Source organism: Streptomyces inusitatus, from assembly GCF_014651115.1.
Taxonomy (GTDB): Bacteria; Actinomycetota; Actinomycetes; order Streptomycetales; family Streptomycetaceae; genus Streptomyces; species Streptomyces amakusaensis.
This window is the reverse complement of sequence record NZ_BMWG01000037.1, coordinates 1-40,887: the sequence shown is the minus strand read 5'-3', so window position 1 is coordinate 40,887 and position 40,887 is coordinate 1. Positions and strand designations below refer to the sequence as shown.

General features: G+C 72.4%; 38 protein-coding genes and 2 pseudogenes. 22 read left to right on the top strand and 18 right to left on the bottom strand.

Going from position 1 to position 40,887, the window contains the following annotated elements:
* Positions 1-11: 11 nt before the first annotated feature.
* Entirely contained in the window at positions 12-443 is a 432-nt protein-coding gene (locus IE247_RS32735; protein ID WP_190126998.1) for a hypothetical protein, read from the top strand.
* 95 nt (positions 444-538) lie between these two features.
* Here IE247_RS32735 and IE247_RS32730 read toward each other — a convergent pair whose 3' ends face one another.
* On the bottom strand, positions 539-1,702 hold the full coding sequence (locus tag IE247_RS32730) for an acyl-CoA dehydrogenase (protein ID WP_190126993.1): 1,164 nt from the start codon (positions 1,700-1,702) through the stop codon (positions 539-541).
* A 159-nt stretch (positions 1,703-1,861) separates the two neighbouring features.
* On the opposite strand from IE247_RS32730, the gene IE247_RS32725 reads away from it, so the two are divergent.
* Positions 1,862-3,199 (top strand): UDP-glucose dehydrogenase family protein, encoded by a 1,338-nt coding sequence (locus IE247_RS32725; RefSeq protein ID WP_190126992.1) that lies wholly within the window; start codon positions 1,862-1,864, stop codon positions 3,197-3,199.
* 63 nt (positions 3,200-3,262) lie between these two features.
* Here the strand turns inward: IE247_RS32725 and IE247_RS32720 are convergent, their stop codons facing one another.
* The 3 genes from IE247_RS32720 to IE247_RS32710 are packed head-to-tail and all read right to left on the bottom strand — an operon-like array spanning position 3,263 to position 6,150.
* A complete protein-coding gene (locus IE247_RS32720) occupies positions 3,263-4,477 on the bottom strand; it encodes a dipeptidase (protein ID WP_190126991.1) in 1,215 nt (404 codons plus the stop codon).
* A 6-nt stretch (positions 4,478-4,483) separates the two neighbouring features.
* On the bottom strand, positions 4,484-5,014 hold the full coding sequence (purE, locus tag IE247_RS32715; RefSeq protein ID WP_190126990.1) for a 5-(carboxyamino)imidazole ribonucleotide mutase: 531 nt from the start codon (positions 5,012-5,014) through the stop codon (positions 4,484-4,486).
* Complete coding sequence (locus IE247_RS32710) at positions 5,011-6,150, bottom strand: 5-(carboxyamino)imidazole ribonucleotide synthase (protein WP_190126989.1); 1,140 nt, start codon at positions 6,148-6,150, stop codon at positions 5,011-5,013. The genes purE and IE247_RS32710 overlap by 4 nt, the downstream gene beginning before the upstream one ends.
* Positions 6,151-6,338: 188 nt before the next feature.
* Here IE247_RS32710 and IE247_RS32705 point away from each other — a divergent pair, with 188 nt between their 5' ends.
* Entirely contained in the window at positions 6,339-6,863 is a 525-nt protein-coding gene (locus IE247_RS32705; protein ID WP_190126988.1) for a GtrA family protein, read from the top strand.
* 22 nt (positions 6,864-6,885) lie between these two features.
* Here IE247_RS32705 and IE247_RS32700 read toward each other — a convergent pair whose 3' ends face one another.
* Both IE247_RS32700 and IE247_RS32695 read right to left on the bottom strand, forming a co-directional pair.
* Positions 6,886-8,151 carry a sensor histidine kinase gene (locus IE247_RS32700; RefSeq protein WP_190126987.1) on the bottom strand — a complete coding sequence of 422 codons (1,266 nt, stop codon included), beginning with the start codon at positions 8,149-8,151 and terminating at the stop codon, positions 6,886-6,888.
* Between the two features lie 115 nt (positions 8,152-8,266).
* On the bottom strand, positions 8,267-8,944 hold the full coding sequence (locus IE247_RS32695) for a response regulator transcription factor (RefSeq protein WP_190126986.1): 678 nt from the start codon (positions 8,942-8,944) through the stop codon (positions 8,267-8,269).
* 490 nt (positions 8,945-9,434) lie between these two features.
* Here IE247_RS32695 and IE247_RS32690 point away from each other — a divergent pair, with 490 nt between their 5' ends.
* Positions 9,435-10,934, top strand: a complete 1,500-nt coding sequence (locus IE247_RS32690; protein WP_190126985.1) for a peptide MFS transporter — start codon at positions 9,435-9,437, stop codon at positions 10,932-10,934.
* Positions 10,935-11,191: 257 nt separating this feature from the next.
* Here IE247_RS32690 and IE247_RS32685 read toward each other — a convergent pair whose 3' ends face one another.
* The 4 genes from IE247_RS32685 to IE247_RS32670 all read right to left on the bottom strand — a co-directional run bounded on the left by IE247_RS32685 (position 11,192) and on the right by IE247_RS32670 (position 14,029).
* A complete protein-coding gene (locus IE247_RS32685) occupies positions 11,192-12,091 on the bottom strand; it encodes a neocarzinostatin apoprotein domain-containing protein (RefSeq protein ID WP_190126984.1) in 900 nt (299 codons plus the stop codon).
* 2 nt (positions 12,092-12,093) lie between these two features.
* On the bottom strand, positions 12,094-12,816 hold the full coding sequence (locus IE247_RS32680) for a peptidase (RefSeq protein ID WP_190126983.1): 723 nt from the start codon (positions 12,814-12,816) through the stop codon (positions 12,094-12,096).
* A gap of 141 nt (positions 12,817-12,957) precedes the next feature.
* A complete protein-coding gene (locus IE247_RS32675; RefSeq protein WP_190126982.1) occupies positions 12,958-13,449 on the bottom strand; it encodes an ATP-binding protein in 492 nt (163 codons plus the stop codon).
* A gap of 211 nt (positions 13,450-13,660) precedes the next feature.
* Positions 13,661-14,029, bottom strand: coding sequence for an STAS domain-containing protein (locus IE247_RS32670; protein ID WP_190126981.1), 369 nt, complete (start codon positions 14,027-14,029; stop codon positions 13,661-13,663).
* 323 nt (positions 14,030-14,352) lie between these two features.
* Between IE247_RS32670 and IE247_RS32665 the strand changes: the two genes are divergently transcribed.
* The 5 genes from IE247_RS32665 to IE247_RS32645 all read left to right on the top strand — a co-directional run bounded on the left by IE247_RS32665 (position 14,353) and on the right by IE247_RS32645 (position 21,154).
* Positions 14,353-15,288 (top strand): RNA polymerase sigma factor SigF, encoded by a 936-nt coding sequence (locus tag IE247_RS32665; protein ID WP_190126980.1) that lies wholly within the window; start codon positions 14,353-14,355, stop codon positions 15,286-15,288.
* Positions 15,289-15,565: 277 nt separating this feature from the next.
* Entirely contained in the window at positions 15,566-17,806 is a 2,241-nt protein-coding gene (locus IE247_RS32660; protein ID WP_190126979.1) for a lipopolysaccharide biosynthesis protein, read from the top strand.
* A 155-nt stretch (positions 17,807-17,961) separates the two neighbouring features.
* The gene (locus IE247_RS32655; protein ID WP_190126978.1) at positions 17,962-19,719 is read left to right on the top strand and encodes a glycosyltransferase; all 1,758 of its coding nucleotides are present in this window, start codon (positions 17,962-17,964) and stop codon (positions 19,717-19,719) included.
* A complete protein-coding gene (locus IE247_RS32650; protein ID WP_190126977.1) occupies positions 19,716-20,102 on the top strand; it encodes a DUF8471 domain-containing protein in 387 nt (128 codons plus the stop codon). The genes IE247_RS32655 and IE247_RS32650 overlap by 4 nt, the downstream gene beginning before the upstream one ends.
* 5 nt (positions 20,103-20,107) lie before the next feature.
* Positions 20,108-21,154, top strand: coding sequence for a glycoside hydrolase family 26 protein (locus tag IE247_RS32645; protein WP_190126976.1), 1,047 nt, complete (start codon positions 20,108-20,110; stop codon positions 21,152-21,154).
* Positions 21,155-21,190: 36 nt separating this feature from the next.
* On the opposite strand, the gene IE247_RS32640 is transcribed toward IE247_RS32645, so the two are convergent.
* The 3 genes from IE247_RS32640 to IE247_RS32630 form a co-directional block, all read right to left on the bottom strand.
* Positions 21,191-22,006 carry a polysaccharide deacetylase family protein gene (locus IE247_RS32640; RefSeq protein ID WP_229869507.1) on the bottom strand — a complete coding sequence of 272 codons (816 nt, stop codon included), beginning with the start codon at positions 22,004-22,006 and terminating at the stop codon, positions 21,191-21,193.
* Between the two features lie 12 nt (positions 22,007-22,018).
* Entirely contained in the window at positions 22,019-23,308 is a 1,290-nt protein-coding gene (locus IE247_RS32635; protein ID WP_190126975.1) for a glycosyltransferase family 2 protein, read from the bottom strand.
* Between the two features lie 83 nt (positions 23,309-23,391).
* Positions 23,392-24,468: a GNAT family N-acetyltransferase gene (locus IE247_RS32630; protein ID WP_229869508.1), complete on the bottom strand. Its 1,077-nt coding sequence runs from the start codon at positions 24,466-24,468 to the stop codon at positions 23,392-23,394.
* 519 nt (positions 24,469-24,987) lie between these two features.
* Between IE247_RS32630 and IE247_RS34675 the strand changes: the two genes are divergently transcribed.
* The 9 genes from IE247_RS34675 to IE247_RS32580 all read left to right on the top strand — a co-directional run bounded on the left by IE247_RS34675 (position 24,988) and on the right by IE247_RS32580 (position 34,392).
* On the top strand, positions 24,988-26,856 hold the full coding sequence (locus tag IE247_RS34675; RefSeq protein WP_229869506.1) for an ATP-binding protein: 1,869 nt from the start codon (positions 24,988-24,990) through the stop codon (positions 26,854-26,856).
* Entirely contained in the window at positions 26,853-27,299 is a 447-nt protein-coding gene (locus IE247_RS32615) for a roadblock/LC7 domain-containing protein (protein ID WP_190126973.1), read from the top strand. The genes IE247_RS34675 and IE247_RS32615 overlap by 4 nt, the downstream gene beginning before the upstream one ends.
* Positions 27,296-27,655, top strand: a complete 360-nt coding sequence (locus IE247_RS32610) for a DUF742 domain-containing protein (RefSeq protein WP_190126972.1) — start codon at positions 27,296-27,298, stop codon at positions 27,653-27,655. The genes IE247_RS32615 and IE247_RS32610 overlap by 4 nt, the downstream gene beginning before the upstream one ends.
* A complete protein-coding gene (locus tag IE247_RS32605; protein WP_190126971.1) occupies positions 27,633-28,400 on the top strand; it encodes a GTP-binding protein in 768 nt (255 codons plus the stop codon). The genes IE247_RS32610 and IE247_RS32605 overlap by 23 nt, the downstream gene beginning before the upstream one ends.
* Positions 28,397-29,749, top strand: a complete 1,353-nt coding sequence (locus IE247_RS32600) for a cytochrome P450 (protein WP_373305642.1) — start codon at positions 28,397-28,399, stop codon at positions 29,747-29,749. The genes IE247_RS32605 and IE247_RS32600 overlap by 4 nt, the downstream gene beginning before the upstream one ends.
* 77 nt (positions 29,750-29,826) lie before the next feature.
* Positions 29,827-31,044, top strand: a complete 1,218-nt coding sequence (locus IE247_RS32595) for a cytochrome P450 family protein (RefSeq protein WP_190126995.1) — start codon at positions 29,827-29,829, stop codon at positions 31,042-31,044.
* A 123-nt stretch (positions 31,045-31,167) separates the two neighbouring features.
* Positions 31,168-32,286: a glycosyltransferase family 39 protein gene (locus tag IE247_RS32590; protein ID WP_190126970.1), complete on the top strand. Its 1,119-nt coding sequence runs from the start codon at positions 31,168-31,170 to the stop codon at positions 32,284-32,286.
* Between the two features lie 53 nt (positions 32,287-32,339).
* Positions 32,340-33,437 (top strand): phosphotransferase family protein, encoded by a 1,098-nt coding sequence (locus tag IE247_RS32585; RefSeq protein WP_190126969.1) that lies wholly within the window; start codon positions 32,340-32,342, stop codon positions 33,435-33,437.
* A gap of 88 nt (positions 33,438-33,525) precedes the next feature.
* Positions 33,526-34,392 (top strand): NAD(P)H-binding protein, encoded by an 867-nt coding sequence (locus IE247_RS32580; protein ID WP_190126968.1) that lies wholly within the window; start codon positions 33,526-33,528, stop codon positions 34,390-34,392.
* 7 nt (positions 34,393-34,399) lie between these two features.
* On the opposite strand, the gene hutI is transcribed toward IE247_RS32580, so the two are convergent.
* The gene (gene hutI / locus IE247_RS32575) at positions 34,400-35,575 is read right to left on the bottom strand and encodes an imidazolonepropionase (protein ID WP_190126967.1); all 1,176 of its coding nucleotides are present in this window, start codon (positions 35,573-35,575) and stop codon (positions 34,400-34,402) included.
* 203 nt (positions 35,576-35,778) lie between these two features.
* Here hutI and IE247_RS32570 point away from each other — a divergent pair, with 203 nt between their 5' ends.
* Positions 35,779-36,912, top strand: coding sequence for a methyltransferase domain-containing protein (locus IE247_RS32570; RefSeq protein ID WP_229869505.1), 1,134 nt, complete (start codon positions 35,779-35,781; stop codon positions 36,910-36,912).
* Here IE247_RS32570 and IE247_RS32565 read toward each other — a convergent pair.
* The 4 genes and pseudogenes from IE247_RS32565 to IE247_RS32555 all read right to left on the bottom strand — a co-directional run.
* Entirely contained in the window at positions 36,905-37,360 is a 456-nt protein-coding gene (locus IE247_RS32565; protein ID WP_190126966.1) for an NUDIX domain-containing protein, read from the bottom strand. The two genes, IE247_RS32570 and IE247_RS32565, sit on opposite strands and share 8 nt — an antisense overlap.
* A gap of 244 nt (positions 37,361-37,604) precedes the next feature.
* On the bottom strand, positions 37,605-37,943 hold the full coding sequence (locus IE247_RS32560) for a hypothetical protein (RefSeq protein WP_190126965.1): 339 nt from the start codon (positions 37,941-37,943) through the stop codon (positions 37,605-37,607).
* Positions 37,891-38,115 carry a hypothetical protein gene (locus tag IE247_RS34670; protein WP_229869504.1) on the bottom strand — a complete coding sequence of 75 codons (225 nt, stop codon included), beginning with the start codon at positions 38,113-38,115 and terminating at the stop codon, positions 37,891-37,893. The genes IE247_RS32560 and IE247_RS34670 overlap by 53 nt, the downstream gene beginning before the upstream one ends.
* Before the next feature lie 174 nt (positions 38,116-38,289).
* A pseudogene (locus tag IE247_RS32555) lies at positions 38,290-38,581 on the bottom strand (hypothetical protein); the annotation flags it as partial.
* 131 nt (positions 38,582-38,712) lie between these two features.
* Here IE247_RS32555 and IE247_RS32550 point away from each other — a divergent pair.
* The 3 genes and pseudogenes from IE247_RS32550 to IE247_RS32540 all read left to right on the top strand — a co-directional run.
* Positions 38,713-39,954, top strand: a complete 1,242-nt coding sequence (locus tag IE247_RS32550) for a helix-turn-helix domain-containing protein (RefSeq protein WP_190126964.1) — start codon at positions 38,713-38,715, stop codon at positions 39,952-39,954.
* A 136-nt stretch (positions 39,955-40,090) separates the two neighbouring features.
* Positions 40,091-40,534 (top strand): hypothetical protein, encoded by a 444-nt coding sequence (locus IE247_RS32545; RefSeq protein ID WP_190126963.1) that lies wholly within the window; start codon positions 40,091-40,093, stop codon positions 40,532-40,534.
* Positions 40,521-40,887 (top strand): annotated as a pseudogene (locus IE247_RS32540) (hypothetical protein); the annotation flags it as partial. The gene IE247_RS32545 and the pseudogene IE247_RS32540, both read left to right, overlap by 14 nt.

Sequence of the window (40,887 nt, the reverse complement as noted above, 5' to 3'; positions counted from 1 at the left end):
GACGGCTGCTGATGAGCAGCAATGACGAGGGCCTCACCGGAAGCAGTCGGGTCACCGTATTCGCCATGTTCGGCACGGTCTTCGGCTATGCAACGCACCACCTTGACGAGCGGCGGATCGGAGACGTGGCCGTCGTCGGCCCGCTGACCCCCGGAGTCGAGTGGGGACGCCTGTGGCAGATGGCCCGCAACTGCGAACGGACCACAGCCGGTGAGAAAGAGCTGGCCCGATGGGTGCTCGCCCAAGCGACCCGGGCATTCGTGTGCGGCAGCGATCGCATCGCACAATTGCAAAAAGGGGAATGGAAGCTGAAGCCCGGCGGCAGACATGTACGGTTCGACACGACATACGCCAACCGTGACCAGCTCTGGACAGGAAACCTGACCGTCGAGGGACTCACCCCCGATCAGGTGGCGGAGCGCCCCGCGTTCTACAGCGTCTGACCGCGTCCCCGCGGGCTGAAATGCACGGCCCCACCTTCAGGAACGGAAGCGGACCGGGAGCCGTCGGAGACGGCTGCCGGTCCGGGGCGACTCCGCTACGGAAGGTTGCGGGCCATCACGATGCGCTGGATCTGATTCGTGCCCTCATAAATCTGGGTGATCTTGGCGTCGCGCATCATGCGCTCAACGGGGTAGTCGCGGGTGTAGCCGTAGCCGCCGAGGAGCTGGACGGCGTCGGTGGTGACTTCCATGGCGACGTCGGAGGCGAAGCACTTGGCGGCGGCGCCGAAGAAGGTGAGGTCGCTGTCGACGCGCTCGGACTTGGCGGCGGCGGAGTAGGTGAGCTGGCGGGCGGCTTCGAGCTTCATGGCCATGTCGGCGAGCATGAACTGGACGCCCTGGAAGTCGGCGACGGGCTTGCCGAACTGCTTGCGCTCCTTGACGTAGCCCTTGGCGTAGTCGAGGGCGCCCTGGGCGATGCCGAGGGCCTGGGCGGCGATGGTGATGCGGGTGTGGTCGAGGGTTTTCATGGCGGTGGCGAAGCCGGTGCCCTCGTCGCCGATCATGCGGGTGGCGGGGATGCGGACGTTGTCGAGGTAGACCTCGCGGGTCGGGGAGCCCTTGATGCCGAGTTTCTTCTCGGGGGCGCCGAAGGAGACGCCGGGGTCGGACTTCTCGACCACGAAGGCGGAGATCCCCTTGGAGCGCTTGTCGGGGTCGGTGACGGCCATGACCGTGTAGTACTCGGAGACCCCGGCGTTGGTGATCCAGCGCTTCACGCCGTTGAGGATGTAGTGGTCGCCGTCGCGGACCGCCCTGGTCTTCATGCCGGCCGCGTCGGAGCCCGCGTCCGGCTCGGAGAGACAGTACGAGAACATCGCGGAGCCCTCGGCGAGCGGGCGGAGGTAGGTGCGCTTCAGCTCCTCGGAGCCGGAGAGGATCACCGGGAGGGAGCCGAGCTTGTTGACGGCCGGGATCAGCGAGGAGGAGGCGCAGACCCGGGCGACCTCCTCGATGACGATGACCGTGGCGAGCGCGTCGGCGCCCGCGCCGCCGTACTCCTCGGGTACGTGGACGGCGTGCAGATCGCTGGCGACGAGGGCGTCGAGGGCCTCCTGCGGGAAGCGGGAGGCCTCGTCCACCTCGGCGGCGTGCGGCAGGATCTTCGCCTCGGCGAGCGAGCGGATGGCGTCGCGGAGGGCGTCGTGCTCTTCGGACGGGCGGTACAGGTCGAAATCCGGCTTACCGGTCGAGGCCACGTTCTCTCACTCCCCAGAAGCTAACTACCGTTAAGTAACCAACTTTAGAGGCCAGGCCCCCGATGGGCATACGTGAGCTTGGCGACAGGGGCAAACGTGCCCCGGCGGGGGCCCGACTATGCTCGTGCAGCGCCCTTCCCACACCACTCAGGAGCACGCATGGCTCTCAGGATCACTGTGATCGGCACCGGCTATCTCGGCGCGACGCACGCGGCGGCCATGGCGGAGCTGGGGTTCGAGGTCCTCGGGCTCGATGTGGTGCCCGAGAAGATCGCGATGCTCTCGGCCGGCCGGGTGCCGATGTACGAGCCGGGCCTGGAGGAACTCCTCTCCCGTCATGTCGCCGGGATCGAGGGATCGACCGGCCGGCTGCGCTTCACGGACTCGTGGGAGCAGGTCGCCGAGTTCGGCGATGTTCACTTCGTCTGTGTGAACACCCCGCAGAAGCACGGGGAGTACGCCTGCGACATGTCGTACGTCGACGCGGCCTTCTCGGCCCTCGCGCCGCTGCTGACGCGGCCCGCGCTGGTGGTCGGCAAGTCGACCGTGCCGGTGGGCAGCGCCGCGCGGCTGGCGCGGCTGCTGGCCGAGCGGGCGCCGGGCGATGTGGAGCTGGCGTGGAACCCCGAGTTCCTGCGGGAGGGCTTCGCGGTCGACGACACCCTGCACCCGGACCGGATCGTGGTCGGCGTGGAGAGCGAGCGGGCCGAGCGGACGCTGCGCGAGGTGTACGCCACCCCGGTCGCGGGCGGATCGCCCTTCGTGGTCACGGACTTCCCGACGGCCGAGCTGGTGAAGACCGCCGCCAACTCCTTCCTGGCGACGAAGATCTCCTTCATCAACGCGATGGCGGAGGTGTGCGAGGCGGCCGACGGCGATGTGGTGAAGCTGGCGGAGGCCATCGGCCACGACGAGCGCATCGGCGCGAAGTTCCTGCGGGCCGGCATCGGCTTCGGCGGCGGCTGTCTGCCGAAGGACATCCGCGCCTTCATGGCGCGCGCCGGGGAGCTGGGCGCGGACCAGGCGCTGACGTTTCTGCGGGAGGTCGACTCCATCAATATGCGCCGGCGCGGCCACATGGTCGAGCTGGCCCGGGAGGCCGTGGGCGGCGGCTCGTTCCTGGGGAAGCGGGTGGCGGTGCTGGGCGCGGCCTTCAAGCCGGACTCGGACGACGTCCGGGACTCCCCCGCGCTGAATGTGGCGGGGCAGATCCATCTCCAGGGCGGCCAGGTGACCGTCTACGACCCCAAGGGCATGGCGAACGCGCGCGGCCTCTTCCCGACCCTGGGATACGCGGACTCGGCGCTGGCGGCGGTGCGCGGCGCGGATGTGGTGCTGCATCTGACCGAGTGGCGGGAGTTCCGCGAGCTGGACCCGGCGGAGCTGGGCGCGGCCGTGACGAACCGGATCGTGCTGGACGGCCGGAACGCGCTGGACCCCGTGAAGTGGCGCGAGGCCGGCTGGGTGTACCGGGCGATGGGCCGCCCGCGCTCCTGAGAGACGTCAGGGCGTACGGGGACCGGCGAGCGGTCTCCCGTACGCCCGAAGGGCCTTGAGGCGTCAGCCGTCCAGCTCGGCGATGGTGGCGATCGACGGGCCGCGCAGGGAGCGGGCGTGCCGGGCGGCCGACTCCGCGTCGCGCAGTACGCGGACCGCGTTCCGCCAGGTGAGCTTGGCGAGGTCGGACTCGGACCAGCCCCGGCGCAGGAGTTCCGCGAGCAGATTGGGGTAGCCCGCGACATCGTCCAGGCCGGACGGTGTGAACGCGGTGCCGTCGTAGTCCCCGCCGATGCCGAGGTGGTCGATGCCCGCGATCTCGCGCATGTGGTCGAGATGGTCGGCGACCGTGGCGGCGGTCGCCACCGGACGGGGGTTGGCCTGCTCGAAGGCGGCGTGGAGCTTCATCGCCTCCGGGGTGGTGTCCAGATGGTCGAATCCGTGCGCCCGGAGGTTCGCGTCCGCCGCGAGCGTCCACTGGCCGGCTTCCGGGAGGACGAACTTCGGTACGAAGGTCGCCATCGCGATCCCGCCGTTGCCGGGCAGCAGCGCCAGGACGTCGTCGGGGATGTTGCGGACATGGTCGCAGACCGCGCGCGAGGAGGAGTGCGAGAAGATCACCGGCGCGGCCGAGGTCTCCAGGGCGTCGCGCATGGTGGTGGCGGCGACATGGGAGAGGTCGACCAGCATGCCGAGCCGGTTCATCTCCCGTACGACCTCACGGCCGAAGGCGGAGAGCCCGCCGACGCCCGGCTCGTCGGTCGCCGAGTCGGCCCACGGCACATTGTCGTTGTGGGTGAGCGTCAGATACCGCACGCCCAGCTCGTAGAACGCGCGCAGGGTGGCCAGGGAGTTGTTGATCGAGTGGCCGCCCTCGGCCCCCATCAGGGAGGCGATCCGGCCGCTCTCGCGGGCCCGCTCCATGTCGTCGGCGGTGAGGGCGCGGGCCAGATCCCCGGGGTAGCGGTCCAGCAGCCGGGAGACGGCGTCGATCTGTTCCAGGGTGGCGCTGACGGCGTCGTCGCCGGTCATCGAGGTGCGTACATAGACCGACCAGAACTGCGCGCCAACGCCGCCGGCGCGCAGCCGGGGGAGGTCGGTGTGGAGCCGGCCGGTCTGGTCGCCGGAGATGTCGAGGCGGTCCAGGTCGTAGCCGGCCTTCTCGCGCAGCGCCCAGGGCAGGTCGTTGTGGCCGTCGACCACGGGGTGCTCGGCGAGCAGTTCGCGCGCGCGGCCGAGATGGTCGGAGGCTGAGTCCAGGGCGTTCACGGCGTTCATGGTCTTCTACTTCCCGAAGCCGAAGGCGGACGAGCCCTCGACCTTCGCGCGCAGTCGTTTGCCCTTGTCGGTGGCCTGCTCGTTCAGCCGCCGCTGGAAGTCCTTCATCCGGGCCAGCAGCTCGGGGTCGTGGGCGGCGAGGACGCGCACCGCGAGCAGGCCCGCGTTGCGCGATCCGGCGACGGAGACCGTGGCGACGGGCACGCCCGCCGGCATCTGGACGATCGACATCAGCGAGTCCATGCCGTCCAGGTACTTCAGCGGCACCGGGACGCCGATCACCGGCAGCGGGGTGACCGAGGCGAGCATGCCGGGGAGGTGGGCCGCTCCGCCCGCGCCCGCGATGATCGTCTTCAGGCCCCGGGCGTCCGCGCTCTCGCCGTACGCGATCATCTCGTGCACCATCCGGTGCGCGGAGACGACGTCGACCTCGTAGGGGACCTCGAACTCGTCCAGGGCGAGGGCGGCGGCCTCCATCACGGGCCAGTCGGAGTCGGAGCCCATCACAATGCCGACAAGCGGAGCGGTGCTGCTCATTCGGTGATCGTTCCTCTGAGGTAATCGGCTGCGTGGCGGGCACGTTCGAGGACGTCCGCGAGATCGTCGCCGTATGTGTTGACGTGGCCGACCTTACGGCCCGGCTTCACGTCTTTTCCGTACATGTGAATCTTGAGCTGCGGATCGCGTGCCATGCAATGCAGATACGCCGGATACATGTCGGGATAGTCGCCGCCGAGCACATTGCACATGACGGTCCAGGGCGCGCGCGGGCGGGGATCGCCCAGCGGGAGGTCGAGCACGGCCCGTACATGGTTGGCGAACTGCGAGGTCATGGACCCGTCCTGGGTCCAGTGGCCGGAGTTGTGCGGGCGCATGGCGAGTTCGTTGACGAGGATGCGGCCGTCGGTCGTCTCGAACAGCTCGACCGCGAGATGGCCGACGACGCCCAGCTCGGCGGCGATGGTGAGCGCGAGGTGCTGCGCCTGGCCGGCGAGTTCCTCGTCCAGTCCGGGCGCGGGGGCGATGACGGTGTCGCAGACGCCGTCCACCTGGCGGGACTCGACGACGGGGTAGGCGACGGCCTGTCCGTGCGGGGAGCGGACGATATTGGCGGCCAGCTCGCGGGTGAAGTCGACCTTCTCCTCGGCGAGGACGGGCACGCCCGCGCGGAAGGGCTCCACCGCGTCGGCCGGGGTGCGGACGAACCAGACGCCCTTGCCGTCGTAACCGCCGCGCACGGTCTTGAGGATGACGGGGAAGCCGCCGACCTCCTCCGCGAACGCCGCCGCGTCCTCGGGGTCGGCCACGATCCGGTGGCGCGGGCAGGGCACGCCCAGCTCGCTGAGCCTGGCCCGCATCACCCCCTTGTCATGGGCGTGGAGCAGCGCCTCGGGCCCGGGGCGGACGGGGATGCCGTCCGCCTCCAGTGCGCGCAGATGCTCCACCGGGACATGCTCATGATCGAAGGTGATCACGTCGCAGCCCCGGGCGAAGGCGCGCAGGGTGTCCTGGTCGCGGTAGTCGCCGATGACGACTTCGCTGACCACCTGGGCCGCCGAGTCCTGCGGGGTGTCGCTGAGGAGCTTGAAACGAATGCCGAGGGGGATGCCCGCCTCGTGGGTCATACGGGCGAGCTGACCGCCGCCGACCATGCCGACTACCGGGAACGTCACCCCCCTAGCGTATCGGCCACGGCGGGGGCCGTTTCGGGCCGCCGGTCGACCGTACGCACGGTAACGGAATGTCACACGTGCGGTCACGGGCTCGCCACACCATCCTTCGGGTGCCCGGGCGGGCGGGCGGACCGCTGGTTAGCATGACGGGGTCGAAAACACCGATCCGATGGGGCTGGACTCTCACTATGAGTGAACGTGGCGGAGTGCTGCGCACGCGGTTCGACCAGCTCGTGCGCGAAGTCGCCAAGTTCGGGGCGGTGGGGGGAGCGGGGGTCGTCGTCAACCTCGCGGTCTTCAATCTGGTGCGTGCGACGACGGAGCTGCCGGTGGTGCGGGCGTCGCTGATCGCCAACGCGGTCGCCATCGTCTTCAACTATCTGGGGTATCGGTACTTCACCTACCGTGACCGCGACAAGAGCGGGCGTACGCGTCAGCTCTCGCTGTTCCTGCTGTTCAGCCTGGTCGGCATGGTCATCGAGAACGGCATTCTCTACGCGGCGACCTATGGCTTCGGCTGGGACAGCCCGCTCCAGAGCAATGTCTTCAAGTTCTTCGGCATCGGGGTGGCGACGCTCTTCCGCTTCTGGTCGTACCGGACGTGGGTGTTCCGGGCGATTCCCGAGGAGCGGGAGGAGCGGGAGGAGCGGGATCCGGCGGCTGAATCGTTCCTGGAGCACCGGGAGCCGGACGCGGTGGGTCCACGCCCCTGAGGCACTCCTTTGATTTCCGGGCTCAGCGGACGGTGGGCCTCTCCTCCGCGCGTTTACGGGCCTCCCGGCTCAGGAAGAGGGCGAATACCGGCGGGTGCTGTTGCAGCATCTCCAGCCGGCCGCCGTCGGCCTCCGCCAGGTCGCGGGCGACGGCGAGCCCGATGCCGGTGGAGTTCCGTCCGCTGATGCTCCGCTCGAAGATCCGCGCCCCGAGGTCGGCGGGGACTCCGGGGCCCTCGTCGGTCACCTCGATCACGGACTGATTGCCGGTGACCCTGGTCCGGAGGGCCACCGTGCCGCCGCCGTGCATCAGCGAGTTCTCGATGAGCGCCGCGAGCACCTGCGCGACGGCCCCGGGGGTGCCGACGGCCCGCATGCCCTGCTTGCCCGAGCAGACCAGGGCCCGGCCCGCGCTGCGGTACGCGGAGCGCCACTCGGCCATCTGCTGCTGGACGACCTCGTCCAGGTCGAAGGCGATCGCGGAACCGGTCCGGGGGTCGCGTGAGTTGGTCAGCAGCCGCTCGACCACATCGGTGAGCCGCTCGACCTGGGTGAGGGCGACGCTCGCCTCCTCCTTGACGGTGGCGGGGTCGTCGGTGGCGGAGATCTCCTCCAGCCGCATGGAGAGGGCGGTCAGCGGGGTGCGGAGCTGGTGGGAGGCGTCGGCGGCGAGCCGTCGCTCGGCGGTGAGCATCCGGCCGATCCGCTCGGCGCTGGCGTCCAGGACATCGGCGACCCGGTCCAGCTCGGGGACTCCGTAGCGGCGGTGGCGGGGGCGGGGATCGCCGGAGCCCAGGCGCTCGGCGGTCTCGGCGAGGTCGGTGAGCGGGGAGGCGAGCCGGTTGGCCTGGCGCACGGCGAGGAGGATCGCGGCGATCACGGCGATCACGGCGACGCCGCCGATGATCAGGAGGCTGTCGCCGACCTCCCTGGTGACCGAGGAGCGGGGCTCCTCGACGACGACCGTCTCGCCCTGCTCGCCGGTGGCCTTCCCCTGGATGACGCCGCCGTCGGGGCGCTCGCCGATCTCGATGGGGGCGCGCCCGGGGATCTCGATGAGGGCGTACCGCTTCGCGCCGCTCTGGTCGGCGATGACGTTCGGGTTCACCGGCTTGCCGTCGAGGAGGAGGCTGTCCACGATGCTGGCGAGCCGGTAGGCCTCGGCGTCGACGCTCTCCTGGGCGCTGCTGGTGATGGTGCGGGTCTCGACGATGACGAGGGAGACGCCGAAGACGGCGATGACGACGAGGACGACAGCGAGGGTGGAGTTGATCAGTCGTCGGCGCACGGGTGCCTCCGGGCGGTGCGATGGTGGTCGGCGCTTCTCGAAGGCCCGCTCCCGGAGCGGGCGGACCGGGTCGGACGGACCCGGAGCGGGCCTGGCCCGGGCGGACCCGGGTCGGTCAGCTCTTCTCGAAGCGGAAGCCGACGCCCCGGACGGTGGCGATGTAGCGGGGGTTGGCGGCGTCGTCGCCGAGCTTCTTGCGGAGCCAGGAGATGTGCATGTCGAGGGTCTTGGTGGAGGACCACCAGGTGGTGTCCCAGACCTCGCGCATCAGCTGGTCGCGGGTGACGACCCGGCCGGCGTCCCGGACCAGGACCCGCAGCAGGTCGAATTCCTTGGCGGTGAGCTGAAGCTCCTCCTCGCCCATCCACGCGCGGTGCGACTCCACGTCGATGCGCACGCCGTGGGTGGCGGGCGCGGGCGCGGGCTCCGTGGCGCCGCGCCGGAGCAGGGCCCGGACCCGGGCCAGCAGCTCGGCCAGCCGGAAGGGCTTGGTGACGTAGTCGTCGGCGCCGGCGTCCAGGCCGACCACCGTGTCCACCTCGTCCGCGCGGGCCGTCAGCACCAGGATCGGCACGGTGTGGCCCTCGGCGCGCAGCCGTCTGGCGACCTCCAGGCCGTCCATGCCGGGCAGTCCGAGATCCAGTACGACCAGATCGACGCCGCCCGCGAGACCGGCTTCGAGCGCGGCCGGGCCGTCCTCGCGCACCTCGACCTCGTATCCCTCCCGGCGCAGCGCGCGGGCCAGGGGCTCGGAGATGGAGGCGTCGTCCTCGGCGAGCAGTACACGGGTCATGCAGTGATGGTAGTCCGCGAGCGCCGCACACTGGGGCTCGGTGCACCGGCCCTGCGGGTCCCAGTGTGATCAGGAGTACGACCTTCGAAACAGGGCATCCGGTTCCTTGTGGACCTGTGATCCATATCTCAAGTCCTTCCATATCCGACAGTGTCGTGTCGTATGGTGTCGAGTACGCCTGTAGCACTACACGGAGACCTTTGGCCTGCCGCGCGGAAAGCGAGCAGCGGCAGCGCGGCCAGGGGTCTCTTCTGTGCGCGGGTCCGGAGATACCGGACCCGCACCCGACAGTGAATGACCTGTGGGCCGGGCCCCGGGCGCAATGACGCCCCGGGGCGTGGATCCCGGTTCGGACATCTCCTCCGCCCTCGGCGCACGCCGGGGCGAACCCCTCAGGCGTGGGGTGGGGCTGCTTCCGGATCGGTGCCGGTCACCCCCACCGGGCGCGTACCGCTCACGAAGCAGCGCGTCCCGACAGCAAGGAACGACCATGGCGTCAAGCCTGACGAAGGATTCGGCCGGCCCCGCGGCCGGCGAGAAGACCTTCCTCGGCCACCCCCGCGGCCTGGCCAATCTGTTCATGACCGAGATGTGGGAGCGCTACAGCTTCTACGGCATGCGCGCTCTGCTCGTGCTCTACCTGTCGACCAATGTGGCCGACGGCGGACTCGGCATGAAGGACGCGACCGCGGTCGCGATCTACTCCGTCTACAACGCCATGGTGTACCTGCTCGCCCTTCCCGGCGGCTGGCTCGGCGACCGGGTGTGGGGCGCGCGCAAGGCGACGGCCATCGCCGGCGTGATCATCATGACCGGCCACTTCCTGCTGGCGGTGCCGGCGAGTGCGTCGTTCTTCATCGGTCTGGCGCTCATCGCGGTCGGCTCGGGTCTGCTCAAGGCCAACATCTCCACGATGGTCGGCCAGCTCTACTCGGACAAGAACGACCCGCGTCGCGACGGCGGCTTCACGATCTTCTACATGGGCATCAACCTCGGTGCCTTCGTCGCCCCGCTGACGATCGGCTGGGTCGGCCAGAAGATCGACTGGCACCTGGGCTTCGCGATGGCCGGTGTCGGCATGGCGCTCGGTCTGCTCTTCTACTTCCTGGGCTTCCGCAATCTCGCGCCCGAGTCCAGCGTGGTTCCCTCGCCGCTGACCGCCGAGGAGCGCTCGGGTCTGATCCGCAGGGCGCTGATCTGGCTGGGCGTCGCGGTCGGCGCGTACGCCATCGTCGGCCTGGCCGGTGTGTTCACCCTGGACTGGGTGCTGTGGCCGCTGACGGTCCTGGGTCTGCTGCTGCCGTCCTGGTACCTGTTCCGCATCAAGCGGGACAAGGACCTGTCGGTGGTGGAGCGCTCGCGGATGACGGGCTACATCTGGTTCTTCGTCGCCGCCGCCGCGTTCTGGGCGATCTACGACCAGACCGGTTCGGTGCTGTCGCTCTTCGCGAAGAACGACACCCAGTCCACGCTCTTCGGCTTCGAGTTCCCGACGACCTGGTTCCAGTCGCTGAACCCGCTCTTCGTGATGGCGCTCGCACCCGTCTTCGCGATGCTGTGGGTGGCGCTCTTCAAGCGGAACCGCGAGCCGAGCACGCTCTCGAAGTTCGCCCTGGCGCTGGTGCTGGTCGGCGGCTCCTTCGGCGTGATGATGGTGGCGCAGGGCCTCGCGGCCGGCGACGCCAAGGTCTCCCCGATGTGGCTGGTCTCGGTCTACTTCATGCAGACCGTCGGCGAGCTGTGCCTCTCCCCGGTCGGGCTGTCGCTGACGACCAAGCTGGCCCCGCAGAAGTACGCCGCGCAGATGATGGGCGTCTGGTTCCTCGCGCTGACCGCGGGCAACTCGGTGATCGCGCTGCTCCAGCTGCTCGGAGCGCCGACGGACACCCAGGGCTGGTTCGCCAGCCAGGGCGTGATCGCCGCGCTCGCGGGTGTCGCCATCTTCATGTGGCGGCGGAAGGTCAAGGCCCTCATGGGCGGCGTCCACTGACGCCCGCCCCCGCCTGAGCGCCCCAGGGCAAGGCCCGCCGCACCGGTCCCCACCGGCGCGGCGGGCCTTTCCCGTACCCGATTGCCTCCCAGCGTCTAGGGCCTGTCTGACGGATCAGGCTGGATCAGGGAGCGGGGTCTGGTGCCGTGGATTGCAAGGCGGAGGAGGGAGCCAATGTGGTGTATTGGCGACCGACGACAACGCGGCAAGGCGCGGTGCCAGGGCCCGGGAGCCCAGCAAGATCCGTCAGACAGGCCCTAGCGGGGCCGGATCCGGTCGAGGACGGCCGTCGCGGCGCGGAAGAGGGCCGCCGGTACGACGAGGGCGAGCAGGATCCAGAAGGCGGTGACGCCCCAGGGGCGGGGCACGTCCCAGGGGTGGGTGAGCAGGGTCCGGCCGCCGTGCCGCAGGGAGATCCGGTAGTCGCCGTACGCCCCGGCGGGCAGCTCCACGGGGAGGGTGAGCCGGGCCTTCTCGCCGGGCTGTACGGTGCCGCGCCAGCGGCGCTCCTGCCACTCGGGCGCGTAGACGCCGTGCGCCGTGCCGAGGCGGAGGACGGGGTCGGTCACCGGGGCGGTGCCGAGGTTGCCGACCGTGAGGGCGAGCCGCCGGGAGGGGGGCGCGCCGAAGCGGACGAGGATGCCGGATTCGCCTTCGAGCCGGGGGACGGTCAGTACGGCGAGCTTTCCGCCTGCGGGCCGGGGCAGCGGGGCGGTGGGGTGGCCCGCGACGGCGAAGGGGGCGTCCCGGGCGGCGCGGTCGCCGGTGACGGTCGCGGCGTGGATGACACAGGGGCAGGGTACGGGGGGTTTCGCCACCGGCAGCTTCCGGCTGAAGGAGCCCCCGGCGTCGGCGGTGACGGCACGGCCCTCGGCGTTGGCGCAGCTGTTGGTGCCGCCGATCATGTTCTGTCCGCAGAGGAGCAGCGTCAGCAGGGCTCCCGGCCGCCAGCCGGCGCCGCTGACGGTGATCTCCTCGCCCGGGGCGGCGCGCTGCCGGGAGAGGGCGGTCTCCGGTCCGGCGTCGGCCGCGGTCGCCGGTGCGGCGGGGGCCGCGGCGAGCAGCGGGAGGAGGAGCAGGGCGAGCGGGCGGGCGCGCCGTCTCCGTGCGGGGGGCCGGGGGGTCCGGCGGCCCGGCTCCGTGTCCGCCTCGTCCATCGTCAGTCCGCGGTCCGCCGGCCGCCGTCGCGCCGGGTCAGCCAGAGCACCCCGGCGGCTCCGGCGAGCAGCACGGTGCCGCCGAGGGTGCCGAGCGCGGCGGCGGAGTCGAGCGGGCCGGTTCTGGGAAGCTCCTCCTCGGCTCCCGAGCCGCCGGAGCCGGAGCCCCCGGAGCCGGACCCTCCTGAGTCCGTGCCGCCGGAGTCGGATCCCGTACCCGTGCCCGTCACCGTCAGCCTCAGCGAGGGCCCGGGGTCGTTCCGCGGAGTGCAGGTGGTCGTCGTACCGAGCGCCTTGATGGTGAGCACCCCGGCGGTGAAGGTGACCTCGCCGCTCTTCTTCGGTGTGTACGTGCCCGAGAGATCGCTGATCCTGATGGGGGTGTCGGCCGGGATCGCCTCCGTGTTCGCGGGCCCGGAGACCGCCACCGCGCCCGATTCCGCGCCGCCCAGTTCGACGCGTGCGCTGGGGGTCATCGCGCCCTTGCCCAGCTCCACCGGGCTGGACGAGACGCCCTTCTGGAAGGACATCGTCAGCCGGTAGGAGTCGCCGCTGCGGACCGCCTCGATGTCGATCGGCGAGACCGCCGTCTTCACCCCGATCGGCGTCTGGCACTTGTACTCGACGTCCACCACGGCCGCCCGCGCGGCCGGTGCGGCGAACAGCGGCGCCGGGCCCGCCAGCGCCGCCGCGAGCGCGAGAGCCGTCCCTCTCCGGTGTCCCACCTCAGCGTTCCCCTCAGCCGGAAGCCGCCCGCATCTGACGGCTCATCAGATCGAGCGCTCAAGGTACGCCGGATACCCCTCGGAGGGAAGACAAAGAGCACGCCGGTTCGGCGTGCTCCTCTCCCGGCGGGCGGGGCCCTGCTATCCGGGCGCGGCGAGTTCCGCCCAGACCGTCTTGCCGGGCGCGCCGGGGACCCTGACGACGCCCCAGTCGAGGCAGAGCCGCTGGACGATGAACATCCCGTGGCCCCCGGGGCGTCCGGCACGGTGCGGAGTGCGCGGCGCGGGCTGGCCCGCGCCCCGGTCGGAGACCTCCAGGCGCAGCACCTCGCCGTCGCAGCCGACCTTCAGCTCGTCCGGGCCCTCGGCGTGCAGACAGGCGTTGGTGACCAGCTCGGAGACGACCAGCAGTACGTCCTCGGCGGCGGCCCGGCGGTCGGCGGTGGCGGCGGGCAGCCACCCCCAGTCGTAGAGCGCCTGGCGGGTGAAGTCACGGGCGAGCGGGACGATTCCGCTGGCGCTGCCCAGGGCGAGGCTGCGCACCGGCCCCCCGGGCGTGGCGGGGGGAAGGCCCCCGAGTACGCCATTCGGCTCGGGGCCGAGTTCGCCCGGCTGCGGCCGGGTGGTGCTCATCAGCGCTTCACCTCACCGATTCACCAGTCGTGATGGATACCGGCGTCACCGCCGCTTCCCGCGTTCACCGCTCTTGCGTGCGGAGTACCGGACACCCGGCCCTCCGCGCGGGCTCGCGGGGTTCTCCTGCCCTGACACGTGACGACGACACCCGTCACACGCCCTCGGCGGAATCCCCCCGGCCGCCCCTGAGACCTCCGTCACGTCCGTGTCAGACGGACAGGGCCTCTTCCACGGAGCGGTGGACGGTGAAGACCGCCTCCGCCCCGGTGATCTCCAGCACCCGTGCCACCACGGGCAGCAACCCGGCCAAGTGGACGCCTCCCCCGGCGGCCTCGGCCTTGAGCCGGGCGCCGAGGAGTACGTTCAGTCCGGTCGAGTCGCAGAACTCCAGCTCCGAACAGTCCACCACCAGCCGGGAGCGCCCCTGCGCGAGCGCCTCGTCGAGGGGCTCGCTCAGCAACGCGGCCGTATGGTGATCGAGTTCACCCGACGGTTTCACGACTTCACTCAGGCCCTCGGTCCGAACCCCGACCTGAAGCCGGCCACGATTCGCGCTGCCGGCCGTCCCGCGGTCCATGCCCGTTCCTCTTCGCCGTTTCATGCCTCTGCTGTGACCTGTCCGACGCGGCGGACCCGGGGTGGCTCACCCAGTGGTTCACCCAGTGGCTCTCACCGCGACTTCCGCCGACATTACGCCTTCCGGGTGCGGGCAGGCCAGTGGAACCCCCCTCAGGAAGCGCTCATATCGGGCAATTGCCACTTGCAACGGGCCGTCGAAAACAGGTAGGGCTGGTAGGGCACGGAAAAACCCGTCCACCACACGACCGGCTTGGAGGCGCCGCTCACCGCAGCGCATGCACGGCATCGGCAGCCATGTGCCGAGAACGATGGAGGAGACCCATGTCACCACGGCCGGCCCCCGTACCCGCCACCGACGCGTCCCGACACCGCTACCCGCAGGACCACACGGCAAACGCCGCCCCGGACGAGAGCACCGTTCCTGACGAGAGCGCCGTCCCCGACGAGAGCGCCGTCCCGGACGGGAGCCCGGACCGGGAGCCCGGAGCGCTGAACGCGAGAGCGCTCTCGAAGACCCTCTTCGCGCGCCTCGAACACCTCGAAGAGGGCACCCACGAGCACGCGTACGTCCGCAACACCCTGGTGGAACTGAACCTCGCGCTGGTCAAGTTCGCCGCCGCCCGCTTCCGCGGCCGGAGCGAGCCGATGGAGGACATCATCCAGGTCGGCACCATCGGCCTGATCAAGGCGATCGACCGCTTCGACCTCAGCCGGGGCGTGGAGTTCCCCACCTTCGCGATGCCGACCGTGATCGGCGAGATCAAGCGCTTCTTCCGGGACACGAGCTGGTCGGTCCGGGTCCCCCGCAGACTCCAGGAGCTGCGCCTGGAACTGGCGCGCGCCACCGACGACCTCGCCCAGGAGCTCGACCGCTCTCCCACCGTCGCCGAACTCGCCGTCCATCTGGGCATCGGCGAGGACGAGGTGGTCGAGGGCATGGTCGCGAGCAACGCCTACACCGCGGGCTCGCTCGACGCGCGCACCCGGGGCGAGGAGGGCGAGGGCGCGGACGCCACCCTCGCGGACCGCATCGGATACGAGGACGACGGACTCGAGGGCATCGAGAACATCGTCTCCCTCAAGCCCTTGATCGCAAGCCTCGCACCACGGGACCGTAAAATTCTCTCCCTCCGTTTCGTGGCCGGCATGACGCAGTCGGACATCGGCGAAGAGCTGGGCATCTCTCAGATGCAGGTGTCCCGGCTGCTCTCCCGCACCCTGATCAAGCTGCGGAAAGGCCTCACCCCGGCCGAGTGACCGACCCCCCGTCGAACCTCCCGCCGCACCCGCCGGGACCGGGCCCTTTCCGCCAAGGAAGGGGCCCTTCCGCGTAATTGACGGGCCGGAGCGACTGGTTCACATTGAGCGGGGGCCCGTTGGGGGGAGAAAATGGCTCGTGGGGAGGGCTGCCCGGCCGCGCGCACAGCGAGGGAAGAGCTGGTGCGCCGGCGCGTGGGCAGAGAACGTGTGTCCGTACCGTCATGCCGTCGGGCGCCCGCGAGGGCGTCCGCGCACCAGAACACCCGGGTCACCGGTGGCTGAGCTGATCCGGCTGCGCGAGCCGTCGGAGCCGTTCGAGCAGCCCGAGCCGTCCGAATCCGAGCGACCGAGCACCGAAACCGGCACCGGCACCGGCACCGAGCCCGCCGCCCTCCCCGAGGAGGAGAGCGGCGGCGACTCCATGTTCCGCAACGCCTATGCCCTGATGCTCTCCACCGGCGTCTCCGCCGCGCTCGGCCTCGGCTTCTGGCTGGTCGCCGCCCGCTACTACTCAAAGGAGGCCGTCGGCGAGGGCTCCGCCGCCATCGCCGCCATGCGGCTGCTCGCCTCGATCACCGCGACCACGATGATCGGCGCGGTCGTGCGCTACGTCCCCCGGGCCGGGCGCGCCACCGGCCCGCTGGTGTGGCGCACCTATCTGGCCAGTTCGCTGGTGGTCACGCTGGCCTCCGTCGTCTTCCTCCTCACCCTCGATCTCTGGGGCTCCTCCTACGAGCCCCTCGACGGCCTCGGGCCGGGGCTCTTCTTCATCGCGGCCTGTGTCGGCTGGGCGCTGCTGACCCTCCAGGACGGGGTGCTGACCGGGCTGCGCAAGGCCGTCTGGGTGCCGGTCGGCAACGCCGTCTTCTCCCTCGGCAAGCTGCTGATGCTCGCCGCGTTCGCGACGGCCCTGCCGGTGCTCGGCATCTTCGTCTCCTGGGCCGCCGCGATGGCCCTGTCGGTGCTGCCGCTGGCCTGGCTGATCTTCCGCAGGCTCATCCCCGGCCAGAGCGCCGCCGACCGCGACCGCGAACCGCCCTCGACGAGGGAGATCGGCCGCTTCCTCGCCGGGGACTCGGCCGGTGCGCTCTTCTCCCTGGCGATGATCAACCTGCTGCCGGTGATGATCGCCGTCCGCTTCGACGCGGCCGACAACGGCTTCTTCTACATCGCCTACACCGTCGGCGGCACGATGGAGTTCATGGCCATCAACATGGCCTCCTCCCTCACCGCCCACGCCTCCCACAGCCCCGAGACCCTGGCCGCCGGGGTGCGCGGAGCACTGCGCCGGATGGCCGTGCTGCTGGTGCCGGTGGTGCTGGTGCTGGTGGTCTTCGCGCCGCAGATCCTCGCGCCCTTCGGAGCCGCGTACGCCGAGAACGGCACCACCGTGCTGCGGCTGCTGGCCGCCGCCGCGCTGCCGCGCGTGGTCGTCGAGCTGTACATCGGGGTGCTGCGCGTCCAGGGGCGTACGGGGATGCTCGCCGCGCTCCAGAGCGCGATGTGCGCCCTGGTGCTGGGCAGCGCCGCGCTCCTGCTCGGACCGACCGGGATCGCGGGCGCGGGCTGGGCGATGCTGGGGTCGATGACCCTGATGGCGCTGGTCTCCGCGCCCGGTCTGCGCGCCGCCCTCTCCGGCCGTGAGCCCGGCCCCTCCCGGCCGGCCGCGCTGCTGCGCCGGTGGCGGGGGCGGTGGCGGGGCGAGCGGATCGAGTACGGCACCACCTGGGCGCGCAAGGCCGCCGAACGGCGGGAGGCCGCCGAGGAGTACGCCCGGCAGTACGGGGCGGACTGGGCGCGGCGGGCCGCGTATCTGCGCGGCGCGCACGAGGACACCACCCCCGCCCTCGGCATCCCGGTGTATCTCCCGGCCGGCGGACCGGACCAGGGCGAGCGGGCCGGTCCCGCCGCCTCCGAGAGCCGGATCGCGCCGGTGCTGTGGCTGCTGCTCGCCCTGGCCGCCGCGCTGTTCTGGGGGCCACTGCTGAGCGTGCCCGACATCGCGCTCCACGAGCTCTCGGGCGCGGAACTGCTCCGGGCGCTGCCGCCGGTCACCGTCACGGCGGGGGTGCTGCTGATCGTGATCCAGAGCGCCGCCCTGTCGCTGCTGCGCCCGCGCCCCGCGCTGCTGGGCGCGCTGCTGCTGGTCACCTTCGTCTCGCTGCACACCGCCCCGGCGGCGCTCGGCTGGGAACCGGAGCCGGTGGACGGCGCGTGGTACGAGGGGCCCGCGGGGTTCCTGGCGGCTGCCGGGGGTCTGGCGGGCCCGGAACCGCTGCTGCGCTGGCTGCCGACGCTCTGTCAGCTGCTCGCCCTGCTCGCGGTGTTGGCGATCGCACGCGGCACCAGGCTTCCGGTCGCCGCCCGGTGGGGCGTGCTCTGGCTGCTCACCGTCTGCGGCTGGGCGCTCCAGCGCCCGCTGGCCCCGGTCGCGCTGCCGCTGGCACTGGCCCTCGGCTGCGCGGCGGCCTTCGTCCGGATACGCGGGGCGCGGACCGCGCCGTCGAGGAACTGAGCCATCTGAGGTGAAGCGTGCAACAGCCGGCCACCGATTCCGGGCGACCCGGACCCACCGGGGAGAAGCCTGCCCCTGACCCCCGGCCCCCGGCCGCCCCCACCGGATCCACCGGGTTCGCCCGGTTCACCGACCGGGCCCGCCTCCGGAGCCTCGTGCCGCTCGCGGCCCCGCCGGTGGTCGCGCTGGTGCTGTGGGCGGTCGCGGTGTCGCTCACGGACGTCTCCGAGCTGAGCGACTACGGACTGCTCGCCGAACTCCCCGCCGTCTTCTGGGCCGGTCTGGCGGTGCTGACCGCCGGCTTCTGGTTCTGTGTCCGGGATCCCGCGCGCGGCAACCGGTGGCCGCTCGCGTACACCCTGGTCCTGCTGGTGATGGAGCGCGCCACCCAGGCGGCGGTCTACCCCACCCCGCTCTACGCGTGGGCGTGGAAGCACGACGCGGTGATCGAGCATCTGCTGACCGCCGGCCGGCTCCAGCGCGGTGAAGAGCTGGGCGACATGGCGGTGTACGACCAGTGGCCCGGCTTCTTCGCGGCGCAGGCCGCGCTGGTACGGCTCACCGGGGCGGAGAACGCGCTGGCCTTCATGGCCTGGTGGCCGCTGATCTCCTCGCTGCTGCTGCTCGCGCCGCTGCTGCTGATCTACCGGACCTTCACCCAGGACCGCAGGCTGATCTGGACCGCCGTCTGGCTGTTCTACGTCGCCAACTGGGTCGGCCAGGACTACTTCTCGCCCCAGTCGCTCGCCTTCGCGCTCTATCTGGGCGTCGTCGCCGTCGCGCTGCGCCGGGCCGAGCGCCCCGCGCCCGGCCGCCGCTCCCGGCAGCTGGTGTGGTTCGCCCTGCTCGTACCGCTGATCGCCGCCATCGTCATCGCGCACCAGCTCACCCCGGTGATGCTGGCGGTGGGGCTGGCCGCGCTCGCGCTGATGCGGCGCTACCGGGACTGGACCCTGCTGCTCGCGCTGATCGTGGTCTTCCTCGCCTGGAATCTGACCGCGTCGCTGCCGTTCCTCCGGGAGGCGGTGCCCGACATGATCAGCTCCTTCGGGAAGGTGGCCGACAATCTGGAGACCGGGTACGGGGCGACCCCCACCGGCACCGGGGCGCTGGTGGTCTCCTGGACCGCGCGGCTGCTCTCCGCCGGGGTGGTGCTGCTGGCCGCCGTGGGCGTACTGCGCGGCGGGAAGCTGCTGCGCCACCGCGCCAGACCGCTGCTGCTGCTGGCCGGGGTGCCGCTGCTGATGGCGGTCGCCAATGACTACGGCAGCGAAATGATCTTCCGGGTGCTGATGTTCATGCTGCCCGCGCTCTGCTTCTTCGCCGCCGCCGCGCTGCTGCCCCCGGCCCGGCCGCTGGCCGCCGAGCCGGACGGCTCCGGAGCCCCGCGCCCGGCGACGGGGGTGTGGTACGCGGTGGCCCCGCCGGTGGTGCTGCTGACGCTGACCGCGCTGTTCGTGCCGAGCTACGCGGGCAAGGACCGGCTGAGTTACTTCCCGCCGGAGGAGGTCTCCCTGGTGCGGGGGGTGTTCGAGCAGGCCCCCAAGGGCTCGCTGGTGGTCGCCGCCCACCGCAACTACCCGCTCGCGTACGCCTCGTACTGGGACGTCGGCCACTACTGGTTCCTGGACGACGCCAAGGAGCACGTCGACAAGATCCTCAAGGACCCGGCGGGCACCCTGGCCCGGGACATGAGCGGGGTGACGGCTCCCGCGCGCGGGTATCTGCTGCTCACCCGGGGACAGATCGCCAACTCCGAGATGAACGGCATGCTCACCGGCGAGGAGCTGCGGCGCATCGAGCGCTCGGTGGCGTCCTCGCCGCTCTTCGAGGAGGTCGGCCGCAACAGCGCCGGAGCGGTCTTCCGGCTCAAGTCGCCGACCGCCGAAGCCCCTGGGAAGGAGACCCCATGACACTCGCCCTCCGCGCGCTCCCGGCCCTCGCGGGCTGGCTGGCGCTCGCCGCCACCGCGCTGCCCGCCGGATCGGCGATACGGGTGGCACCGGTCGCGCTCTTCCTGCTGCTCGGCCCCGGGGCCGCCCTGCTGGCGTTCTGCGGCCCCGCGCTGGGCGGGCACCGCGCCCTCGGCCCGGCCGAGAGCTGGGACGAGGGCTTCGAGCGGGACTCCGACCGGATCGAGCGGCTGGTCCTGGCCGTGGGTCTGAGTCTGAGCGCGGCCGTCGTCTGCGCCACCGCGCTGATCGCCGCCCAGGCCTTCAGCGGCCCGCGCGTACTGATCGCGCTCACGCTCCTCACCACGGCCGCCGCCTGTGCCCCCCGGCCACGGAAAGGCTGATCACGATGCCCGAGTCCCCGCGCCGCCGACGCAGGCCGTGGGCGCTGCCCGCCGCCGTCGCCGGGGCGCTGCTCGCCGCCGTTCTCGCCGTACCGCAGTTCACCGGCGACGACGGCCCGTCCGCCGACCCCCGGTGCGCGCCGAACGAGCTTCTGGTGCCGCCGTGCGGGGCCTGGTTCGGCGCGTACGTCCGGCACGACAAGCCCGACCTGGAGGAGAAGGTCCTCGCGTACGAGCAGCGTCTCGGCCGCAGGCTGGACATCGTCTACACGTATCACGACATGTCCAGGGGCGGGGACGGTCTGGAGGGCACCCTGCTGACCGAGCAGGAGCGGCGGGTCGGCGAGGACCGGATGCTGCTGCTGTCCTGGGAGAGCAAGTGGTGGGGCGGCGGCGAGGACCGGCAGCCGCGCTGGAAGGAGATCGCGGCGGGGAAGCTCGACAAGGCCGTCGTCGACGTCCAGGCGAAACGGATCAGGGAGTACGGCAGGCCGGTCTTCCTCTCCTTCGACCTGGAGATGGACACCCGGATCCCCGAGGACGGCGCCCCGGCCGACTTCGTCGCCGCCCACCGGCACATCCACGACCGCTTCCGCGAGCTGGGGGCCGCCAACGCGATCTGGGTCTGGAACGTCACCGGCTACCCGGGCAACCAGAAGCTGTTCCGCGCGCTGTACCCGGGCGACGAGTACGTCGACTGGATCGGCTACAACCAGTACAACTACTTCCGCTGCCACGACGCGGAGTGGCAGAGCTTTGAACAGACCCAGCGCGGGCCGCACGACTGGCTCCGGAAGAACATCTCGGACACCAAGCCGATGATGCTGCCGGAGTTCGGCACCGCCGACGATCCGTCGAAGCCCGGGGCGCAGGCCCAGTGGTACCGGGAGGTGCCCCGGGTGGTGAAGTCCCTGGAGGGGGTGGGGGCCGCGCTCCAGTGGAACTGGCGCGACCCCGGGCCGGGCTGCGATCTCTCGCTGGCCCGCGACTCCTCCTGGCGCGCGCTGGGCACCGCCGCCGCCGACCCCCACTTCCGCCAGCCCCACCGCTGACCCCGGCGGGCGGGCGGCCGGTCGGCCGGTCAGCGGTCAGCCCGCGAAGACATCGCCCTTCACCGCCGCGCGGGCGCGCCGGTAGAACCGCCAGCCGACGGTGGCGGGCGAGGTGGGGAGCGGGGCCGTGGGGGCCCCGCGCCCCGCCATCCACTCCTCGATGTCCGCGACCGTGTGCGTACGGCGGAGGATCAGCCGCGAGATGCGGTACGCCTCGTCCCGCCGCGAGCTGAGGGCGTGCCGGACCGCTGCGGCGGAGGCGTACCCCTCGCGCAGCGCGGCCCGGCGCACCCCCCGGCTGTGGTAGCCGTGGGGGTAGGCCAGATGCGCCACCTCATGCCCAAGGAGCTGCTCCAGCACCTCCTTGGGCTCGCGCAGCTCGCGGCGGAGCGCGGCGGCCGGGAGGGTGTCGAGCTGGGCGTGGGTCACCGTGTGGGCGCCGATCTCCATGCCGTACTGCTCCAGCAGCGGGACCTGGGAGAGCGTCATCATCGGCGCGGGGGGCAGCAGACTGCGCCCGCCCGGGGTGATGGCCCCGGTGGTCAGATAGGCCGTCGCGGGCATCGAGCGCTCCGCGAGGGCCTCGGCGGTGAAGCACGGCAGATCGGCGAAGCCGTCGTCGAAGGTGATCACCACCGGCCGCTCGGGCAGCTCCGCGCCGTGCCGGAGGGCGGCGACCAGCGCGCTGATCGTCACGGGTGTGCGCCCGGCTGCCGCCACCGCGTCGAGCTGCGCCGTGAACTGCCCGGGCGAGACGGTGAACTCGGCGATCCACTCCGGCGGATCGTCCATGACGGCGTGGTAGAGCAGTACGGGGATCCGGGGCGTCGCCGCCCCTCTGCCGTCACTCATGTCTGAGGCCTCTTACTCGGTACGGCCGTGCCACGGCGGTCTGATGCCCCGGACCCGGCGGCGGGCTTTCGCGTACCCCAGCGGACCGGCCAGCATGCCACGGCGCTCCAGCCGGGAGAGGCGGCGCGGCCAGGGGTAGTCCTGTGCTCCGTGCGCTCCGGGGACGGCCGCCGCGCCGGGGTCGCGGTGGGCCGTGATGGTCCGGGCGTGGGCGAGGCCGCGCGGAAGCTTCCGCAGCAGCGCGGGGAGGAGCGCGGGGTGGCGGACCAGCAGTGCGGTGAGGTACGCGGTGAGCCCGGCGCCGTATCCGTACGCCTGGTTCTCCAGGTCCCGCCAGCTCTCGCGGTGGTGGTGCCAGACGAGCGCCTCGGGGGTGTAGCGGAGGCGGTGTCCGGCGGCGAGGACGCTGACGAAGGCGTAGAGGTCGTCGCCGCCCCGGGCCGGGGTGCCGGTGCCGGTGGCGGGGTCAAAGCCGCCCGCGTCGCGCAGGGCGCGGGCGCGGAAGGCCATGTTCGCGCCGGAGCCGAAGCTGCCGGCGGTGAAGGGGAAGAGGGGTTCGTCGGCGGGCGGGGCGGCCGGGTCGTAGGTCTTGGGGGTGAAGCCCTTGGCGAAGCCGCCGTGGCTCTCCAGCAGAATCTGCGCGGGGGTGCCGAGGCGCGCGGGCAGGATCAGTCCGGTGGCGCAGCCGAGGCCGGGGTCGGCCGTGAAGGGTTCGGTGAGCGCGGTGAGCCAGTGCGGGTCGGCGATGACGTCGTCGTCGGTGAAGGCGAGGATCTCGCCGTCGGCGATCGCGACGCCCCGGTTGTGGGCGACGGCGAGGCCGGGGACGTCCTCGCGGGCGTAGCGGACGCGGCCGTCGTACTCCTTCTCGACCAGGTCTCTGGTGGCGGTGGTGGTGGGCGCGTTGTCGACGACGACGATCTCGTAGTCGGGGTGGTCCTGGGCGAGCAGCGAGTCGAGCGCCCGGGCGAGCTGTTCGGCGCGTTCGCGGGTGGCGACGACGACGGAGGTCCGGGGCGGGAGCGGCGGCGGTACGGCGGAGGCGGGGGCCGCTTCGGGGGTGCGGGCGAGCAGGGCGCGGGCCTCGGCGGCCACGGCGTCCGCCGGGGGGCGGCCGGGCGGGATCCGGCAGACGAGGGTGGCGACGGGGCGGCCCCGCAGCCGTATCAGCGCGTAGACGTCGCCGCCGTCGATCTCCGCACCGCCGTCCGGGGCGGGGCCGAAGGCCAGGACCGCGCCCTCGGGCCCGTCCAGGTCGAGTTGGGCGACCTGGAGGGGGCCCGGCTTCGGTGGGTTGTCCATGTGATGTTCCTCGGGTGTGTGAGCGACACGGGCGGCCGGTCCCGGCCGGGGCCCGGGGGACGGGGCCCGGGGGGCGCCCGCCGTCAGCCGGCGCGCAGTCTGCCGATGTGGTTCAGCGTCCGCCGGGCGTATCCGGCCAGCCTGGGCCGGTCCCGTACGAAGCGGTGGACGCGGCGCGCGGGTTCGCGGCCGGCCCAGTGGAGCGCGGCCCCCACGCCGGGCCGGGTGGCGGAGCCCTCCTGGACGGTGAGCCGTCCGGTGCTGAGCGATTCCTTGTAGCGGGCCGGGCCCCGGCCCAGGTCGAGGAGGTGCGTACCGGCGGCGGCCGAGGCCCGGGCCATCCGCAGCAGCAGGATCAGCCCGGGCGAGTAGCGGGCGAACTCCGGGTCGTACGCCGGGAACCAGTAGGCGAGCACGGTGCGGGAGCGGAGCCCGAAGTGGGCGGCGACGGGGCGGTCCGCCGCGTACAGCACGGAGAGGACGCCGGAGCAGCCGGGGGCGGTGCTGCCGTGCAGCAGCCGGGCCAGCTCGTTGATCCATCCCTTGGCGAAGCGGTCGCCCCGGCCGGTGCGGCGGTACTGGGCGGACTTCCACTCCATGAGGGTGCGCAGGGCGGCGGGGTCGCGCTCGTCGTGGACGAAGCGGACCTCGCCGCGCTGCCTTTCGAGCCGGCGCTCCTTGGCGCGGGTGGTGCGCAGAAAGGCGGGCGAGGAGGCGCGCAGGGCCCGCTCGTAGGCCTCGTACCCCTCGCGGAGGTCGAGCACCGGGGAGTCGAAGCTCTCGGCGGCGGCGGGGGCGAAGAGGTCCTGGCCCGCTTCGAGGTGGTCGAACCGCCAGGTCGTCAGCGAGGAGGCGGTGAGCAGCTCGCGCGCGGTGATGCCGAGGCCGGGGGCGAGGATCGCGCCCTGGCAGTCGGAGACGCCGATGCCGATGGCCCGGCCCCGGCCGAGCGGGCCGCGCTCGTGGGGGAAGTAGCCGACGGGCTCCTCGCCCCGGCGGAGCACCGCGACCCGGGCGGCGGGGCTGACCCGGCCCATGGCGCGGGTGAACTCGGGTTCCATGAAGGGGCTGGCGGGTGCGCCGGAGCGGGCGCGCAGCAGCCGCCAGGCGGTGAGGTCCCGGTCGGTCAGCGCGGCGGGTGCGACCACCTCGACCCGCACTCCGCCCCGGAGCCGGCCGTCGCCGGCGTGCACGCCGCTCACTGTGAACCCCCGACCCCGCCCCGCCCCGCCCCGGTCCGCTCCGGGCCCTGCCCAATTGCCCGGCATTCCCGGTTTCCCCGCTGGCGACGGTACCGGTCCGTACCCCTCCAGGGTAGGGAACCCCGGCCAACTTGTGGCGAATTCATGGAGGTTCTGAGGCCTGTGGTGCTGATGGTGCAGAAGTGACGGATGGGGAATCAGCAGGAACGGCCGGGGAAGACAGCACAATCTCAGGCGACTTGGCCATCCCACATTCGAACGAGGTCCGTTGATCGTAGGATTCGGACTGCTCTCCCTTTCCCCCCGGGAGTGCGGCGCGACTCCCGATTCCGTGTCCCGCGCCCGTGCCCCGAGGGGCTCGGCTGTTCCGCAAGTCCTCGTGAAAGGCTCGGTCTTCGTGGTCGTGGTCTACGTCGTGGTCCCCTCGGACCCCAGGTCGAGCAGGCCCCCTCGACCCGGCGGGTCGGGGCCCTCGTGGTGAACGGAAGGGGTGCCGGAGCCGAACCGGGCGACAGAGGCCCCTCCCCCTGGTGGCCGGCGGCGGCCCTGGCCGCCGTCGCCGGAGCGACGGCGCTCACCGACCAGTACACCCGGGTGGGGCTCCGGCAGATCCTCGCCTGGGCCTGCGCCGCCAGCGCCGTGCTGGCGCTCGGCTGGGCGGTGACCCTCGCCCGGCAGCTGCGGGCCGAGCGCGCCCGCAGCGCCCGGGACCGCCGCACGGCCCGCGCCCGGGCCGCCGAGGTGACCCGGCTGGCCACCGTGCGGCTGCCCGCGATCGCCGAACTGCGGCGCGCGGGGAAACGACTGGACTCCGCGCCCGGCCCGCTCGCGCCGGCCGCCGACACCGGCGACGAGTTCGCCCGGGCGCTGGAGACGGTCGTGACGGCGCTCGGCTCGGACGAGGCGGTGCGCAGGGAGCGGGTGCTGCGCGACTCCGTGCAGGCGGCCTTCGAGTCCGTCGCCCGCAATATGCACGCCATGGCCACCGTCCAGCAGCAGGTGCTGGACCGGGTGGAGCGGACCATCGAGGACCCCCGGCTGATGGCCGAGGTGATGAAGGCCGACCACGCCGCCGCGCAGATGACCCGCAAGGCGCAGACCCTGCTGGTGATGTGCGGGATCTGGCCCGCCCGGCGGGAGACCCAGCCCGTCTCGCTCTACGACTGCGTCCGGGGCGCCCAGTCGCGGATCGTGGAGTTCAACCGGATCGAGGTGCACGGCGGGCAGACGCTGTACGCGGTGCCGCCCGTCGTCGAGGGGCTGATGCACGCCATCGCCGAACTCCTGGAGAACGCGACCGTCTTCTCCCCCTCGCGCACCCAGGTCGTGGTGACCGTGCGCGAGGTGGGCGCGGGCGCGGTGGTGGAGATCGACGACGCGGGCCTGGGCATGCCCGCCGATGTGCTGCGCCAGTCGACCGCCCGGCTGCGCGACGAACTCGACCTGGCCGAGCTGGGCGCGGTGCCCCGCCTCGGGCTCGCCTGCGTCGGCCGCTGGACCCGGGAGCTGGGCTTCAGCGTCGAGCTGACCGGCACCTCGGCCTACGGCGGCACCCGGGCGGTCGCCTTCGTCCCGTACCGGCTGCTCACCGAGCCGCTCTCGCACTTCTCCGGCTCCGGCCGGCGGCGGAGCGAGCTGCCCGGGCGCGCCGCCCGCAAGCGCGCCGCGCCCGGCGGGGACGGACCGGGGTACGCGTACGAGGACGCCGGCTCCGGCTCCGGCGCGCACCGGCTGACGGCCGACCGGTCCGGCACCGCCCAGGGTCCCGCTCAGGGTCCCGCCCGGGGCCGGGACGGGGCGCGCCGGGACACCCCGGTCACCGTCTCCGGCGGACGCCGGGACGGCGGCGGCGGCCGGGACCCGGGGGCGTACGCCGAGGGGTACCGGGGCACGCCCGCGCCGCCCGAGGCCTACTCCGACGCGCCCCAGCACTCCCTGGCGGACCAGGACCAGGACCGGAACCAGGACCGGAACCAGAAGCACGACCAGAAGCACGACCAGCGCCAGGAGGCGGAGACCGGGGCCGCCGACCGGCAGGGCGCGGCCCAGCACCATCCGGCCCGGCCGCCGGGCGGGGCCGCGCCCGGCGCGCTCCCCCGCAGGCGCAGCCGCCGGGGGGCGGCCGTGGAGGCCGCCGCCCAGACGGCGCTGACACCCCAGCCGCCCGCCGCGCCGCAGCTCCCCGCCGACCGGCCCGCCTGGACGCCGGAGGCCGCGCGGGCCTCGGTCGCCAGTGTGGTGTCCGGCTCCCGGCGCGGCCGGGCGGCCGTGGCCCACGACACCCCCGACCCCGACCGCGTACCCCACACCGACCACACCGATGCGCACCATGGAGGCCGGCCGTGACCGGGACCATCACCAGACTCCCCGACCTGGGCTGGATGCTCCGCCCCCTGACCGAGATCCCCGGCGTCCGGCACGCCGTGGTGGTCTCCGAGGACGGGCTGCGGCTCGGCCACGCCTCCGCCGAGCGGCTCACCGGGCCGGTCTCCTCGCTCAGCGTGGCCGAGGCCGAGGCGCTCTCCGCCGCCTGCGCCGCCATGACCATGACCGGCCGCTCCACCGCCGCGCTGCTCTTCGGCCGGGGCGCGGGCGTACGGCAGCTCATGCTGGAGTCCGAGCACGGCTTCGTCCTCTTCACCCACGCCGGAATCGGCGCGCACCTGGGCGTCGCCACCGACACCGAGGCCGATGTGGGGCTGGTGGCGCAGCAGATGCAACTGCTGGTGGCGAAGATCGGCGCGCATCTGAGCAGTCAGCCGAGGGATCCGGTGACCGACTCCTCATGACGGACCGTCCGGAGGATCGGACGCCTTCGGCGGTACGCCCGTATGTGATCACCAGAGGGCGCTCGGACACCGGCGGCGAGCCGCTGGCCTGGGAGACCCTGGTGATGGCGACCGACGCGGCGTTCCCGCCGTCCCTCCAGCCGGAACATCACAAGATCCTGACCCACTGTCAGGGCCTGTTGTCGGTAGCCGAGGTGGCGGCGCATCTCGGCCAGCCCCCCTCGGTCGTCCAGGTGCTGCTCTCCGACCTCGTCGCCTGGGGGCTGATCGTGATCCGTCCGCCCATTCCCCCGGCCGAACACACCGATGTGACCATGCTCAGAAAGGTCCTCCATGGCCTCGAAAGCCGTCTCTGACGACCCGGACCGGGCGTCGGGACAACCGGGCCCGCACACGGGGCGGACCCGGGACACCCCCGGCCCCGGCACCCAGCCGGGGAAGTATGTGAGCGCCGGAGTCGTGGGCGCGGCGAAGATCCTGGTGGTCGGCCCGCTCGGGGTCGGCAAGACGACCCTCATAGGCACCGTCTCGGAGATCAAACCGCTGTCCACCGAGGCGATGATGACGCAGGCGGGGGCCGGGGTGGACACGGTGCTCACCCCGGGCAAGACCACCACCACCGTGGCGCTGGACTTCGGCCGGATCACCATCGACGGCGCGCTGGTGCTCTATCTCTTCGGCACCCCCGGCCAGCAGCGGTTCCTGCCCGCCTGGCGCGATCTGGCCAAGGGCTCGCTCGGGGCGCTGGCGCTGGTCGACACCCGCGATCTGGCCGCGTCCTTCGACGCGCTGGGCAATCTGGAGGATCTCGGGCTGCCGTTCGCCGTCGCGGTCAATGTCTTCCCCGGCAGCCCCCAGTACACCGAGCACGAGTTGCGGGCGGCGCTCGATCTGCTGCCGGACACCCCGCTGGTGGCCTGTGACGCACGGAATCTGCGCTCCTCGGTGCAGGTGCTGATCGCCCTGCTCGGCCATCTGATCGACACCGCTCCCCCGGAGGCGCACGGCCTCGTGCCCCCGCCCGCCCCGGCTCCGGCATCCGCCCCGGCCGTCGCTCCCGCGCCCGCACCGGCCGGCTCCACGGCGACGGAGTCCCTGTGAACGGGCCCCCGCACACCGCGCCGAACGGCGGCGGCCACCGGCTGGCCCCGACCGCGCTCTACGGGCCGGACCTCGACGGCGACGCCATGCCCGCGCTCTACGAGCGGCTGCGGCGGGCGCACGGCCCGGTGGCCCCCGTCACCATCGCCCCGGGCGTCGGGGCCTGGCTGGTGATCGGCCACCGCGAGCTGCTCCGGCTCACCCGCGACGAGCAGGACTTCTCCCACGACCCGCGCCGCTGGAGCCTGCTGCGCGAGGGCCGGGTGCCGCCCGACTCCCCGATCATGCCGATCATCGGCTGGCGTCCGGCGCTCCTCTTCGCCGACGGACAGCAGCACCGGCGGATGCGCACGGCGGTCTCCGAGGCCCTCGACGAGATCAACGGCCATCAGCTCCGCCGTACCGTACGGGCCGCCGCCGAGGAGCTGATCGCCTCCTTCGCCGACCGCCGCGAGGCCGACCTCGTCCCGGAGTACGCCCGGAAGCTCCCGGTACGGGTGATCATCGGGCTGCTCGGTCTCGACGAGCCCACCGGACAGCTCCTGGCGCAGGCGATCACCGGCATGGTCGTCGCCAACGCCGACTCGGTCAACGCCAGCCGGCGGATGAACGCGATCCTCCAGACCCTGATCCAGCACAAGCGGCAGCGGCCCGGCGACGATGTCACCTCGGCGCTGCTGCGGCACCCGGCCGCGCTCACCGACGAGGAGGTGCTGCACAACCTGGTGGTGATGTTCGTCGCCGGACAGCAGACCACCGTCAACTGGATCTCCACCACGCTGCGGATCCTCCTCTGCGACCCGGCGTTCCGCTCCTCGCTCACGGTCGGCCATCTCAGCGTGGACGACGCGCTCGACCTGGTGCTCTGGCGGCATCCGCCGACCCAGAACTTCCCGGCCCGCTACGCCACCCGGGACCTGGACTTCGGCGGCCAGCGCGTCCACACCGGGGACATGCTGCTGCTGGGGCTCGCCGGGGCCAACCAGGATCCCGCCGTACTGCCCGAGGACGGCACCCCGGTGATCGGCAACCGTTCGCATCTGGCCTTCGGCGCGGGTCCGCACGCCTGCCCGGCGCAGGACCCGGCCCGGCTGATCACCCGTACCGCCGTGGACACCATCCGCCACCGGCTGCCCGATCTGGAGCTGGCGGTGCCCGAGTCCGAGCTGTCCTGGGTCAAATCGCCCTGGAGCAAGGGGCTCGCCGCGCTGCCGGTGCGCTTCACCCGGCCCCAGCTGCCGCCGCCCGCCCGGCCGGACCTCCTTGTGTCGGGGGAACCGCTCACGGCGGCGAAGTGCCCGGCCGGAGCCGTCTCCCGTCACGACTCACCGCCAGGAGAGCCGAGTTGAGCCAGACCCCGGAGAGTTCCCGCACCACCGCTTCCGCTTCCGCCGCCGCGCCGCCACCGCTTCCACCGCCGCACCGGATGGACCCGGGCGGCGGCTGCCCGCACGCCGCCAACGCCCGGCTGCTCGCCGCCGGGCGCTCCGTCACCGAGGTGGTGCTGCCGGGCGAGGTCCCGGGCATGGCGGTGCTGGGCCACGAGGCGCTCAAGGACTTCCTCTCCCGGCCCGAGGTCGCCAAGGACCCCCGGCACTTCACCGCGCTGCAAGAGGGCCGGATACCGAAGGGGTGGCCGCTGCACACCTTCGCCACCGTCCCCGGGATGACCACCGCCGACGGCGACGACCACCGCAGACTGCGCTCACTGGTGACCAAGGCCTTCACCGGCCGCCGGGTGGCCGCCCTGCGCCCGGGCGTCGAGAAGGTCACCGCCGGGCTGCTGGACGGCCTCGCGGCGGCGGCGGCCGACACCGGGGACGGCGTGGTCGACCTCCGCGAGAACTTCGCGCTGCCGCTGCCGCTGAGCGTGATCTGCGCCCTCCTCGGGGTGGCCGACGCCCATCAGGAACGGCTGCACCATCTCTCCAACCAGGTAGTCAGCACCGTCATAGCGCCCAAGGAGGCGATCGCCGCCAACCAGGAGCTGGTGGCGCTGCTGAGCGCGATCGCGGCGGACCGCGCCGAGCACCCCGGCGACGATCTGACCAGCGCGCTGATCGCCGCCCGCGAGGAGGACGGCGACCGGCTGAGCCAGCGGGAGCTGATCGGCACCCTGCTGCTGACGATCGTCGCCGGGCACGAGACCACCCTGAATCTGATCGGCAACGCGGTACGGGCGCTCTGCGCCGACCGCGAGCAGCTCGCCGCCGTCCGCTCCGGGCGGGCGAGCTGGGCCGATGTCGTCGAGGAGACGCTGCGCTGGGACAGCCCGGTCAGCTACTTCCCCTTCCGCTACCCCACCGAGGACATCACCGTCGACGGCACGGTGATCCCCCGGGGCACCCCCGTCCTCGCCGGGTACTCGGCGGCCGGCCGCGACCGGGCCGCCCACGGCCCCGACGCCGACCGCTTCGACGTCACCCGCGCCGACGGCCCCCGCCATCTGTCGCTGGGGCACGGCGCGCACTACTGCCTGGGCGCGCCGCTGGCCCGGATGGAGGCGGAGATCGCCCTGGCGGGCCTCTTCACCCGCTTCCCCGAACTGGATCTCGCGGTCCCGGAGGCCGAGCTGCCCCGGCACGCCAGCTTCGTCGGCAACAGCGTCGGCGAGCTGCCGGTCCGGCTCAGGCCACGGCCCTGACCCGGCGGGACCCCACGGCGGCCGGGAAGCGGCCGGGGAGCGGCCGGTAGGCTTGAGTCCCACCTCTCCCGCCCGCGCCCCGGTCACTGCCGGACCCGTAGACCCGTACGAGAAGGATCCGGCATGCCGTCGTCCGCTCAGGAGGCGCTCCGGCGCGCCCGCCCCGCGCTCCTCCTCTACATCGGCGTCCGCGCGCTCTGTCTCGCGGTCCTCTTCCTCTGGTCGTCCCTCGCGGGCCGGGACGCCCGGGTGCTGCTCGCCGAGCGCTGGGACTCCCTCTGGTACGTACGCGTGGTCGAGCACGGCTACGACTTCACGCTGACCGCCCCCGACGGCCGGGTCCTCTCGAACATGGCCTTCTTCCCGCTGCTGCCGTGGCTGGAGCGCGGCGTCTCGGCGCTCACCCCGCTCGGCCCGCCCGACGCGGGCCTGCTGATCAGCGCGGTCGCGGGGCCCCTGGCGGCCTGGGGGATCTTCCGGCTCGTCGCCGAACTCCACGGCGAGCGCCCGGCGCTGTTCACAGTCGCGCTCTGGGCCGCGCTGCCGGTCGGGATCGTGCAGTCCATGGCGTACAGCGAATCCCCCTTCGTCGCGCTCGCCGCGTGGGCGCTGTACGCGACGGTACGCGGGAACTGGCTCGCCGCCGGGGTGCTCGCCTCGCTCGCCGGGCTGACCCGGCCGGTCGGTCTCGCGGTCGCGGCGGCGGTGTGGGTGACGGCGCTGACGCTGTGGCGGCGCGAGGGCGCGCCGCGCGGCCGGATGGCGCTGGGCATGGCGCTGGCCCCGCTCGGCGCGGCCGGATACGTCCTGTGGGCGGGGTCGCGCACCGGGAGTCTCCTCGGCTATCTCGATGTGCAGGCCGAGTGGGGCAACGGCTTCGACGGCGGCCTGGCCTTCGCCCGGTTCGTCGGCGGGCTGCTCGCGGGCCCCGGGTTCCCCGGCGGGGTGGCGCTGCTCGCCGGGGTGGCCCTGGTGATCTGGCTGTACGCGAAAGGCGTGGCCCAGCGCCAGCACCTCGCCCTCCTCGTGTACTGCGGGATCGTGGTGGCACTGGCCCTGGGCGCGTCCGGCTACTTCGGCTCCAAGCCCCGGCTGCTGCTGCCCGCCTTCCCCCTGCTGATCCCGCCCGCCCTCGCCCTGGCCCGCGCGAGGCCCGCCACGGCCCGGGCGGTGATCGGGGGCGCGGCGGCGATCGCGGCGGTGTACGGGGCGTTCTGGCTGAACGGCTCGGGTCCGCCGTAGTACGTCATCAACTGCGTTGCCGCCGCCCGGCGGGGCGGCCTACGGTCCTCACCATGCTGCCTGTGGTGGAGACCGACGCCCAGTGGGACGCGGTGGTCCCCGACGAGAGCGTGATGCGCCCCGGGGCCGAGGAGCTGTGCGCCCGGCTGGGGTTCGCCGGGGCCCGGCTGACGCGTTTCCCCGAGGGGACACAGCCGGTCTACGCGGTGGGCGGGGCCCAGGTGCTCAAGCTCTTCCCCAAGGCGTCGGCCTCCGACGCCGTCACCGAGACCCGCGTACTGGAGCATCTCCGGGGGCGGCTGCCGGTCCCCACCCCCTCGGTGACAGCCTCCGGGGCGTATGTCAACGGCTGGCGGTACGTGCTGATGTCCCGGCTGCCCGGCACCGGCCTCGCGGCGCTCTGGGAGCGGCTGCCTGCCGTGGACCGGGAGCGGATCACCACCGAGGCGGGCGAGACCCTCGCGGCGCTGCACGCGCTCGACCCCGAGCCGCTGGCCGACGTCCTCGGTCCTAGGTCGTGTTTTCAAAGTCCCGTCTGTCCGCCGTGCCCTGGCACGCCCGCTCGCTGCGTTGTCGTCAGTCGCCGACGCTCCGCGTCGACTCCCTCCTCCGCCTTGCGATCGCACGCACCAGACCCCGCCAGACCCGCCCTACGGGCGGACGACGCCACTTTGAAAACACTCCCCGGCGACTGGGGCACCTTCCTCGACCGCCGCCGTTCCGCCGCCGTCGAGCAGCAGCGCGCCCGGGGGCTGCCCGCCGCGCTGCTGGAGCGGATCCCCGACTTCCTCGACTCGGTGGCGCTGCCCAGGAGTCCGCGCCGCACGCTGCTGCACACCGAGTTCATGCGCGAACACTTCCTTCTCGACCCCGAAGGGCGGCGCCTGAGCGGGCTCTTCGACTTCGAGCCCGCGATGATCGGCGACCGGGCCTACGATCTCGTCGCCGTCGGCCTGTTCCTCACCCGGGGCGACCCGGGGCTGCTGCGGCGCTTCCTCTCCGCGTACGGCGAGAGCTTCGAGCCCGCCGTACTCCTCGCGTACACCCTGCTGCATGTGTACAGCGATCTGCCCTGGTATCTGCGGGAGGTGCCGGTCCCGGCGGGCGCGGATCTCCCCGCGATCGCCGAGGTCTGGTTCGGCACCGGTTGACCGGCGGTCCCGGGGCGCGTTCGCGGGGCGGCTGGAGCAGACTCTTCCCGTACGCGTGGATCGTCCACCGAGGAGAGCGGAAGCAGCCATGAGCCCAGCCATCGCCGTCACCGGAGCCAGCGGACGGATCGGCGGGCGGATCGCCCGCCGCCTCAGCACGGCGGGGCTCACACCCCGGCTGCTGGGCCGGGACCCGAAGCGGCTGCCCCTGATCGAGGGGAGCGCGCTCGCGCCGCCCGCCGCGTACGGGGACGGGGAGGCGATGCGCCGGGCGTGCGACGGTGCGCGGACGCTGTTCCTGGTCTCCGCGCGGGAGGCCCCCGACCGGGTGAGCGATCACCGGACGGCGGTGGACGCGGCCGTCGCGGCGGGGGTGGAGCGGATCGTGTACGTGTCCTTCCTGGGGGCCGCGCCCGACGCGACCTTCACCTTCGCGCGGGACCACTGGCACACCGAGGAGCACATCCGCGCCTCCGGGGCGCGGCACACCTTTCTGCGGGACAGCTTCTATCTCTCCTCGCTGGCACAGATGGCCGGGGCGGACGGGGTGATCCGGGGCCCGGCGGGGGCGGGCCGGGTCTCCGCCGTCGCGCACGACGACATCGCCGACGCGGCCGTCGCCGTACTCCTCTCCGACGAGCACGACGGCCGCACCCACGATCTGACCGGCCCGGCGGCGCTGACCCTCGCCGAGGCCGCCGCCGAACTGAGCCGCTTCGCCGGGCGGGAGATCGTCTACCAGCCGGAGACCCGGGACGAGGCGTACGCCTCCCGGGCCGGGTACGGGGCCCCGTCGTGGGAGCTGGCCGGCTGGGTCACCTCGTACGAGGCCGTCGCGACGGGCGAGATGTCCGCCGTCTCGGACGCCGTGCCGAGGCTCACCGGCCGTCCGGCGACGAGCTTCGGGGACTTTCTGCGCGGGGCCCCGGAGGCGTACGCGCATCTGCTCCCCTGACCGGGGCTCAGACGGCTCTGCGGCCTCGCCGCCAGACGTCCGTCACCAGGGGGACGCCCGGGCGGTAGGCGAGGTGGACATGGCTGGGCGCGTCCAGCAGCGCCAGATCCGCCCGGGACCCGGGGGTGAGCCGTCCGATGTCGGTGCGGCGCAGGGCGGCGGCCCCGCCCGCGGTCGCGGACCAGAGGGCCTCGTCGGGGGTCATGCCCATGTCCCGTACGGCGAGCGCGAGACAGAACGGCATGGAGGAGGTGAAGGAGGAGCCCGGGTTGCAGTCCGTGGAGAGCGCGACGGTCGCCCCCGCGTCCAGCAGCCGCCGCGCGTCGGGCCACTTCGCCCGCGTGGAGAACTCCGCGCCGGGCAGCAGGGTGGCGACCGTGCTCCCGCTCGCGAGCGCGTCGACGTCCGCGTCGGTGAGATGGGTGCAGTGGTCGGCGCTGGCCGCCTGAAGCTCGACGGCGAGCTGGACCCCGGGCCCGTACCCGAGCTGATTGGCGTGCACGCGCGGCGTCAGCCCCTTCGCCCGGCCCGCGGTGAGGACGGCGCGGGCCTGGTCCCCGTCGAACGCGCCCTTCTCGCAGAAGACGTCGACCCAGCGGGCGTACGGGGCGCAGGCGTCGAGCATCTCGCCGGTGACGAGGGCGACATAGCCGGCCGGGTCGTCGGCGAAGTCGGGCGGAACGATGTGCGCCCCGAGATAGGTGACCTCCTCCGTGTGGCGGGCGGCGATCTCCACGGCGCGGGCCTCGTCGTGGACGGTGAGGCCGTATCCCGACTTGGTCTCGAAGGTGGTGGTGCCCTGGCGCAGCGCCTCGCCGAGATGGCGCAGGAGGTTGGCCTCCAGGGCGGCGTCGGTGGCGGCCCGGGTGGCGGCGACGGTGGTGCGGATGCCGCCGGCCTCGTAACGGCGTCCGGACATCCGGGCGTTGAACTCCTCGGTGCGGTCGCCCGCGAAGAGGAGGTGGGAGTGCGAGTCGACGAAGCCGGGGATCACGGCCCGGCCGCCCGCGTCCCGGACCGTGTCGGCGGCGGGGGCGGACGCGGCGGGGCCGACCCAGGCGACCGTCTCGCCCTCGATGAGGAGGGCGGCGTCGTGGACGAGGCCGAGGGGGGATCCGTCGCCCAGCGCCGGGTCGTTGGTGACGAGAGAGCCGATGTCGGTGATGAGGGCAGTGGTGCTCATGGGTTCCTCTCCGGGGGTCGGTGGGCGGGCCGTCCGCCACACGGTACGGGCGGCCCCGGGGGCTCGGGCGGCCCGGGGCCGGGCCCATCGTGCTCCCGTGTCACCCGGATGGCCGTCTACCCCGCCGGTGTCACCGTGCGCCACCATGTGCTCACAGGCCTCTGTTGAAGGGGAAAGCACATGCGCGAGCACGAGAAGTAGCGGTGGCGGCCCTCTTCGCCGAGCGGCATCGGCGTCTCGCGGAGGCGATGGACCGCTGCGGCGCCTGGCCCGGGCGCTCGCCGTGGGTCCGGGAGGCGATGGACGCCGTGCCCCGCCATCTGTTCGCCCCGGACCGGCTGTGGCGGCCGGACGGCGGCGCGTTCGCGCCGGTCGACCGGGAGGTGGATGTCCGCCGGTGGGCGGAGGCCGTCTATCCGGACCCGGAGACGGCGACCGTCACCCAGGTCGTGGCGGGCCGGGAGGCCGCCGGTCTGCCCTGCCAGGGGGTGGTGGCGGACATGCTCGACGCCCTGGGGCCCAAGCCCGGCCAGCGAGTGCTGGAGCTGGGCACCGGCACGGGGTGGACCGCCGCGCTGCTGGCCCACCGCACCGGCCCGGACCGGGTGACCAGCGTGGAGGTGGATCCCGGGCTGGCCTCGGCGGCCCAGAAGCGGCTGGAGACCGCCGGGGTCCGGGTCGCGGTGGAGCTGGGCGACGGCACCGCCGGGCATCCGCGCTCCGCGCCGTACGACGGGGTGATCGCCGCCTACGCGGTGGACCGCATCCCCTGGGCGTGGGTCGCCCAGACCCGGCCCGGCGGCCGGATCGTCACCCCCTGGGGGCGGCTCGGCCATGTCGCCCTCACCGTCGCCGGGGACGGCCGCTCGGCGAGCGGCTGGGTGCGGGGCCTGGCCCGCTTCCCGCCCGCCCGGGGCGCCCGCCCCGCCCTGGAGGACTTCTCCCTCGTCCGCGCCACCGGCCCGGAGTGCGCCGAGCGCTCCTGGGAGCGGGATCCGGGCGAGCTGCGCGAGGACCGCCACCTCCGGTTCGCCCTGCGGGTCGCGCTGCCCGACGTACGCATCGCCGCCCGCGCCGACGGCCCCGGCGAGGTCACCGCCCAGCTCCACGACGGACGCTCCTCCTGGGCGACCCTCTCGGTCCGGCCCGGACAGCCCCCGACGGCCCTTCAGGGCGGCCCGCGCCGGCTCGCCGACGAGCTGGAGCAGGCCTGGGACGGCTGGCTGGAGGCCGGGAGCCCGGATCTGCACGAGTTCGGGCTCACCGTGGAGTCCGCCGACTGCCAGTACGCCTGGGCGCTGGACCAGGAGACCGGTCCGCGCTGGCTGCTCAGCTGACGCCTTCTCCCAGGATCAGCTTCCGGTGCGCCTCCTGGAGCCCTTCCGGCAGCTCGTCCGGGGTGAACCACCCCGCCTCCAGGATCTCGAAGGAGTCGATCTCCATCGTCCCCCCGACCAGCTCCGCCTCATAGACCACCTCCATCCGCAGCCTGAACCCGCTGTTGAGCACCAGCAGCCTTTTTGTTCGCACGTCCAGCCCCGTCTCCTCCTTCACCTCCCGCACCACCGTCTGCCCGAACTCCTCCCCCTTGAGCGCGTATCCACTCGGCATCCCCCACTCCCGCCCCTCGGGCCACAACCGATGCTTCAGCAGCAGCACCCGCCCCTCCCCGTCCCGCACGACCCCCGTCACCCCCACCATGAACGTCGCCTGCGTCAGCCACAGCACCCTCCACTGCCACGCCCCCCGCATCCCCCGCCACGCACGCGCCACCAGCCTCTTCATCCCTGTACCCTCCCCAAGTCGCCGGGGCCGCACGGGAAACCGCCCGCCCCACGGCCACCATGGCTCACGGGCCGCCCGGGGCCAAACGGGGCTGCTGGTTAAGGCCGCCGGGCAAGAAACGTGGCGGCCCTTTGGGCGAGGCCCTGTGCATCCACGTCATTCGGGTAAGGGGTGAGGCGCTGCGGCTGAACGAGCAGGCGAGGCCCGAGAAGATCACCGCCCTGCCGAACTCCCACCAGGGCCGCTACTCGGGCAGTCGCACCACGGCCGGAGTCGCCATGCCATTGTGGTCGAGCGCAACGGCGTTCAGTTCCACGCTTTGAACAAGGACTCCGGGAAAGTCCTCAAAGAAGCCGAGTGCCTCCGCGATGGCTTCGGTCAAGGCCTCCGCCGTGAACAGACAGCTGAACTCCGTGTGTCCGGGGCTCTCCACACGGCCGATCCGGCCATCGTTGAATCGGTCGAGCCCATCCAAGGTGTCCGCCTGTTCCGGTGTCAGCGGCTCCTGGAGATGCAGTGTGAAATGCCATTTACGCGTGGCCTCGGTGGTTCTTGATGAATAGGTCAATCTTGCTCGCCTCATCTCCTGTGTTACGGGGTGTGCTGTACACCGCCTGCGATTGATTGCAAGGGCAGCAGATGACCCAACCCCACCGATGACGGTTCTTGTCATGCGTCACCTTGAGCCCGGCCGCCTCCGCCCTCTTCAGCGCCGCTTCAACATCCTTCTTCTGATGCCGGTCACCGATTCCCATGACCGTACGTACTACTAGCGGGCCGCAAGGAAGGCACGCGGCCGAAGGCGAAACCGCCCGATCGAGCTACCGCATGAAGCGGGCATGGCCAATCGGGCCAGAGTGCCTGCTCGCCCGATCAGCGAAGGAACCGGCCCACCGCCGGTGCCATGGCCCTGGCGCTTCTGAACGGCTTCAGGGCACATCGGCTAGCTCCACCGTGTCCGCCGTCCCGCCCTTCCCGGACGGCGGACCGCCGTCCCACACCGCCACGAGTCGATCCGCCCGCCTGAGCAGCTCGGCGTTGGCCGACTCGCACGCGTCCCGGTTCGCCGACTCGTGCGGCAGCGTCACCACCTCCACGGCCGCCCCGACCAAACGGTCGAAGAGCGGGGCATGTGCGGGCTTCACCTTCCTGGCCCGGTAGTCCTGCGACGGGATCACAACCAACCAGCCGGCCGCCGACGGCCACCAGCTCCTCCGCGAAGGTCGTCATATTTTCTCCTCGGTTCGACGGCAGATCGACCGCACCTGACCCAATCGAAGGGATCAACAGCCGGATGCGGTAAGGCCCTTCCGGAGTATCGTTCCCAGTGGATGCCAGGAATGGAGACCAGCATGCCGCAGTGGAGTGACTACACCACCGGGCAGAGGATCAAGGCCTTGAGGGGCGAGGGGATCCTGCAATCCGACCTCGCCGAAATGACCGACCTGTCGTTGCCGACCATCCAGCAGGCCGAGCAGGACAAACGTCTGACTCTGCGCACCCTGATGCGGATCGCGGACGCCCTCGGCGTCGACACGTCCGTCATTCTGGGCCAGCAAGCGCCGCGCCGCAGCATGCGGATCGCCGACAGGGCGATGCTCCGGGACCTCTCCCGGACTGTCCACGACACCGCAGCCGGAGTACTGCCCCCCGATGTCGCAAGCCCGGCCATCGAGGAGCTGCGGGAGACCACGGCGAGGTGCTGGGACACCTACTGGCGCGGGGAGTACCTGGAAGCAGGGGCGCTGGCGCGGCCCCTGCTGGAACAGACCGTGGCCCGGCTCCACGATCAGCCCGTCGGTGAACAGGCGGAAGCCTACGGGCTGCTCGCGGACGCCTACCGGCTCGCCGCCTATGTGGCCAATCTGCTCAGCAACCGGGATCTGGCATACGCCGCCATCGGCCACGCACAAAGGGCTGCGGCCCAGGCCGCAGATGGCCTGCGGCCCGCACTCGTTCTGTCGGGGCGTTCCTGGGTGTATTTGCGGGACGCACGTCTGAAGGACGCCATGGTGCTGGCGGAGCAGGCTGCCGTCGACATTGAGCCTCGGTTCTCGACCGCCACGGTGGAGCAGTTGGCCGTGTACGGCTGTCATGTGAACTTCGCGGCCGTTGTCGCATCCCGACTGGGTGCAGAGGACCGAGCGACTGACTATCTCTCCCAGTCGCACGCCACAGGGGCACGCATGGGGGCGGAGCACCGGGCCCATGGAACCGTCTTCGGGCCGGTGACCGCTACTACGCAGGCTGTGGGTATCACGCTCGCTCTCGGCCAGACCGGAAAGGCGCTGGATCTGATCTCGGGTATCACTCCGGCGCACGAAGGTGCTCTGTCGGGCGCGGCACGGAACCGGTACTCCGTGGACAAGGCTCTGGCACAGGCCGACGCGAAGATGTGGGACAGGTCCCTGGAGACCCTGGAGACGGTTCTGCTCGCCGCGCCGGAGTGGGCCCGCCACCAGGCGCTGCCATCAGTGATCGTCCAGCGGGTCAGCCAGGGCAGCACAGCGCGGCTGCGCCGTGTCTCCAAGCTGATCGGAGTGGCACCTGCCCAGGGCGGTTTCCCCCCGGCCAACCGGCGTACCGCCCTCTGACTCGTACGCCGCTTATGGGCGAACGCAGTTGAGGTTTGAAGAGTCGCACGCCTCGTATGAGTGGCGAACCTGACGGTTCGTCCAGCCGTACGGGGCGTTTCTTCACGCGCGTGCAGGGGGACGGGATCGTGTTCCCATGGCCCCCACAGGACAGCAGCGTGCTCGCCGCCACCGCCTCGCTGACGCGGCGAGCGGCATATCGCTCCAGCCCGGTTCGGAGACTCTGAGCAGCGGTATCGCCCGGATCCGGGTTGCGCTCTACACCAGCTCGCCCCTCATGATCGCGAGGCTTCACACCTACGCCGAGGCGCGCGACTGGGTGGTCGTGGCCGCTCATGTTGATCCGGCGGATTCCGAAAGCCCAGTTGCCGGCCGCCCTATGTGGCCGGCGGTCACCGGGCTGATCTCCGCGCTTCTGATCGACGGCGTCGTCACTGACGATCCAGGCGTGTCCGCCGCTTTGGACCACACCGACGCCTTCGCGGTGTGCCTTTCCGCCGATCGTCACGAGTCCCCGGCGGCAGTAGTCACGGCCCCGGACGGCCCACGCGCTCAGGGGCGCAGACATGACGAACGTTAGGCACCCGGCGACCGCCGAGATGCGGGCCACCGTCGCCCCGGCCGTCGGGTGGGCACCCCGCTCACAGGACTTGCTGACCACGATGCTCGCCGGTCTGGCCGACATACGGAACCGGCTGCCCAGCCGCAACGGTGAGCCCGTACCGCCCGACCCCGTGACCGCCGAGCCGAAAGTACAACTGGTAAGAATGCCTGCCTCCCCCCTGGACCCTGAGCGTCACCGCCGGGTCTACCTCTCAACCATCCACGCCCCGGGGCTGGCGCGTGCCGACACCGCTCGTTGTCTCGACGCCTGGGGCCTCGCCCACGGCACGGACGACCTGGCCGTCCTCGTCACGGAACTCGTCACCAACT

Coding starts and splice junctions, on each gene's coding strand:
- IE247_RS32720 (WP_190126991.1), bottom strand. CDS start 4,477: ATGAACGCCGTGAACGCCCTGGACTCAGCCTCCGACCATCTCGGCCGC.
- IE247_RS32645 (WP_190126976.1), top strand. CDS start 20,108: ATGCCCGAGTCCCCGCGCCGCCGACGCAGGCCGTGGGCGCTGCCCGCC.
- IE247_RS32675 (WP_190126982.1), bottom strand. CDS start 13,449: ATGAGCACCACCCGGCCGCAGCCGGGCGAACTCGGCCCCGAGCCGAAT.
- IE247_RS32610 (WP_190126972.1), top strand. CDS start 27,296: ATGACGGACCGTCCGGAGGATCGGACGCCTTCGGCGGTACGCCCGTAT.
- IE247_RS32695 (WP_190126986.1), bottom strand. CDS start 8,944: ATGACCCGTGTACTGCTCGCCGAGGACGACGCCTCCATCTCCGAGCCC.
- IE247_RS32590 (WP_190126970.1), top strand. CDS start 31,168: ATGCCGTCGTCCGCTCAGGAGGCGCTCCGGCGCGCCCGCCCCGCGCTC.
- hutI (WP_190126967.1), bottom strand. CDS start 35,575: ATGAGCACCACTGCCCTCATCACCGACATCGGCTCTCTCGTCACCAAC.
- IE247_RS32650 (WP_190126977.1), top strand. CDS start 19,716: ATGACACTCGCCCTCCGCGCGCTCCCGGCCCTCGCGGGCTGGCTGGCG.
- IE247_RS32550 (WP_190126964.1), top strand. CDS start 38,713: ATGCCGCAGTGGAGTGACTACACCACCGGGCAGAGGATCAAGGCCTTG.
- IE247_RS32670 (WP_190126981.1), bottom strand. CDS start 14,029: ATGGACCGCGGGACGGCCGGCAGCGCGAATCGTGGCCGGCTTCAGGTC.
- IE247_RS32580 (WP_190126968.1), top strand. CDS start 33,526: ATGAGCCCAGCCATCGCCGTCACCGGAGCCAGCGGACGGATCGGCGGG.
- IE247_RS32565 (WP_190126966.1), bottom strand. CDS start 37,360: ATGAAGAGGCTGGTGGCGCGTGCGTGGCGGGGGATGCGGGGGGCGTGG.
- IE247_RS32705 (WP_190126988.1), top strand. CDS start 6,339: ATGAGTGAACGTGGCGGAGTGCTGCGCACGCGGTTCGACCAGCTCGTG.
- IE247_RS32735 (WP_190126998.1), top strand. CDS start 12: ATGAGCAGCAATGACGAGGGCCTCACCGGAAGCAGTCGGGTCACCGTA.
- IE247_RS32665 (WP_190126980.1), top strand. CDS start 14,353: ATGTCACCACGGCCGGCCCCCGTACCCGCCACCGACGCGTCCCGACAC.
- IE247_RS34670 (WP_229869504.1), bottom strand. CDS start 38,115: ATGGGAATCGGTGACCGGCATCAGAAGAAGGATGTTGAAGCGGCGCTG.
- IE247_RS32635 (WP_190126975.1), bottom strand. CDS start 23,308: ATGGACAACCCACCGAAGCCGGGCCCCCTCCAGGTCGCCCAACTCGAC.
- IE247_RS32690 (WP_190126985.1), top strand. CDS start 9,435: ATGGCGTCAAGCCTGACGAAGGATTCGGCCGGCCCCGCGGCCGGCGAG.
- purE (WP_190126990.1), bottom strand. CDS start 5,014: ATGAGCAGCACCGCTCCGCTTGTCGGCATTGTGATGGGCTCCGACTCC.
- IE247_RS32545 (WP_190126963.1), top strand. CDS start 40,091: ATGGCCCCCACAGGACAGCAGCGTGCTCGCCGCCACCGCCTCGCTGAC.
- IE247_RS32640 (WP_229869507.1), bottom strand. CDS start 22,006: ATGAGTGACGGCAGAGGGGCGGCGACGCCCCGGATCCCCGTACTGCTC.
- IE247_RS32595 (WP_190126995.1), top strand. CDS start 29,827: ATGGACCCGGGCGGCGGCTGCCCGCACGCCGCCAACGCCCGGCTGCTC.
- IE247_RS32585 (WP_190126969.1), top strand. CDS start 32,340: ATGCTGCCTGTGGTGGAGACCGACGCCCAGTGGGACGCGGTGGTCCCC.
- IE247_RS32605 (WP_190126971.1), top strand. CDS start 27,633: ATGGCCTCGAAAGCCGTCTCTGACGACCCGGACCGGGCGTCGGGACAA.
- IE247_RS32685 (WP_190126984.1), bottom strand. CDS start 12,091: ATGGACGAGGCGGACACGGAGCCGGGCCGCCGGACCCCCCGGCCCCCC.
- IE247_RS32560 (WP_190126965.1), bottom strand. CDS start 37,943: ATGAGGCGAGCAAGATTGACCTATTCATCAAGAACCACCGAGGCCACG.
- IE247_RS32725 (WP_190126992.1), top strand. CDS start 1,862: ATGGCTCTCAGGATCACTGTGATCGGCACCGGCTATCTCGGCGCGACG.